At 45.0% G+C, this 57671-nt stretch carries 57 protein-coding genes and 1 pseudogene; 12 read left to right on the top strand and 46 right to left on the bottom strand.

Going from position 1 to position 57671, the window contains the following annotated elements:
- The first annotated feature begins 265 nt into the window (after window positions 1-265).
- Together ACE04G_RS01400 and ACE04G_RS01405 are read left to right on the top strand one after the other, a co-directional pair.
- Complete coding sequence (locus ACE04G_RS01400; RefSeq protein WP_449003447.1) at window positions 266-877, top strand: TetR/AcrR family transcriptional regulator; 612 nt, start codon at window positions 266-268, stop codon at window positions 875-877.
- Window positions 878-1074: 197 nt separating this feature from the next.
- On the top strand, window positions 1075-2397 hold the full coding sequence (locus ACE04G_RS01405) for an amidohydrolase family protein (protein WP_449003446.1): 1323 nt from the start codon (window positions 1075-1077) through the stop codon (window positions 2395-2397).
- A gap of 210 nt (window positions 2398-2607) precedes the next feature.
- Here the strand turns inward: ACE04G_RS01405 and ACE04G_RS01410 are convergent, their stop codons facing one another.
- Together ACE04G_RS01410 and ACE04G_RS01415 are read right to left on the bottom strand one after the other, a co-directional pair.
- Complete coding sequence (locus ACE04G_RS01410) at window positions 2608-3405, bottom strand: hypothetical protein (RefSeq protein ID WP_449003445.1); 798 nt, start codon at window positions 3403-3405, stop codon at window positions 2608-2610.
- A gap of 25 nt (window positions 3406-3430) precedes the next feature.
- Window positions 3431-4006: a papain-like cysteine protease family protein gene (locus tag ACE04G_RS01415; RefSeq protein ID WP_145323752.1), complete on the bottom strand. Its 576-nt coding sequence runs from the start codon at window positions 4004-4006 to the stop codon at window positions 3431-3433.
- A 533-nt stretch (window positions 4007-4539) separates the two neighbouring features.
- Between ACE04G_RS01415 and ACE04G_RS01420 the strand changes: the two genes are divergently transcribed.
- Window positions 4540-5076: a DUF554 family protein gene (locus tag ACE04G_RS01420; protein WP_339305317.1), complete on the top strand. Its 537-nt coding sequence runs from the start codon at window positions 4540-4542 to the stop codon at window positions 5074-5076.
- A gap of 24 nt (window positions 5077-5100) precedes the next feature.
- Here the strand turns inward: ACE04G_RS01420 and ACE04G_RS01425 are convergent, their stop codons facing one another.
- A complete protein-coding gene (locus ACE04G_RS01425; protein ID WP_339305319.1) occupies window positions 5101-5358 on the bottom strand; it encodes a type II toxin-antitoxin system HicB family antitoxin in 258 nt (85 codons plus the stop codon).
- A gap of 122 nt (window positions 5359-5480) precedes the next feature.
- Complete coding sequence (locus ACE04G_RS01430) at window positions 5481-6074, bottom strand: YdeI/OmpD-associated family protein (RefSeq protein ID WP_339305321.1); 594 nt, start codon at window positions 6072-6074, stop codon at window positions 5481-5483.
- 261 nt (window positions 6075-6335) lie between these two features.
- Between ACE04G_RS01430 and ACE04G_RS01435 the strand changes: the two genes are divergently transcribed.
- Complete coding sequence (locus ACE04G_RS01435; RefSeq protein ID WP_100529170.1) at window positions 6336-6557, top strand: hypothetical protein; 222 nt, start codon at window positions 6336-6338, stop codon at window positions 6555-6557.
- Between the two features lie 217 nt (window positions 6558-6774).
- Window positions 6775-7080 carry a membrane protein insertion efficiency factor YidD gene (yidD, locus tag ACE04G_RS01440; protein WP_486094115.1) on the top strand — a complete coding sequence of 102 codons (306 nt, stop codon included), beginning with the start codon at window positions 6775-6777 and terminating at the stop codon, window positions 7078-7080.
- 42 nt (window positions 7081-7122) lie between these two features.
- Here yidD and ACE04G_RS01445 read toward each other — a convergent pair whose 3' ends face one another.
- From ACE04G_RS01445 to ACE04G_RS01460, 4 genes are all read right to left on the bottom strand, one after another.
- Window positions 7123-7599, bottom strand: coding sequence for an EVE domain-containing protein (locus tag ACE04G_RS01445; RefSeq protein ID WP_449003442.1), 477 nt, complete (start codon window positions 7597-7599; stop codon window positions 7123-7125).
- A gap of 26 nt (window positions 7600-7625) precedes the next feature.
- Window positions 7626-8162, bottom strand: coding sequence for a DinB family protein (locus tag ACE04G_RS01450; protein ID WP_449003441.1), 537 nt, complete (start codon window positions 8160-8162; stop codon window positions 7626-7628).
- Between the two features lie 67 nt (window positions 8163-8229).
- Entirely contained in the window at window positions 8230-9177 is a 948-nt protein-coding gene (locus ACE04G_RS01455) for a helix-turn-helix transcriptional regulator (protein WP_449003440.1), read from the bottom strand.
- Between the two features lie 221 nt (window positions 9178-9398).
- Window positions 9399-12938: an S-layer homology domain-containing protein gene (locus ACE04G_RS01460; RefSeq protein WP_449003439.1), complete on the bottom strand. Its 3540-nt coding sequence runs from the start codon at window positions 12936-12938 to the stop codon at window positions 9399-9401.
- 608 nt (window positions 12939-13546) lie between these two features.
- Here ACE04G_RS01460 and ACE04G_RS01465 point away from each other — a divergent pair.
- Window positions 13547-14509: an MORN repeat-containing protein gene (locus ACE04G_RS01465; protein WP_449003438.1), complete on the top strand. Its 963-nt coding sequence runs from the start codon at window positions 13547-13549 to the stop codon at window positions 14507-14509.
- A gap of 488 nt (window positions 14510-14997) precedes the next feature.
- Here ACE04G_RS01465 and ACE04G_RS01470 read toward each other — a convergent pair whose 3' ends face one another.
- Window positions 14998-15459 (bottom strand): MarR family winged helix-turn-helix transcriptional regulator, encoded by a 462-nt coding sequence (locus ACE04G_RS01470; RefSeq protein ID WP_449003436.1) that lies wholly within the window; start codon window positions 15457-15459, stop codon window positions 14998-15000.
- Between the two features lie 135 nt (window positions 15460-15594).
- On the opposite strand from ACE04G_RS01470, the gene ACE04G_RS01475 reads away from it, so the two are divergent.
- Entirely contained in the window at window positions 15595-16473 is an 879-nt protein-coding gene (locus ACE04G_RS01475) for an SDR family NAD(P)-dependent oxidoreductase (RefSeq protein ID WP_449003435.1), read from the top strand.
- Window positions 16474-16543: 70 nt separating this feature from the next.
- On the opposite strand, the gene ACE04G_RS01480 is transcribed toward ACE04G_RS01475, so the two are convergent.
- The 9 genes from ACE04G_RS01480 to ACE04G_RS01520 all read right to left on the bottom strand — a co-directional run bounded on the left by ACE04G_RS01480 (window position 16544) and on the right by ACE04G_RS01520 (window position 26955).
- Complete coding sequence (locus ACE04G_RS01480; RefSeq protein WP_449003434.1) at window positions 16544-17371, bottom strand: sugar phosphate isomerase/epimerase family protein; 828 nt, start codon at window positions 17369-17371, stop codon at window positions 16544-16546.
- Window positions 17372-17517: 146 nt separating this feature from the next.
- A complete protein-coding gene (locus ACE04G_RS01485) occupies window positions 17518-18840 on the bottom strand; it encodes an LLM class flavin-dependent oxidoreductase (protein WP_449003433.1) in 1323 nt (440 codons plus the stop codon).
- 30 nt (window positions 18841-18870) lie between these two features.
- Window positions 18871-20100, bottom strand: coding sequence for an MFS transporter (locus ACE04G_RS01490; protein ID WP_221824626.1), 1230 nt, complete (start codon window positions 20098-20100; stop codon window positions 18871-18873).
- Window positions 20101-20427: 327 nt separating this feature from the next.
- The gene (locus ACE04G_RS01495) at window positions 20428-20865 is read right to left on the bottom strand and encodes a GNAT family N-acetyltransferase (protein WP_339305342.1); all 438 of its coding nucleotides are present in this window, start codon (window positions 20863-20865) and stop codon (window positions 20428-20430) included.
- A 243-nt stretch (window positions 20866-21108) separates the two neighbouring features.
- Window positions 21109-22008: an ROK family protein gene (locus tag ACE04G_RS01500; RefSeq protein WP_221824786.1), complete on the bottom strand. Its 900-nt coding sequence runs from the start codon at window positions 22006-22008 to the stop codon at window positions 21109-21111.
- A gap of 27 nt (window positions 22009-22035) precedes the next feature.
- Window positions 22036-23508 carry a glycoside hydrolase family 32 protein gene (locus tag ACE04G_RS01505; RefSeq protein WP_339305344.1) on the bottom strand — a complete coding sequence of 491 codons (1473 nt, stop codon included), beginning with the start codon at window positions 23506-23508 and terminating at the stop codon, window positions 22036-22038.
- A 25-nt stretch (window positions 23509-23533) separates the two neighbouring features.
- Window positions 23534-25141 (bottom strand): ABC transporter substrate-binding protein, encoded by a 1608-nt coding sequence (locus ACE04G_RS01510; protein ID WP_143760332.1) that lies wholly within the window; start codon window positions 25139-25141, stop codon window positions 23534-23536.
- Window positions 25142-25196: 55 nt separating this feature from the next.
- Window positions 25197-26078: a carbohydrate ABC transporter permease gene (locus ACE04G_RS01515; RefSeq protein WP_036617174.1), complete on the bottom strand. Its 882-nt coding sequence runs from the start codon at window positions 26076-26078 to the stop codon at window positions 25197-25199.
- Window positions 26079-26094: 16 nt separating this feature from the next.
- On the bottom strand, window positions 26095-26955 hold the full coding sequence (locus tag ACE04G_RS01520) for an ABC transporter permease (RefSeq protein ID WP_223200008.1): 861 nt from the start codon (window positions 26953-26955) through the stop codon (window positions 26095-26097).
- Between the two features lie 540 nt (window positions 26956-27495).
- On the opposite strand from ACE04G_RS01520, the gene ACE04G_RS01525 reads away from it, so the two are divergent.
- Complete coding sequence (locus ACE04G_RS01525) at window positions 27496-28572, top strand: LacI family DNA-binding transcriptional regulator (RefSeq protein ID WP_339305346.1); 1077 nt, start codon at window positions 27496-27498, stop codon at window positions 28570-28572.
- 119 nt (window positions 28573-28691) lie between these two features.
- On the opposite strand, the gene ACE04G_RS01530 is transcribed toward ACE04G_RS01525, so the two are convergent.
- The 14 genes and pseudogenes from ACE04G_RS01530 to ACE04G_RS01595 all read right to left on the bottom strand — a co-directional run bounded on the left by ACE04G_RS01530 (window position 28692) and on the right by ACE04G_RS01595 (window position 38520).
- Window positions 28692-29510, bottom strand: coding sequence for a purine-nucleoside phosphorylase (locus ACE04G_RS01530; protein ID WP_062835781.1), 819 nt, complete (start codon window positions 29508-29510; stop codon window positions 28692-28694).
- A gap of 164 nt (window positions 29511-29674) precedes the next feature.
- On the bottom strand, window positions 29675-29845 hold the full coding sequence (locus ACE04G_RS01535; protein ID WP_339305348.1) for a hypothetical protein: 171 nt from the start codon (window positions 29843-29845) through the stop codon (window positions 29675-29677).
- A 198-nt stretch (window positions 29846-30043) separates the two neighbouring features.
- On the bottom strand, window positions 30044-31045 hold the full coding sequence (locus tag ACE04G_RS01540; RefSeq protein WP_339305350.1) for an endo-1,4-beta-xylanase: 1002 nt from the start codon (window positions 31043-31045) through the stop codon (window positions 30044-30046).
- 239 nt (window positions 31046-31284) lie between these two features.
- Entirely contained in the window at window positions 31285-31632 is a 348-nt protein-coding gene (locus ACE04G_RS01545) for a hypothetical protein (protein ID WP_339305352.1), read from the bottom strand.
- A 127-nt stretch (window positions 31633-31759) separates the two neighbouring features.
- Entirely contained in the window at window positions 31760-32638 is an 879-nt protein-coding gene (locus ACE04G_RS01550; protein WP_221824641.1) for an aminoglycoside phosphotransferase family protein, read from the bottom strand.
- A 38-nt stretch (window positions 32639-32676) separates the two neighbouring features.
- The gene (locus ACE04G_RS01555; protein WP_339305355.1) at window positions 32677-33156 is read right to left on the bottom strand and encodes a DinB family protein; all 480 of its coding nucleotides are present in this window, start codon (window positions 33154-33156) and stop codon (window positions 32677-32679) included.
- Window positions 33157-33185: 29 nt separating this feature from the next.
- Entirely contained in the window at window positions 33186-33722 is a 537-nt protein-coding gene (locus tag ACE04G_RS01560; protein ID WP_339305357.1) for a GNAT family N-acetyltransferase, read from the bottom strand.
- A gap of 209 nt (window positions 33723-33931) precedes the next feature.
- Window positions 33932-34210, bottom strand: coding sequence for a hypothetical protein (locus tag ACE04G_RS01565; RefSeq protein ID WP_339305359.1), 279 nt, complete (start codon window positions 34208-34210; stop codon window positions 33932-33934).
- A 12-nt stretch (window positions 34211-34222) separates the two neighbouring features.
- Complete coding sequence (locus ACE04G_RS01570) at window positions 34223-34651, bottom strand: hypothetical protein (RefSeq protein ID WP_339305361.1); 429 nt, start codon at window positions 34649-34651, stop codon at window positions 34223-34225.
- A gap of 47 nt (window positions 34652-34698) precedes the next feature.
- Window positions 34699-35220 (bottom strand): annotated as a pseudogene (locus ACE04G_RS01575) (cysteine hydrolase family protein).
- A 30-nt stretch (window positions 35221-35250) separates the two neighbouring features.
- Window positions 35251-35673 carry a hypothetical protein gene (locus tag ACE04G_RS01580; RefSeq protein WP_339178638.1) on the bottom strand — a complete coding sequence of 141 codons (423 nt, stop codon included), beginning with the start codon at window positions 35671-35673 and terminating at the stop codon, window positions 35251-35253.
- 41 nt (window positions 35674-35714) lie between these two features.
- On the bottom strand, window positions 35715-36260 hold the full coding sequence (locus ACE04G_RS01585) for a GrpB family protein (RefSeq protein WP_339305365.1): 546 nt from the start codon (window positions 36258-36260) through the stop codon (window positions 35715-35717).
- 98 nt (window positions 36261-36358) lie between these two features.
- Window positions 36359-36931: a hypothetical protein gene (locus tag ACE04G_RS01590; protein WP_339305367.1), complete on the bottom strand. Its 573-nt coding sequence runs from the start codon at window positions 36929-36931 to the stop codon at window positions 36359-36361.
- A 98-nt stretch (window positions 36932-37029) separates the two neighbouring features.
- A complete protein-coding gene (locus ACE04G_RS01595) occupies window positions 37030-38520 on the bottom strand; it encodes a glycoside hydrolase family 43 protein (protein ID WP_339305369.1) in 1491 nt (496 codons plus the stop codon).
- 180 nt (window positions 38521-38700) lie between these two features.
- On the opposite strand from ACE04G_RS01595, the gene ACE04G_RS01600 reads away from it, so the two are divergent.
- Entirely contained in the window at window positions 38701-39603 is a 903-nt protein-coding gene (locus ACE04G_RS01600) for an ArsR/SmtB family transcription factor (protein WP_221824657.1), read from the top strand.
- 105 nt (window positions 39604-39708) lie between these two features.
- Here the strand turns inward: ACE04G_RS01600 and ACE04G_RS01605 are convergent, their stop codons facing one another.
- The 8 genes from ACE04G_RS01605 to ACE04G_RS01640 form a co-directional block, all read right to left on the bottom strand.
- The gene (locus ACE04G_RS01605) at window positions 39709-39858 is read right to left on the bottom strand and encodes a hypothetical protein (protein ID WP_165790026.1); all 150 of its coding nucleotides are present in this window, start codon (window positions 39856-39858) and stop codon (window positions 39709-39711) included.
- A gap of 106 nt (window positions 39859-39964) precedes the next feature.
- Window positions 39965-40909: a GNAT family N-acetyltransferase gene (locus tag ACE04G_RS01610; RefSeq protein WP_221824658.1), complete on the bottom strand. Its 945-nt coding sequence runs from the start codon at window positions 40907-40909 to the stop codon at window positions 39965-39967.
- A gap of 421 nt (window positions 40910-41330) precedes the next feature.
- Complete coding sequence (locus ACE04G_RS01615) at window positions 41331-42068, bottom strand: DUF1361 domain-containing protein (RefSeq protein ID WP_221824660.1); 738 nt, start codon at window positions 42066-42068, stop codon at window positions 41331-41333.
- Between the two features lie 41 nt (window positions 42069-42109).
- A complete protein-coding gene (locus ACE04G_RS01620; protein WP_221824663.1) occupies window positions 42110-42538 on the bottom strand; it encodes a GNAT family N-acetyltransferase in 429 nt (142 codons plus the stop codon).
- A 28-nt stretch (window positions 42539-42566) separates the two neighbouring features.
- Window positions 42567-42977, bottom strand: coding sequence for a GNAT family N-acetyltransferase (locus ACE04G_RS01625; RefSeq protein ID WP_339305374.1), 411 nt, complete (start codon window positions 42975-42977; stop codon window positions 42567-42569).
- A gap of 128 nt (window positions 42978-43105) precedes the next feature.
- Entirely contained in the window at window positions 43106-44332 is a 1227-nt protein-coding gene (locus ACE04G_RS01630) for an amidohydrolase (protein WP_221824788.1), read from the bottom strand.
- A 218-nt stretch (window positions 44333-44550) separates the two neighbouring features.
- Window positions 44551-45105, bottom strand: a complete 555-nt coding sequence (locus tag ACE04G_RS01635; RefSeq protein WP_221824667.1) for a methylated-DNA--[protein]-cysteine S-methyltransferase — start codon at window positions 45103-45105, stop codon at window positions 44551-44553.
- 42 nt (window positions 45106-45147) lie between these two features.
- Window positions 45148-45852, bottom strand: coding sequence for a DNA alkylation repair protein (locus ACE04G_RS01640; RefSeq protein ID WP_221824669.1), 705 nt, complete (start codon window positions 45850-45852; stop codon window positions 45148-45150).
- A gap of 189 nt (window positions 45853-46041) precedes the next feature.
- On the opposite strand from ACE04G_RS01640, the gene mgtE reads away from it, so the two are divergent.
- A complete protein-coding gene (mgtE, locus tag ACE04G_RS01645) occupies window positions 46042-47412 on the top strand; it encodes a magnesium transporter (RefSeq protein WP_221824670.1) in 1371 nt (456 codons plus the stop codon).
- A gap of 69 nt (window positions 47413-47481) precedes the next feature.
- On the opposite strand, the gene mmsB is transcribed toward mgtE, so the two are convergent.
- From mmsB to ACE04G_RS01675, 6 genes are all read right to left on the bottom strand, one after another.
- Complete coding sequence (mmsB, locus tag ACE04G_RS01650) at window positions 47482-48645, bottom strand: multiple monosaccharide ABC transporter permease (RefSeq protein WP_036674453.1); 1164 nt, start codon at window positions 48643-48645, stop codon at window positions 47482-47484.
- Window positions 48614-50179 (bottom strand): multiple monosaccharide ABC transporter ATP-binding protein, encoded by a 1566-nt coding sequence (gene mmsA / locus ACE04G_RS01655; RefSeq protein WP_047844003.1) that lies wholly within the window; start codon window positions 50177-50179, stop codon window positions 48614-48616. Before mmsA ends, mmsB begins: the two co-directional genes overlap by 32 nt.
- A gap of 21 nt (window positions 50180-50200) precedes the next feature.
- Complete coding sequence (gene chvE / locus ACE04G_RS01660; protein ID WP_221824672.1) at window positions 50201-51286, bottom strand: multiple monosaccharide ABC transporter substrate-binding protein; 1086 nt, start codon at window positions 51284-51286, stop codon at window positions 50201-50203.
- Between the two features lie 316 nt (window positions 51287-51602).
- On the bottom strand, window positions 51603-52901 hold the full coding sequence (locus ACE04G_RS01665; RefSeq protein WP_405132468.1) for a response regulator: 1299 nt from the start codon (window positions 52899-52901) through the stop codon (window positions 51603-51605).
- 8 nt (window positions 52902-52909) lie between these two features.
- Window positions 52910-54778: a cache domain-containing sensor histidine kinase gene (locus tag ACE04G_RS01670; protein WP_449003432.1), complete on the bottom strand. Its 1869-nt coding sequence runs from the start codon at window positions 54776-54778 to the stop codon at window positions 52910-52912.
- A gap of 91 nt (window positions 54779-54869) precedes the next feature.
- Window positions 54870-55877 (bottom strand): substrate-binding domain-containing protein, encoded by a 1008-nt coding sequence (locus ACE04G_RS01675; protein ID WP_237177005.1) that lies wholly within the window; start codon window positions 55875-55877, stop codon window positions 54870-54872.
- Between the two features lie 206 nt (window positions 55878-56083).
- Between ACE04G_RS01675 and ACE04G_RS01680 the strand changes: the two genes are divergently transcribed.
- Both ACE04G_RS01680 and ACE04G_RS01685 read left to right on the top strand, forming a co-directional pair.
- Window positions 56084-56665 carry a LysE family translocator gene (locus tag ACE04G_RS01680; protein ID WP_449003431.1) on the top strand — a complete coding sequence of 194 codons (582 nt, stop codon included), beginning with the start codon at window positions 56084-56086 and terminating at the stop codon, window positions 56663-56665.
- Window positions 56666-56684: 19 nt separating this feature from the next.
- Window positions 56685-57470, top strand: coding sequence for an AraC family ligand binding domain-containing protein (locus tag ACE04G_RS01685; protein WP_449003430.1), 786 nt, complete (start codon window positions 56685-56687; stop codon window positions 57468-57470).
- The last annotated feature ends 201 nt before the right edge of the window (window positions 57471-57671 follow it).

Below are 57671 nucleotides of genomic sequence, written 5' to 3' on the forward strand. Positions count from 1 at the left end.
ATGTTCCTTCATTCTTTTCACCTCTAAATTTTCTTAAAATCCTAATTTCTATGTAAAGTGACTAATGATCAGGTTCTTGAACTTTTCACCATCACGTACCCTATGTGAGCTTCATTATTAGCACAACACCATAACATATGCTCGGGTAGAAGGCCGTTCGAAAAAGTCACAAAATGTTCCTGTTGTCTCCCCCCATTGACAATCCCGACAAAACAGGTCTATCCTAATAACGAACCAACCATTCACTATTAAGGAGTCGTTCCCGATGGTGCAAGCCAAGAAAGACGAAGTCAGGAAAGAGATTGAATACGCGGCGCTCAAAGTCTTTTTTGAAAAGGGCTATGTGGATGCCAAAATGAGCGATATCGCGGATGAGATCAATATTTCCGTGGGCAATATCTATACTTATTTTAAGAACAAGAAAGAACTATTCTACGCCGTCGTGCCACCGGATCTAGTGGATTATCTGAAAAATGTGCTAGTGGAGACCATTCACTTTGATAATCAGACCTTGTTCAAGGAAACGGATAGCGAGCGAAAGTCGGCGCTGTTGCAGGAACAGGTAGATGTGCTACGTAAATACCGGAATCAGATTGTCATCATCTTCGAAAAAAATAAAGGAACCATCTACACCAACGCCAAGAATGAGCTTGTTGAGCTGATGATCGAAACCAAGAAGGCCTACCTCAAGAATCAATATAAACGGTATGAGATTGGCACCGAAGAGAACTCGATCTTACTGAACATCCTCGCACACAATGTAATTGACATGAACCTAGATCTATTGAAGCGGGATATGAGTGAGGATAGCCGAAAGCAAATTTTCGAAGCGTTGTATGTGTACAGACTGTACGGTATGAAGAGTCTCAACGAATAACACTCCATCTCATCATTTATGCCGGGTAGACAAAGCGTGCAGATCAGATCAACTTCACTTGGTTTGCACGCAAAAAAACCTCATCATAGATCAGCCTATTTTTTTGACCTAAAAATGAATTTATTATTCATTATTGAAAAAGAAATCGTCGTTACCCTAACTACTCGCTTCACCCATATCCAAAGGAGGAACACAACATGAACACCGCTTACGCATTAAAAAACGTCAATCTGATCCACGGGGATGCGAACCGCAATCTGCAAAAAAACATGACGATTCTCGTCAATGAACAAGGACTTATCCAGGATATCGGCCGAGATCATGAGTTGCATATCCCAAGTCACTACACAACCATCGACCTCTCAGGGAAATACGTGATGCCTGGATTAATTAATGCACACGTACACCTCTTTGCAGATGGTAAACCGTTCAGTCTCTCGGTCAGTGAAGGTTTGTTGCAGTTTGCCTATGATCTGATATTGAACACCAAGTTTGGTAGAAACGCATTGAAAAAACGCATGAAATGCAACGCGCTGACCGCACTCCATGCGGGTGTGACGACAATGCGCAGTGTCGGGGAATTCTTTTACACCGATGTCCAGCTGCGGGATGAGATTAATAACGGCGACTTTGTCGGCCCTAATCTGCTTGTCTCCGGGTTTTTCCTAAGTGTCACGGGCGGACATGGTGCTCCATTCCTGGCTCTGGTTGGCGACTCCCCTTGGGAAGCAAGAAGAAATGTACGCATCAATGTAAAACACGGCGTGGATCTGATCAAAATCTGTGTCACGGGTGGCGTGACGGATGCGAAGATGGTTGGCGAAGCTGGACGTTTACAGATGACGGTGGAGGAAGTTGCGGCGATCTGCGATGAAGCGCATAAGATTGGCCTACGGGTGGCAGCGCATGTGGAAAGCACGGAAGGCGTACGGGTTGCGTTACAAGGTGGCGTCGATACCATCGAGCACGGTTCGGAGATGGATGACGAAATCATTCGTTTGTATAAAAATAATCCCAATACCCTGAATGGCTACACCGCACTCATCCCCACCCTGCAAGCCGCTTATCCATCCGCTTCACTGGATACCAGCGTAACGAAGGTAAGTGCAACGGTAAAAGAAAATTCCAAACTGGTCTACGATTCCATGCTCAAAGGCGTAAAACAAGCGATCGAAAACGACATCACCATCGGTATAGGTACTGATGCCGCCATGCCTTACGTGACTCACTATGATATGTGGAGAGAGATGGACCACTACATGAGACAGGCCAACCTGAACAACAAACAGGTCATCGACATGGTGACCCGAACCAATGCAAAGATCCTCGGTGTTGACGATGTTACAGGGACGGTGGATATCGGGAAACATGCCGATCTGATTATTATGGAGCAAAATCCGCTGGAACATATCGAGGCCTTGTCAGACATCGCTATGGTCATGGTCAAGGGAAATCTAATTCAAACACCATCTGTCACAAGAATCAAAGAAGTCGACGATGTTCTAAACTCAGTTTGGTAAATTCAGGAGTGAATATTAATGAACAAAATCATTCCACCACCCTCTTCAAAAACATGTAAAACCCAGTATAAAAAAGCAACTACGAAGGGAGGATACCCTGAAACCGTAGGTGCTTTTGGTTAAACAAAACTTCAATTTAACCCTCAACATGCTTACTTTTGTGAACGGAAGGTGAGTTCTTCGTTTTAAATGTTGTATGTGGTGTTTAAATCATTTCAAGCTCTGTCTTTTTCTTACCCACATGTACACTACTATTGAACCTACTAAAGCAATGACCAAACTCATTATTGTTATACTCATATAATTATTCGGAGATGTACCGGAGTTAATGACCGGATAGCCACCCGCACCGTCTACTTCTGGATCAACTCCTTGGGATTGCACATCTTTTAAGAAATCAATCGTCTTGGAGGAATCCCATAGCTGATTATTATCCATACCTCCCATAAGTGATTTTTTCTCAGTAGGTACATCTGGTATATTTACTTCTTTACCATTGATCTTCACGGCCAAATAACGGATATTTCCGTCCTTGATTAATACCGGATTAAGCGTATCTACGTCAGTAGATAAGGATTTTGTCATCGTATTTAAGGACGCATCCAACCTGGAGGCATCTCCTCCTGCAAGAACCAATCTGAACTCACCTTCGAATTGTTCTATACTAAGAAATGACTTTCCAACACCGCCCGATTGCACAATAAAGTCATACTGTCCTGTCGGCTTAGACACATCAATCAGACTGTCAGATACTTTTTTAAACTTGTCAGAGTCAAATAAGTATACTTCGAAGCCAGGGCCTAAAGTGACAGACTTAACTTCTTCTTCATTCTCATAGCCATATCCCACAGGATCGTCTAATACCATTTTTTTGAATTCATCCAATCCTTGTCCTTTGGCAAAGGTCTGTACATCTTCAGGTACATTGCTGGCATAACTACTTGGAGCCATAATGTAACTGACCATTAGACCTATCCCTATCATCATTAAAATTCTAATATATTTCATGATTATAGACCTCCTCAGCTAATCCTTATTGATAATGCCAAAAGTCTTTAAGTCCCCATCTCCACGTTCTTTCTGCTCCCGTACCTCCGTTAAATTTCGAGAATTCCATTGAAGTTTTCACTCCATCCCAAGGATCCAGATAATGCATATAATAAGTATAGGTAGGAGTATTACTATAGCCATAAATAGCAACTGCATGACCAATAAGAGCCGTAGGACTATTCCATTTCCAACTCACATATACGGGGCGCCCTCCATCAATCTGACTTTTTACTTGGGCAACATTTAGATTACCTGAGTAATAATTAGAAGATACTCCATAGTCATGCATTCCACTTTGGGCTTCTACTGTGGATGCCGATACATTTGCACAAGAACTGGTTGACTTCACTTTCTTAACGAAATCGCATTGATAGACATTTTTGTTAGCCATGAATTTAAGAACACTTGAACTAACTGCTGCCCAACACCATTCACTCTTCTCTTGCTTTGCAATAGGATATGATGGCAAATCAGTAGAAGCAGCATATGCTTGTGACACAAAAGAGAGTGTGAATATTAGTGCAAATACGGAGAATAAAAAAGTTCTTCGAGATTTCATTTTAAACCTTCCCCCTCATTTCATTAGATTTGAATAAATTTGTTAAACTGCGCTTATCTACCTCAATCTTTTTTTGTTTCCCTCCAATCCAAACCTTCCATATTCATGTCACCCACACTGTATATAACAAGTAATTTATCATAAATGTTTCCAATTCTTAAAAATACTTTAATCTAAGTCCAAAAAAAAGTAGCGCAAAGCATATCCACCATTTGAGGCTTGTTGCAGTGTGCCTATGATCGGATATTGGATACCAAGTTCGGCAGAAACGTTTTGAAAAAAATGAAACATAACGCACTGACTGTACTCCATGCAGGTGTGACGACGAGGCGTCGTGTGGGAGAATTCTTTTACACTGACGTGCAGCTGCGGGATGAGATTAACAACGATGATTTGTCAGACCCAATCTGCTCGTCTCCGTTTTTTTCCTAAATGTACGGATGGACATGGGGCTCCTTATCTGGCACTGGTGAGCAACTTCCCATGGGAAGCATGAAGAATAAGGGTCGCTTTACAAGGTGGTGTGGATACCATTGGGTACGGTTCTGAAATGGGCGACGAAATCATTCGTTGGTACCAAAATAAACCTAACGTCGTTCTTCTTCCTGACGATAGGCGGGATAATTGGGCAACTCATTGATTTCGAGAACATCTTGTCCAACATCAGGACCAAATTCTCGTCCAATGGCTTAAATGAAGGATTAACGGTTGCTATCTCATTGTTGTGCGTGGGATCGATCCCGATTCTGGGGCCACTACAAAGTGCATTACAGGGGGATAATACCTTTTTACAAATCAATACGATTTTCTCAGGTATTACGTCATTGATTCTGGCATCCACCTTTGGGATCGGCATCATCTTCTCAGCGTTCATTCTATTGATTATCGAAGTACTGGTCTTCTTCTCGGCTGATTTCTTATCCGTCTTCATGACGACAAACATCATGAACGAAATTACGCTGATTGGCGGCATCCTGGCGCTTTGTACGGGGTTAAATATTTTGAAGATTACGAAGATCAAGGTATTGAATCTGCTGCCTGCCTTATTTATTCCGATCTTTCTGCTGTAGCTTCAGATATGTAAAAATAGAACATCAATAATACGTAATACTTGCTTCAATTAAATATGCTTTATCTTTAGGATTCAATAATTGTGGCATTATGCTTTGAGGAGGCGGAATATCTTCAACAGGTTCTCCATCCAAAAATAATTCTAGTGCTTCTTTCGCCATCACTAATGCTTCATCAATTGATTCGCCACAGGTGATACATCCAGGCTGATCAGGAAATGTAACATTAATTCCATCCTCAGCTAAATTAAATATTGCGTAGTATTGGTAAGTTCGAATCATATGGGACACTCTCCTGTTATCTACACTTTTAGCAAAAACAGCAAAAAGCCTTTCGAATTATATCTGAAAGGCTTTCAACTCGTTTTCACTCTTAAATTTCCCTCAAATATATTGTTATAAGATTAATCATTCAATCCTTTGCCTTCCAGGATCGGCTGCATGTACTTCTCGATTCGTGACACTTTTGTTTTGGATTGCTTCGGTTGTGAGAAATAATAGAGATATGCCCGCTGCCGTCCGGGTGTCAGTGCTTCAAATGCGGCCTGGAAAGCAGGATTCTCATCGAACTGCTGCTGAAGTTCCTCAGGAACGCTATATTCGGTAGTCTTTTTCATTTCCACTTGCAGTCCGGCCTGTTCCACTTCAATCGCTTGCTGGATATAGGCTTTGATCATAGCCTCCTGCTCCACAATCTGCTCCAGACTGGTGAAGCGAAGCTGGCGTTCTGCCTGTACATTCTCCGTTTGCTGGACCAAAATGCCGTGTGTATCCTTCAGCAGAGCACCTTTGAAAAACAGAATGGCCACGTATTCTTTGAATCCATGGATCAGAACGATGTTTTTCCCATCCAGCATGTAACAAGGGTGCATCCATTTCATATCCTCTGTCAGTTCAAAATCCCGAATAATCTCTCTCAACTTTGTGGACTCTTCCTTCCACGCTTTGAGTTTTTTTAGATAGCCGTCAACTTTGCGATTCCCACTTGTATCCGTCATGGAGAAATACCTCTCTTTATTTCATGGTTTTATAGGTTCAATTGTACTGGTTTTCAGTAGATTGTACAGCGTTGCTTACAGAGCTTTTATTGACTTTTCCACTTGAATTTAAACCTTAATAACAACAAAGACCATCCTGTTAGATGGCCTATCATTTAATCCAATCTCATCTAATAATTTTCAATCGACAGTTCACCATACCCATAGTAAAATAATGGAATGCCTATTGCCATAATTCCAACATATGAAAGGATGATTTAAATGAGAGAGTACACAGTCGTTCCAGGTCCCAAAAATGTTCAAGTAAACCGAGGTGATACTCAGGCTGCTGTTAATTTATTTGCTGATATCATCAATCACAAAGCACAATCCGGATGGATCTATCAATCGATGGAGTCGCTAGCTGTCACCGAGAAGCCCGGTTGTCTCCAGCAACCTGTTACAACGCATCATTATATGCTTATTTTCTACAGAGAGATTTAATAATCGTATAACAATCATGAGAAACTCAGAATCTGAGGAACTGATATATAATAACATGCCATCCGAAGAAGAACTTATTAGACTCTTACATACACATCATGAAGAAAACGATCCTCGAAGCAGCTTCTATATAAGAACTCATGTTATTCCCGAAATCGATTGGTTGAAGTCTTTGCTTAACGTTACACTTGCATTATTGGCAGGTCTAATCATCTCTATGATCTGTTTCTATCTCTTGAATCTATTCACCCCAGTATATGCTTTGCTAAGCGCCCAGATTGTTTTCATAGCAAGTATATTATTCATAGTTCTACGACGTGTTAGAGCAATCCTGATATGGAGTATTAGAATTTATCAACGTTTTGCCCCCATTGAAGTGAGGAACAAATGTCGTTTTGAACCAAGCTGTTCTGTGTATATGATTCAAGCTATTGAGAAATACGGGGCGGTTAAAGGTCTTTCCTTGGGCATCCAGCGTCTTCGTAAATGTAATATCAACGGTGGAGGATATGATTATCCTTAAAATTAAAAGGTCCATAGACTGTCTATGGGCCTTTTGGTTTGGTTAACATTTATGGCTTAAGCTAATATCTAGTAGTGACTGTGTCTCATCTTCCAACATGGAGGAAGCTATCATCATGAAGTCTTCAGCCCCAATCTCAAAGTGACCTTTACGAAATGGAAACCCCCAATTGCGATTTCCACGTGTAAAACTAAGTTGGTCTAACAACGTTGCGATCTTTACTTCTCGACACGGAAGATAACGGAGATCTCGGCGAAAGGGTACAAAGGATTCCGACATCTGATATTGGTATATCCTGTCGTCGGTAATTTGACCAATAGCGGTAAACGCCTGAAGTGGCTGCCCTATTGATATGTCTGTGCGTGGAGAATAGTATATCAGCCAGTCACCCGCGGACATCTGTCGCAACAGTGCTGACTTGCCATGGCACAGCTGCGCAAACCCTCCCTCTACGGCTACATTTACATGAGAAGCAGATACAACACCAATCCAATATCTGCTGTCCTGATTTGGTTTCATGAATACATCCCATTCCCTTCTCTCGTTTACATCTCCAGATTCGATATCAATCGATCCAATTGTAAAAAATGATGTCTGTAGTGCATCTCTATCAACAAAAACCACTCCTGAGCGTTTAGAGCGCCAAGCCTTGGATGACGTATTTTGTTGTTTACGGACGCTTGGTGTAGAACAGCTGCCGTGCTTCTCATCCGTTCCACGACCATGCGAAGCCCATCGATCAAAGACTCCATACTCTCGGGTGGTTGCGGGGTGTACTGCGGGGAAGCAGGAACCTTAATTGGAACGGGAGGGAATTGTCCTAATTCAAACACTTGCCTACCCAGTTCTGTTTTTTCCTCACCCGAGTTTAATGTTGAATCCCCGCTGCTCAAACACTGCTCAATATTATGTAGATGCAAGAAAAGCGCTGATTGAATCAAATGTACATACATCTGTCCAATGGACCATTCCTCTTCACTCTGTTTTTTATATAAGCTCCCCATATCCAATTTGTTCAGTTCTACCAAATATCGTTCTACTGCCGTTTCAAATGATGTCAATACTTCCGTTGTACTTCTCATCCTTCAACCCACTCCTCTTGATCTGTGATATATCAAAGTATAAAAAAACACTACTGACAGGTGTATGTCAGTAGTGTTTTAAGATGTTTTTGGCTACTTCCTTCATTCGGAAGCGTAAAGACTCTGGCTCCAAGACCTCGATATCTCCACCCCAGCCAAGTAAATAATGCAATATTTCTTCCGGGTAGCGGACACGAAAATGAAAAACAACACCTTCCTCTTGCTCCTCAAATGCATCCATATAAAAATGCAGGACCTCCATAATTTTGTCAGCAATTTCAGGATTAGCCCGAATTACTACTTGTTCGTTACGGTCCTCAGGAGGTCGATAACTGTTTAGATCAAAATCCGGTGGCAAAAGGAACTGATCCTCCAGCACGGAAAGTTCAGTCATCCGTGACAAACGAAAATGACGGATGTCTTGTCGCATATCACAACGTGCAATTAACATCCAATTCTCCTGAACCAGTGAGAGTCCATATGGAGAAACCTCACGCATGTTATACCGATTGCCATCCGTTCCTGGCATTTTTTTCAGATACATAAAACTGATTTTACGTTGATCCAGAATGGCACTACGCATCTGGTTAAGGTATGTTTTCACCCGTGCTCGGGTTAAAGGTTCAACCGTATGAAGCAGTCTCATCGTTTCCCGAACACGTGTTGATTCGACACGAACGGATTCAGGTAAAATCGCTTCAATTTTGCGTTGAGCCGACTTAGCCTCCATCGCGTATTCTGTATCCATTCTCTGTTCGATAAAATCAGCTCCCATGAGCAGGGAGACGGCTTCTTCTGCGGTGAAGCTTACCGGGGGCAGAAAATATCCTTCCATGAGGGAATACCCATGACCCGGAGCACCCATGATCGGAACACCAGCCTCACTTAATGCCTGAATATCTCGATATATCGTACGTACACTTGTCTCAAATTGAGCAGCTAAATCTTCTGCTCTTAACATCTTTCTCCGCTGCAATTCAAGCGTAATCGCAAGTTGCCGCTCCGTTTTGTTCATATTCCAAGCCTCCACCGTTTCATCATCCAAACCTAACTCATTCTATCACAGTAACTTGCCCTTTCGTTTCGTGAATTAAAGCTATGGAACGTCTTAAATACCATCCAAGATGAGATAGTCTTAATCCAAAAAAAACTGATACCCCAAAAGGATATCAGTTTTTTATCTGCTTTATATCTACTTTATCTGCTTTATATACGGTTAAATCTCTTCGTTACCTCTTACACGTACATGGCCAGCAACAAGTTATAGATCATCGTCGCAGCTTCCGCTCGAGTCGTTTCACTTCCTGCTCGAACCGTATGGTCCGTATATCCACTCACAATCTTGGCCTGCACCGCTACATCCAGTGCTTCTTGTGCCCAAGATGGTGTCTGCGATGCATCCGTGAAACTTGGTTTAACGGATGTATTGCCAGACATTCCGGCTTGTGCATCTAAACTTACTTTCAGCGCATTCGCCATCATGACAGCCATCTCGGCACGGGTAATGGTCCGATCAGGCTTAAATGTGTTATCACCATAGCCTTTCACAATTCCGGCTTGCACGGCTGCGGCAATATCACCTTTTGCCCAGTCTGGCAGACTACCTTGATCTGCAAATGTCAGATCCGAATCCACGGACTTCAATGCCAGTGCCTTACTGAGCAACGTAACAAACTCTGCCCGTGTGATCTTCTTCGATGGTTGGAACGTACCATCTGTGTAACCTTGAATCACGTTCATGCCCAACAAACGATCTGCATAGTCGGAAGCCCAGTGTCCATTCAGGTCAGACAGATTCACAGGTGTGTAACTGGACACAACGAATGTACCCAGATGATTAACATTGGCCGTTATGCTTCCTGCTGCATTCATCTTGCCACCGATAAATACCCAGCTCTGACGAGCTTCATTATAATAGTAGATTGCAGGTTGGGTACCGTTAGGCAGATCTCCCGAATCCATATTCAGGCTCAATGCCGCCTGATCATTCAATGTTCTTCCGCCACTGCGGCTGATCTGTACAGCTTGTCCAAGTACATTCAGGGAAGCTGTATTCTGCAACTTGTCCTTGGCAACCACAGACACTTGCAGTGTATCCTTGGAACCAATGGCTCCCGATGGAACATTGAATTGCACGATGTCTTTCAGACCCGTTTGGACCGGCTGATTCGCTTCCACCTCTACCTTCACTTCAGTGGATGAATCTGACCCCGTTTCCGGATTGGTTGGTGTGGTTGGAACGGTAGGCGTTGTTGGCACACTTGGTGTGTTTCCTCCAGAATCCCCACCAGAGTTGCCTCCATTACCTCCACCTGAACCCCCGCCACCATTGTCTGAGCGGGCTTGTACAGTCACGGTACGGATAACTTCCTGTGCAGCATTACCAGCGATATCCTTCACGTTATACCGAAGGGTGTAAATCCCTGCTGCTTGTGTGTTCACCGTGCCATCCACCTGCACGGAACCACGGATGCCGACATTATCAGAAGCCTGTGCTCCAGGCTTATTGTACGTATCTCCCACGTTCAGCGTCATCTGGCTGCTACCTTGCAGGGTGATGACGGGAATCTCACGGTCTATTTTAATGACCAGAGGTAAAGTATACGTTTGTTCCAGATCGTCAGTTGCTCGGAATAAAAGGTTATGCTCTCCAGACTCCGTTGCCTCCAAAGGTGCATTCTCTGTATAAAGTTCATACGTCTGCCCTCCATCACGGGACAACTCGATAATCGCGGAAGTATCAGGCGCGTATACTGCGCTGGTTACACTAACCGTTACGGACTGGTTCGTCCACGTATCCGTGTGATACGGCTGGCCGTCAGCGGTAGTTAAGTTGCTTTTTAACACCAGCGCCTGATTATTCGTGCCTTCCACAATGACAGTGAACGTTTTGGGTTGAGACTCCGTGCCACGTTGCACGGTTGCTGTCAGGTCCAATCGCTCATTATTGTCCGGTTGCGTTAGCAGCTTGCCCTCGTTATTCATTAGTTCCGGCTTGGAGCTGGACCAGCTAATCGTTGCACCATGTTTCCCTTCGACAGGAAGGGTGAGATCGGAATGGACCGCGTTAAGATCGCCCAGATCAATTGCTTGGAGCGTATCGGTTACAGCCTGTGCGTCACTGTAAGGTGTGGCACTCATGAAGATTGGGTTGGAGTAGAACCACAGATCGCGATAGTTGCTATCGTTAATTTGATTAAAACGGGTCGTTGCATCAGCTGTCGTATTTTTCGGATCAAGTTGTGGTTCACCATTTACAGTCTCACCTGTCACGTTCATGCCCAGATTCGTACCGCGCAGGCGGAAATACTTGTCCTGATCTGTGGCTTTGATCTTGGTTGTGATGACATTATAGCCTTCGGCGTCTGTGGTCCAATCGTTGGACGTGAAGGTAGCCAGCACTTTGGTAGTGTCGTTGGTGTCTTTGTTATATGCGGCTGTACCCTTCTGGGCCTTGACTGTCACATCCCCAGCGATGAGATCGATGTGATCCACCACGGGTACTTGTCCAGCGGACGTGCCACTGTTGATTGGTTTTTCATAATTGTTGCTCGTCGTTGGACTCTTGAAGCGGATCTTCAGCTCTACTTCATCCCCTTGGGTCACATGAAGGTCTCCGCCCATCTCAACCTGAGCACCCGCTCCGGAAGCTGTAAAGTCCAGTGCGTTGATCAGGTCGCCGAATACGGAAAATGATTTCCCCGAACGCAGTCCATCCAGAACAGCCTGCATACCTGTACCCTCAACCCAAGAATACGTCTTGGCATATTCGCCCGGAAAATAACCACTGGAATTCGTGCCAATCGTCTTGAAGTGGTAGTCCGAATTGCCATAGTTCCAGAAGTGACGCCCTTCTCCAAGCAATGCATCCCATAGTCCGCCAACCTTGGCGACCATATAGTCTACACCGCCGTATGTACGGTATTTGTATCCATCATCTGCGGTCGGATTAGCTACATTGTAGCTTGTGTTGTACCCTCCACGGTCCGGTTCCATCTGATTGCCGAGCATACCTTCGATACCAAACACCACTTGTGGAGCCAGATCGTTGAACTCACGGAAGTCGGCGACGGTATATTTGTTTTTGCCCCGTGAAGGATGGTTGATCATCGCATAACTTGTCGTTGGATAGTTCGTTGCGAGCCAGTTGATGGCGGTTAAGGCATCTTGATGAGTCGTGTACGCACGCCCTCCGTTCTGATCCCATTTCGTTACGTCTGCCGCATTAAACAGGTTCGCTGCGCGATTCGTGAAACGGTATTCGAATTCCTTGGCAGCGTTCAGCGCTTCGGTTGAATTCGGCTCATCCGTGAGAATTCCTACCCCAACGTGTTCATGTGTAGGCATGTCCCATTCGAAACCGGAGAAGATCGTTTTACCCGCGTATTTGCCTGCATCCTGAAGTGCCTTGATCTGTGGTACCTGATATTCATTCATTCCTTGGGACATCGGGATTGGTCCACCCGAAATGTCGTTCCCGTTGTGATCTCGCTTGGATAACCGCAAATGATCCGTTAGCGCGATCCAGTCCAGCCCATATTTGGTTAAACCCGCATCGAGCACGTTCTCCAGTGAAACCTGTGCATCATCGGACTCAAACGTATGTACATGCAAATCTCCCGTTTGCCAAGAACCTGTTGCGGAGCTGTTGATCGATGTGTTGTCCCCCGAATCTGCATACGTTATCGCAGCAGGGAAAGCTCCCATGACCATCCCTGTAGCCAAGGGTATAAGTGTAAGCATAGCGAGCACTTTCTTGCCTTTATTAATGAACAAAATCATCCCACCACCCGATCTGAGTTGTTGTGTCGGGAGTAAATATAAGAGACTTTTGGGGGCAGGGTCAACGGCCTGGAAGCATGTATTTAAAATTTTACATATACCTGCATTTCTTTCATATTCCGTTAAAGGTTTTTCTAACTTATCCTAACGAAGTTATACTCTATACTGCTCCATATTGGGGGAGTGAATCTAGTGATAACGCTGCAAATAGGAGGTGATACAAAATTCAGAGATTGTTCACGATTCAGGAAAGTTCCACCACTGCTGTGGATCATTAGGAGGAGAACTGGTGTAGCGGAATGATGAGATGGAGTAGATAGTGGATTTTGTAAAAAGATCAGGGTTGCGCATATGCTGAGTATAGAAAAAAGTACCCACGAATCATAGGCATGATATGCCCTGAAGCCGCAGGTACTTTGGGTTGAGTGGGATTTTGTATCAGCCTTTACATCTTTACTTTTGTGAAATGGGGGCGAGTTGTTTGTGAAATCCGACCTATCTCCACTTTATAATTAAACTGGAAAAATACGATACATAAACTGATAATGTTGAAGATAGCTAACAACGCAAGGATCATTATTCATTGAAGGAGTTGCACACTTTTGAAAAGATTCTATCTAGGTTTTGGATTAACGATCATCATTATCATTGTACTATTATCAAGCACTACTCCAACAGAAGCAGCATCGAAGAAAGTAACCTTAAAATTATCAGATGGAGCGACGTACTATGGTGAAGTTTTAAACGGGAAACCTCATGGTAAAGGAACCGCGAGATGGGGAAAAACCGAAGTTTACTCTGGAGATTGGGTGAGTGGTACACGGCAAGGAAAAGGCAAGTATACATATACATTAGTTGAAGGTGGAGGTGTCCCCTTTGAGGATTACAATGAATCTAATATGGGCCATGGAACAGGTGAATTCACTACAAAAACCTACACCGGATCATGGATTAATGATACATATCATGGTAAAGGAAAAGAAATTACGCAATGGTTAGAAGTACAGTACCTTACTTCTTCTGATGGCAAGGTTCACCCTATACTTGGCAGCTACATCAACACCATTAACGATGGAACATTCAATCAGGGCAAGATGTCTCAGGGATATTACGCAATCCACTCTTCAGATACTGTCTCACTAGGATATACCGATCATACAACTACGATTGCTCTCAAAAATGATTATTTCAACGAAAAGTTAATTGGGGATAAGGACTTTTTTGACACGATTATCAATTATAAAAAGAAACACGGTTCTTCTGAAAAATATATTGGGATTAAACCATCCGAATTCTCCAAAGGTACATTAACTAGTGGCAAATTCACGGGGGTTACGCATCTAATCGATTATAGTAATTCAGTTAGTTATTCTAAACAAGTCATAATGAACGATAACGTATTAAAGGAGAATCACATAACATCTGCCGTCTTTAATAAGGATCGCAAACAAATCATTAATGAATTCCTGCAAGCTATTAAGCCCTATTCAGTCAAAATCAATACCATCTCTGACGAGATTATGTCATTAAAAGTCATTAACTATGAGGGAATGATCCCTAGGTAGTGGAGGTCACAAAATGAGAAAAAGGCGATGGATTGTGAGCATAGTCATTTTGATTATCATACTTTTCATGAGTGAATTGATGATGTTGTCCTCAGGAAAGGTTGGCGTTCTCAACATAACGCAGAGAGTTATTTCAGGTGCACCTCATGTTATCGTTCAAGGGCAGACACTGTCTTACCAAGGTAAGGTTCATTGGGAAGATATCCAAAGTAGTATTGAAGAATATTCCGCAAGCGATGAAGGAACGGTCTTGTATAAAACACTAGGCACCCCTGTCCCACCACCTTGGATATATGTGAGAAAAGGAAACCATCAGGGTTTCCGATATAAAAACCCGCAGCTTCCCTGGAAACTATAAAATGATCTGGGAACTTCACGAGCGGACATCACCAGATGTCCGCTTTTGCTATGAATTTGTAGACTACCTCGCTCAATGGTGACATCTCCTATGGTTCAGGTATCAAATACAATCCACACTATTGTTCCTCTCACTTTTCCACCAATCCGTTAAACTGCCTGAGCATGGCGGTGAAACGCTCCAGTTCCTTATCATCCCATCTGGATATACGGTCATAAAAAGCTGACTCCTTCTCCTTGAGCGCAGCAACCGTCGATTGTTGACCCAGTTCCGTGAGAGACAATAACACCCCGCGGCGATCCTTGGGGTCTTGTTCTTTGCTAACATATCCCGACTGTTCGAGCTGTTTGATTAATCGGCTGACCGAGCTGCGGTCCATTGCATTCGCTTCTGCCAAAGCCGCGGCGCTTGTTGGGCCATAGGAGTAGAGCCACCGTACCAGTTGAAAAGCGGCAGGTTGCAGGTTCGCATCAAAACGCTCGGCAGATCGAACGTTAAGCGCATGCGAAGCACTGATCAGTGCATGAATCTGCTCACCCAGCGCTAGCTCCAGGGTTGCTCTGTCTTTGGTTTTGACTGGATTTTCACTCATTATTGTTAACTCCCTCTCCCTGAAACATGAAAGTAGATTCCTAAAATATAGTTGACAAATATTAATTAATATTTATAGTTGATTTATGTCCATTATATAATTCCGAATCTATTCGTGTCAAAAGGAGATCTTCTTATGCAAACTAAACATCCCATTATTGTAATTACCGGAGCAACAAGCGGTTTAGGGCAGCTTGCAGCCATGGAACTCGCCAAACGCGGGGCACATCTTATACTCACAGCCCGAAGCAAGGAACGTGCAGAGGCTACCAGATACAAAATTAAGGAAATCATGCCTTCTGCCAAAATCGAATTTTTCTATGGAGACTTGTCTTTACTGAGTGATGTAAAACGTATTGGGCTGGAGATTGCAGCCGCTTATCCGCGTATAGACGTACTTTTGAATAATGCCGGACTTCATGCTTTTGAACAGCGAGTCACGTCCGAAGGATATGCCGAGATGATTGCCGTCAACTATTTGGCACCTTGGCTGTTAACGCACACCTTGCAATCTTCCCTGATTCAGTCGGGCCATGCCCGTGTCGTCAATGTTGCATCTGAAGCTTCGCGGAATCACGGCACTCTGGTGTTGCCAGATGACTTAACGGATATCACTCCTTTTACTGCACGTGGTTCCTCTCCAATCTATGGCAAAACCAAACTGCTCAATATTATGTTTACTGGTGAACTAGCCAGACAATGGCGTGGAACTGGAATTCGCGTAAATGCCTTGAATCCTGGCTTTAATGTTACGGGGCTTGGACGAGAGCTATGGTTTGCAAGTGTGCTTGAACGCCTGTTAACCTTTTTGCACATCGGCGACCCGCGCCGGGGTGCGGATATCATTACTCGTTTGGCTGTGGAACCGAAGTATGGCGAGGTTTCAGGAGGATATTTTAATGTGGGAACTGGAGCATCTATTGTTCCTATACATCCTGGCGGAGATGAGGCCATGCAAAACAGACTATGGATCGTTACGAAACAACTGATGAAAGATCACGGCGTGCTGGATTAATTGAACAAGAACAGGGGTGTTCCATAAGCCATAAACACAGCTAGGAACACCCCCTCCTTTTTTCAGTAACTTAGATTGCTGCAAATACCTTGTCAAAACCCGCTTTCGACTTAGCCAATATTTCACTCAAACTTAGATTCGATGCCGGTGCCAGTACTTCCTGAGCCACCACACCATTGTAACCAATCGCCTGCAGATTTCTCAGAAATCCACCCAAATCAATAACCCCTTCTCCGGGGTACAAACGCTCATAATCCAGTAATTCCTCGATCGGCAAATCATAAGCATCGTTGATATGCACATGAACAATCTGCTCTTTCTTCAGCTTCAAGAGATCTTCCATCGGTAAACCATTCGTATGCCAGTGATAGGAATCTACCAGTAAGCCTACGTTAGGCGCATGGATCGTCTCAATCCAGTCCAGCGTATCCTCCACACGCCAGATAAACGGATTCTTCCATTGCGTCCGCAAATGATGGCAGCCCACAAACTCCAGACCCAACTTAATCCCGTAAGCATCCAAGATATCTGCGCAGAGTCTCAAGCGTTTCGTAGCCGCTGCCATAAATTGCGCTGCCGGTTGATCCGTTGAGGGTAAAATATACGTGCAACAGTTGTAACAGTCCAGCGAAGCAGAAGCTTCTGCCATAGCGACCAACGATTGCAACCCCTCACGGAACTGTTCATCTGTCGTCCGCCACTCTACCGTCAGACCCGATGAACCGATGATCACCTGATTGCTTTCCAACAGATGTTGCGCCCGTTCTTTGCCATACGTTTCAATCAATGAGAGCGGATTCAAATCTACAGATCCGAATCCGTGCTTGGCCGCATCTGTAATATATTCTTCATCAGACTCGATGTTGCCCAGTCCCGCATTCGTTAACCCTCTAATCATCCCAATCTCCTCCTGTGACTCGTCTGGAATTGCAGCTTGTGTATCATTTTCTTTATCATTTTATAATAGCAGTACTCTCCGAAAAAGAAACCATCAAAAAAGAGCCGTAACAACGTTAATTTAACGTCATTACCGCTCTATCTTTTCTATCTCACGCTCTCTAACGTATATCGATTACGCGGAATTTCAAGACCCAGATTACCACGGAGCGTATCCTGTTCATATTCAGTCCGGAACAGCCCTCGTTCTTGCAGAACCGGGACAACCAGTTCCACGAAATCTTCCAGTCCATTGGGCACCACGGTACGAACATTGAATCCGTCTGCCGCTTCGCCTTCATACCATTCCTGAATCTGATCTGCGATCTGATCCGGTGTACCAATAAACGATGTGCGTGGAGTCGATGCCAGCAACGCCACTTGGCGCAGGGTCAGCCCTTGTTCCCGTGCCTGCTGCTTAATTTTATCTGTTGTACTGCGGAAGCTGTTGCTGCCGATCTCCCCGATCTCGGGAAAAGGTTCGTCCAGCGGGAACTGGGAGAAGTCATAATGATCGAAGTAACGTCCCAGATAGTTCAGCGCATGATCAATACTCACCAGTTCGGCAATTTCCTGATACTTCTGCTCCGCCTCTTCCTCCGTTCTGCCCACAATCGGGCCGATGCCTGGGAAGATCAGGATATCTTCTGCCTGACGTCCATATGCCACTGCTCTTGCCTTCACATCCCGGTAGAACTCCCTTGCTTCCTCCAGCGTCTCATGTCCTGTATATACGGCATCCGCCGATCGGGCAGCCAGATCTTTACCAGATTCGGATGAACCCGCCTGAAAAATCACCGGATGACCCTGCTTCGAACGTCCCACATTAAGCGGACCCTGTACGGAGAAGTGCTCCCCCTTGTGATTCAGCGTATGCATCTTCGCAGGATCGAAGAATACACCCTGCTCCTTATCTCCGATAAAGGCATCGTCCTCCCAGGAGTCCCACAGGCCTTTGACCACATTCAGATGTTCTTCCGCAATTTCGTAGCGCAGAGCATGGTTCGGATGTTCGCCTTTGCCGAAGTTCAGTGCCGAGCCTTCCAGAGGTGAAGTGACCACATTCCACCCGGCCCTCCCACCGCTTAATTGATCCAGTGATGCAAATTGCCGCGCAACCGTGAAGGGTTCACTATATGAAGTAGACAATGTAGCAACCAACCCAATGTGAGAAGTTACACCGGCGAGTGCGGACAGAAGCGTCAGAGGTTCAAAGCGATTGAGAAAATGAGAATTGGACTTCTCGTTAATGAAGAGACCATCTGCAATAAAAAGCAGATCGAACTTCCCTTTCTCCGCGATACGTGCCTGCTTCTGGTAGAATTCCAGACTAACGCTCGCGTTAACGGGAATGTCGGGGTGACGCCAAAAGGAAATGCTGTTCCCTACGCCGTTCAGATTGGCTCCCAGTTTCAATCGTCGTTGTGACATATATATTCCTCCCTATTTCATTGTGAACGTTCACTTCTTCATATGTGTTCCGCCAGAGTCTACTGTCATACGCAAACCCGGTTTACCCGACTGTTTCACATCACTTACACGGACTGCCCAAGCCGCTCCCAGGAGTACAATCCCTGTAAATAGAAAAATAAACGGAATGCCGATCCATCCACCAAGAAAACCGCCGATTAACGGTCCCAGCACAATGCCGAACTGACTCGCGGTCTGACTCAGACTGACAGCCCTCCCACGAAAATCGTGATCAGCATACTTGATGATGAGCGCATTGAGCGCCGGATAAACCGCGGCAAAGAACAGACCATAGACAAATCGCAGGCTGCCAAAATAAATCAGATTCGTTGCTGTCATCTGCAGCAGACTGCCAATTCCACCACCAATCAGTCCAATAAACAGTGTTTTCTCGTATCCGATCCTGCCACCAATCTTCCCCCAACGCGGCCCCATAATAACCGTTGCCACACCAATGGCTGAGAAGACGATACCAGCACTAAGTGTTGCACTGCCGATATCTCCGCCAATCTGTACGACATAGAGCGTCAGCACCGGTTCGATAATGAGCACTGACGTTGAAACCAGCAAAATCAAACCGTAGATTCGCATCAACCCGGGAGTAGAAGCGGCTCTCTTCAAATCCCCCATGATCCTTGTTGGAACCACCGTACGAGTTAGCCGTGACTCCTTAACACCCAGAACCATCAAAGCCGCAAGCAACGTAATCACAGCCGATGCAATGAAGCATCCCCTCAGTCCAATCCAGTGACTTAATACCCCTCCGGCAAGAGGACCCAGTATTCCGCCCGCAGCGCTGGCCGTGGAGATCACGCCAAGTGCATAACCCACATGTTTCTCCGGAGTATTGGTGCCGATCAGTGTAATTGAGGCGGGATGAAAACCAGCCATGAGTCCCTGAAAGACCCTTACCGCGATAAACGTATACGGATCGTAAACAAAGAAATTAGCCAGATGCGCAATGCCTAGCCCAACGCCTGAACGCACCAGCATCAATTTGCTTCCATATCGATCAGCCAGCGATCCCCAGAAGGGTGCGCATAATCCACTGATCAGAAAGCTGATGGAGATGGAGATACCGGACCAGGCTTCCAGACCGGTATCGATCCCGAGATCATTTTGCAGGAATAGAGGAAAGAACGGAACGGATAGCGAGTACGCCATATGATTGAAAAACAGACCGAACCACAGAATATACAGATTTCGTTTCCATTGTGGCATCTTGGCTTCTCCATACTATATAATTCCTATATAAAAAGTAGGTTATTACCCATATTAGGGTACGACCACTGGAAAGTATAATAGAAAAGTTCAATAGACCCATTCAAGAATTAAATGAATGGGTCTATTATATCCAATCGCTGTTATCCCCAGATTTTTTTGATTCCCTTTTCTCAAGGGTATAATCCGCTGATAAGCCTATGCTTACGACGTAGCTTTCTTTCAGAAAGCTTTCAGGCGAACGCTTCGCTTTTCCAGGTTTTTTCTGCCCTCTCCGTTTCTGTGTAAAAGAATAGTTCAACTTATATAGATGTACAGTAAAAATTACTACACTTGGACCGACATAAACACATCGACCTCATCTTCACTGTCCAATATAAATCCAAATCGTTCATACAATCGGCGAGCAGGACTTCCCTGCAACACATTTAAAATAACACGTTTCCCCTGAATTTGATCCTTTTCCAGCAGCAATTTTAGTACCTGAGTTCCTATTTTCTGTCCCTGATAATCGGGATGTATGTAGAAATGTTCCAATAGATATGCCTCAGACTTGGGCTTCAATGCTACACAACCCAACATTGATCCTCCAAGTTCAATAATCTGTGTCTGGGCAGGGTCGAATGTATTCCGGAAACGTTCACGTACCTTCACATCATCGTACCTTCCCAGTCTGGTTAGATCATCGTACAGTACCAAGGCTCGCAAATCAGCGAGTTGCTCTTGGTCTGCCTGTACAGCTTGACGCATTGTTATTGGATTCATTTGTTGAATTCCTTTCCAGTGGAGACACGTTAATTTTTGAATGTCTTATCGCACTATAGAACACTAAAAATCATACCTTTGGCAGCTCACTTGAGCAACATCGGATTTTAGAACGTACTATTTTTTTTCAAACCTATTGAACTCCAAAAAAATAAAAAAGCCCAAAAAGGACGGTGCAGTCTTGCTTATACCAATAAGCGAACCCGCAGCCATCCCTTCTGGGATGTAGATTATTTAAGAGAACTACGAAACATGTGAAGCTTGTGCTGCATGTTGCAAGGCTTCCAGACCCAATGCTAGCGCACCACATAGGCCTGCATGCTGGCCCAATCCGGGCTGCACAATATATTGATCGATATGTTGCGTGATTGGGGCTGCATTCACATAACCATTGAGATTCCGCACTACCTGCTCCCGGATCATAGGAAACAGATGATCTTGCTGCATCACACCACCACCCAGGATGATCTTCTGCGGCGAATGAAGCAAGATGACCGTAGTAATCGACTCCGCAATATAAAAGGATTCGATCTCCCACGCCGGATGATCCGCCGGCAGTTCACTGCCAGGGATCTGCCAGCGAGCTTCAATGGCTGGACCTGCTGCCATTCCCTCCAGGCAATCGCCATGATATGGGCATAATCCATTAAAATGATCGTCTCGATGGCGTCTTGTCCGAATATGTCCACCCTCGGGATGTAACAATCCGTGGACGCGTTGGCCCCCTGCCACGAGTCCGACACCAACGCCTGTGCCAATCGTGTAATACACACAGTTGTCCAGTCCTTGCGCTGCTCCCCACGTCACTTCACCGAGCGCGGCAGCATTCACATCCGTATCCCATCCAAAGGGAACCGGAAATTCATGCTTCAAGGTTCCAATGACATTACAATTTCCCCACCCAGGCTTAGGCGTGGTCGTAATATAGCCATACGTGGGACTATCCGCTTGCAGATCAATCGGACCAAAAGAGCCTATCCCGATTGCTTCCACGTCTTTATCCTTGAAATAGTCGATAACCTTGGCAAGTGTTGTCTCCGGATGTTCTGTTGGAAAACTGATCCGATCTTCAATCTGTCCATGCTCATTGCCTACACCGCATACAAACTTTGTTCCGCCCGCTTCTATAGCTCCAATGCGCATCATTCTGGGCTCCTTTCCTTCATTCAATTAACCTTTAGCCTTGGTTGATGATATCTCATAGATATGAAGTGAAGAGAAGACCAGATCAGTATTTTCCGCATGAGCAGAGATGCCTTGGCAATCCGCATCCGGATAGATCAGATCCGTAATAACGGCCTGACCATCATTTGCAAATACCTCCACAGATGAATGATCTACGAAGATACGCAACCGTTGATTCCCATTCACCTCTTTTAACCCAGCTGTATGACGGCTCAGGAAAAGTTTATGAAAATGGCCGATGCCCGATCGACTACGATCAACATACACTTCACTTCGGATCGAATCTACACCAACGACCGTCTCATGATCTGCACCGCTTCTTAGTGCAAAATGGAACGACTGATCCTGAGCCCACTCTGCATGGATCTCATAGTTCACTAGTTGCAAAGCGTGCAACTGCTCACTCACTTGCTGAATTGAAGCATCCTGTAGGGACAATACTGGCTTACGGGCTTGCTCAAGTTCACGTGCAGGACGTTGAATCAATATAACTTCTCCCGCTCTTGTCTCCAGTGTCAACTCCCGGGCAATGGTCATCGCTCCACGGTAATTATTGGTTGGCGTCTGGTTGGCATACATCCAGTTGCTCATCCAGCCGATCATGAGGCGTCTTCCATCTTCCTCAGGAACGTCAGACCAACTAACTCCTGCGTAGTTATCCCGACCATAATCAATCCAGCGAACCGTATGGGATGCCTCGTCTGGGACAAATGTAGTTCCATCAAAATCTCCGGTAAAATATTGTGTTCTGGAGCCTTCAATAAAAGCAGGATCTGCACCGATGCTAACAAGCATCACCCATTTCTCCTGCCCTGAATCTCCATCCACTGCAAGGGGGAACAGGTCGGGGCATTCCCACACGCCATCGTGTGAACCAATCCCGGCGCCGAATTCACTACCTAGCGTCCAATCCTTCAGATTGGGAGAACGATACAGACATACCGTCTGACCACAAGCGATAATCATAATCCACTCTTTGGTCTGCTCATGCCAGAACACTTTGGGATCACGGAAATCGACAAAGGACTCATGCTTTAATACCGGATTACCCTCGTATTTAGTCCAAGTTCTGCCGCTGTCTTTGCTATACGCCAGGCTCTGGGTTTGTATGGCATCTTGGTTTTTAACTTCAAGATGATGGGTGAAAATAGCAACCAATCCTGGCTCACCCTCAAAGAATCCGGTCGTGTTATTCCAATCCACTACGGCACTTCCCGAGAATATAGTGCCATTCTCATCGGGGAGTAAAGCTATCGGAAGTTCCTCCCAGGAGATCAGGTCCCTGCTCACTGCATGGCCCCAGTGCATGGGGCCCCATGTGGTTCCATGTGGGTGATGCTGATAGAACAAGTGATACTCCCCATTGAAAAACACCATGCCGTTTGGGTCGTTCATCCACTTCTCTTTCGGTGAGAAATGGTATTCATTTCTGTAATCTTGTTTAAGAATTGTCGACATTATGGTTTCTCCTCCGTACTTTTCTTTATTTGTTGTTACGGTCATATCCCGCTTGTTTAATCTGCAGCCATTCTTGCAATCCAAGGCGATCCAACTCTTTCAAGTAAGCATCCCATTCCTGATCTATTTTCCCGTTCTGATACCATTCTGTACGCAGACGTAACACGTAGGCGAAGAGATCGGTCTCAATCGTGGACAATCGATCCAGTTCATCAATGGAGAAGAACACACTTGGATATACGTTCTCCGCTTTCATATGCGGAACCATAACCTTGTCGAGAAGTTCCATCCGCCAAGCCGCATCTTCCGGTTTGGTTGTGTATTTGTCATAATAACTGTCGAGAATGGCCAATGGTCCTGCAATACTGGTTTTTTGTCTGAGTTCCACGGGTGCAGATCCTTCCAGTGGAAGATGCTTCAGCATCCCTTTGGCTTCATCGAATTCAAAGATATTTTGCTGACTCTCGTCTCCATAGGTACCCCAGTTGTTCTGCACAGATTGGAGCGGATCGTACAATTGGTCTACCCACTTGGCTGTGGATTCGAGGTTTTTATTGCTGCTGGTAATGACCATGCGACCACGATCAAGTCCTATTCCGTTTGTTCTTGTGACATTGACCTCTCCGTTAGGCCCGGCAACCGGAGGCAGAACATCATACGTATCATTCATGCCTGTAATGTTAGCCTTATCCCATGTGAAGTACATGCCGTACTTGTTATCCTTGCCTTTCGCCAGGTACGTGTTCCAATCCTGTTGGTACGATTCGACATCCACGAGGCCTTCCTTAACCAGCTCATGAATGTATTTAACCGCTTCCTTGTAACCTTCATCAGCTGCCGTGAAGACCACTTTCCCATCATTGGTTACCACGGTATGATCCCAGTTCTCTCCGAGTCCAAATGCCGCAAAGAGAAATGTCAGATCTTCTCCGCCCGGTTTGTTAATGAAAGATAACGGAATTTCGTCGGCCTTACCGTTGCCGTTTGGATCTTGAGTTTTGAACGCGATCAATACTTCTTTCAGTTCTTCGGTTGTCGTTGGCATCTTCAGTCCAAGCTTGTTCAACCATTCCACATTAATCCAGGGCAAGTTATCCACTGACTGAATCCGTTGTTTGCCACTTCCGAGTTCTTCAATCCATGGGAATGAATAGATATGTCCGTCTGGAGCCGTGATCATGCTCTTGTATTCGGGAGCTTCCTCCAGCACCTTTTTCAGATTGGGCATGTGTTGTTCAATCATGTCCTCTAGTGGAATGATCGCCCCGTCCTTCGCCAGTTTCAGGAGATCATAATCCCCGTAACCTGCATCAAAAATGGCATCCGGCAAATCACCGCTGGCGACCGCCAGATTTCTTTTTTCCGCAAACACATCACTCGTATAGTTCTTCCAGTTGATATGCACATTGGTTTTCTCTTCGAGTCGTTTGTTAATCAGCTTGTCGTTCGGATCAGCAGGAGCCAGCGGAGAGCTCTGTGTTATAAAATTCAATGTCACCTTGCCATCAGGGGATTGCGCCTCACTTGCCGCGCCGCCTCCACCTCCGCCACAAGCGGTTAGAAAGAGCATTGCAGATAACATGGAAATGGACGCCGTTGTAACGGCTTTTCTGGACTTGTTTACTTTTTTCATAATAATGACCTCCATGTGTTGGATTGGATCAACTTACTGTATCGCAGGCTGTTCACTATTTGAGGGAACCGACCATGACACCTTTTTCGAAATACTTCTGGAAGAACGGATACATGATGATGAGTGGCAGACTCGAAATGACAATCGCTGAGTATTTAATCATCTCGGAGAGCCGTTTCAGTTCCGCCATCGCGAGCTGATCACTGATCATGCCCGGTGCAGCCTGATTCTGAATCAGAATGGAACGCAGAACGAGCTGTAACGGATGCAGGTTCGGATTATCGAGATAGATCATTGCATCAAAATAGGAATTCCATTGCCCAACGAACGCATAGAGTGCAAGTACAAAAATGATCGGTTTCGACAACGGAATGACGATCTGGAAGAAAATCTTCATCTCAGAAGCGCCATCCACGTTAGCAGCTTCTTTCAGTTCTCGAGGGACTCCTTTGAAAAAGGTTCTGGAGAGAATGATGTTCCAGACGTTAACCGCTCCAGGGATGATGATCGCCCACACCGTATCAAGCATGCCGAGATTACGTATGAGTAGATACGTAGGGATTAATCCCCCACCGAAGAACATCGTAATGATAAAGATAATCATAAAAAATCCACGTCCCGCGAGTCTATCATCCGACAATGCATAACCTGCAAATATGGATACGGTCACGGTGATCAGTGCAAAAGAAACCGAGTACAATACCGCATTTGCAAACCCCCGGATCATGGCTGGATTGGACAAAATCATCTGATATCCGTCCAGACTCCAGTCCGATACATTAAAGGACAGTCCACGATTCAGTAGCACCGTGGGGTCCATGAATGAGGCGATAACAATATAAATCAGGGGAACAACCACAACCAGTACAGCACAGGTGAGAAAGATGGCATTGAGTGTGAGGATCAACCGATCCATTCCCGTGTGTTTAACAACCATGGATAATACTCCTTTCCTAATAGAGGCCTTCGCCTTCATTCAATTTCTTCACAATCAGATTCACCGTCACCAGCAAAATCACATTGATAACCGAGTTGAACAATCCAACTGCCGCTGAATAAGCATAATCTCCAGACTGTAACCCCACCTTGTAGACATATGTGGCAATAATCTCGGAGGACGGCAGGTTCATGGACGTCTGCATCAGATAGGCCTTCTCAAATCCAATGGACATAATCCCGCCAGCTGCAAGAATAAAGACGATGGCCATAATCGGACGAATCGTTGGAAGATCAATGTGGCGAATACGCTGAAGGAGATTGGCTCCATCCAGATTAGCCGCATTGTGAAGCTCTGGATCAACATTGGCCAAAGCCGCGACGTATATGATGGAAGCCCAACCCGCTCCAGTCCAGATATCGGACAAAATGTAGATCCAGCGGAAATATTCCGGTTCAGACATGAACATGATTGGCTGACCTGTAATCCATGTGGCTAATTGATTAATTGGCCCTGTCGGTGAGAGGAAGATAAATAGCATACCCACAACAACGACAACCGAGATGAAATTGGGTGCGTATAGAAACAATTGGATATTTTTCTTGATGCCAGCTTTGCGTACCTGATTCAGCATGAGTGCCAGTAAAATGGGCACCGGGAAACTGAATATTAATCCCAAAAAGCTGAGTTTAAGCGTATTCATTAAAATGATATCGAAATTGGGTGAAGCTATAAATTTCTCAAAATGCTTCAGGCCTACCCAATCACTACCCATGATGCCTTTGATCGGACTGAAATCCTTAAACGCAATGATGGCTCCGTACATCGGAATGTACTTGAAGATAAGAGTCAAAATTAAGGCAGGTGCAAGCAACATATATAAAAAGTAATTTTTTTTGAGCTGCTGCAACCTGTGACCGCTTGTCGTCCTCACTTTCAGTACCCTTCCTTCGCCCTTTTTGCTGTCGGCTATGTTATCCAACACGATACCCCCGTTCATTCTAGAAGTTGACAATTGTTTTCAGTAAGGGCTTTCAATATTTACAATTGCCTATTTAATAATTTACAATTTATCAGGTTTCAACGGATTTAGTCAATACGTTTTGTAAAAAAATATTTGTGCATTTGATCATTTCATCTTTGCATTAATGTAACTAAAGAGGATTGAATTTGCATGTATACAGCACTGGATCGTTAATACCAGCCTAGATATTTCTATATCATTACTGTAATAGATCATCATTGTTACACTAGTTAACGAAACTTCTGGAACAATTATGAAAATAGAATTCACCTATCTAAATGTAAATGTAATTGTGCATTTGTAAAACAGAGATTGCTATTTGTCCCGTTCTATTATACATTTGACTTAGAGAAGAATATGGATGACTATTGATGATTAGAGGTGAAGCATTAGATGGCAAAGGAAAAAGTCACGATACAAGACATCGCTGATGCTTTGGGGATCTCCAGGAATACAGCTTCCAAAGCATTAAATGATAGCGGAAACATCCCGGATGAGACCCGAAATCGTGTAATTAAAAAAGCAATTGAACTTAAATATAAACAGTTTGCCTATATGGACAATGAGCATGTTCTAAGCAAGGCTCCGGGCAATATCGCCCTGTTAACTGAAAACCTGCCTAATACATCTCACTTTGGTTCGTTGTTAATCAGCGGTCTGGAGAAAAGAATCAGTGCGGAGGGATACAATCTCTCGATTCATATCGTGCGTGAAGACGATCAAGATACACTTACACTTCCCAACAATTTTGATATAGCCAAAGTAGACGGCATTATTTGCATTGAATTATTTGATCTGGAATATACACAGCTGATTACCGATCTGGGCATCCCCACCATCTTTATCGATTGCGCTTCCAACATATGTTATCCCGAATTCCAAGCAGATTTGCTACTCATGGAGAATGAACATAGCATCTACCAGTTAACCACAAAATTAATTGAGAGCGGCTACACAAGTATTGGATTCGTTGGAGATTACAATCACTGCAAGAGCTTTAATGAACGATGGGTTGGATATCACCGTGCTATGCTGGAGGCGGGGTTGCAGGTCGACCTGTCCCATTGCATCCTGGACAATGATCGCCTGTGTTTCTCCAAGCCAGGATGGTTGAACCAGCGAGTGGCCGAGCTGGCATCCCTACCTTCTGCTTACGTATGCGCTAATGACTTTATAGCAGTTGATCTGATCAGGGCGTTAAAAGATAGAAATGTCGCTGTGCCACAGGATATTGTGATATGCGGATTCGATAATGCACCCCAATCTCGAATTATTGAGCCAGCATTAACGACGGTTCATATTTATAGCAATGAGATGGGCATTAAGGCTGCGGAGATGCTGTTATCCCGGATTAATAGCCCGACACAGCCGTATCAGGTCTCACACATTGTGACCAAACCCATCATCAGGGAGTCCACACCAGCAATTATGGCCGATCATTCTCAGATGGTTCATAGTTCTGCAAAATAAAATAAACGTATGTCTCACGAGTAACAGCTCGTGAAGCATACGTTTTTTGGTGGTTTCGATTGGGTTGGATGAAAACTCTATCTTATCCATCGCGGCCTAGAAAAAAAATCATCTCGCGATTAGATCTCTTTCAAGATGCCTTTTACAAGTCCGATAAAGGTTGTTTTCACTTGCGCAGCCACTTCAATAACTTCATCATGACTTAACGGCTGATCCAGAATACCACAGGCCATATTGGTCAGACAGGAAATGCCTAGTACCTTCATACCGCCATGAATGGCAACAATGGCTTCAGGTACCGTCGACATCCCCACTGCATCCGCACCCATCGTACGAATCATGCGAATCTCTGCTGGTGTCTCATATGCCGGGCCACTCCACCATGCATAGACACCTTGTTGCAGGCCAACATTCTGTTCTTCTGCAACCTTAAGGGCAATGCTGCGCAGTTCGCGATTGTATACCTGTGATACGTCTGGGAAACGAACACCCAGTTCGGCATTATTCGGTCCCATCAACGGGTTATTGCCTACCAGGTTAATATGATCTGTAATGAGCATCAGTTGACCCGGCTCAAAGCTTGTGTTGATGGCTCCGCAGGCATTGGTGATAAGCAATTGCTCGACACCCAGCGCCTTCATGATCCGAACGGGGAAAGTCACTTCGTCTAGTGTAAAACCTTCATAATAATGAAGGCGGCCTTTCATCGCTACAACCGTTTTGCCCATCAGTTCACCAATAACCAATTCATTGGCATGACCAATAGCCTCCGATTGGGCGAAATACGGAATTTCTGTATACGGAATAACGGTCGCATTTTCAATCTCGTCCGCGAGCGCTCCCAGTCCGGAACCCAGGATCATGCCTACGGCAGGTTTGGTATGGATTCGGTTTAATATGTAATCTCTTGCTTCCTGAATATGTGCGGATTGATGCATAATGATATCCTCCTGATGATCTGAATTGAGTAACGAAAACTGAGTTAATGAGGTGTTACTCATCAAGTGTAATGAACAATGGTCTTGATGTAAATGGAAGCTGTTCTATATCCAATAAAAAAACGACCCTGTGTTCCAGAATCGTTTAAAAACATGGACATGTCCTAATCCAATGTATATTTGTTTCTACTTTTCATGTAATCAATTGTCATGATCAGCAACAGCATCAATGTAGCAAACATCAGCGGTTTGGCAAAAGTACCTTTTTCAAAAATATAATAACTAAATGTAAAATTTCCGGCAAAAGTAATTAAATAGTTTCGGATGTAATCCATCTTCTCATCTCATTTCAGGAAAGAATTTGGTTCACTATTTCTTCAACCCTATCATAAACTTCCATTTAAATCCATATTTTTATCATCCATACAAATCAACGCCTTAATCATGCACGAGATAGCCCTACTGTACAATCTATATGGAGTACAGCAAAAAACCGGCCACATCGTGACCGATTCTCTCCACTTCCCTGATGTTCAGGACATAGGGTTAATGATACGCCAAAATGATTCCTTAGGCTGCAACTGCTGATCAAAAACAAAGGGCCAGTTTTTGCGTCCGCGTACCGGGAAATGGTCTAACCAGGTATAATTGTCCGCTACTCCCCAGAACGTCACAGAGGTAATGGATGATTTATACTCACGGAACAAATTAAAGATTTCTTCATATCGACGCTCCTGTAGCTCAGCCATCTCCGAAGTTGGCGCAGTGAGGTCCGTTCGACGATCCTCATGACGAAACACGGACATATCCAGCTCCGTAACATGCAACTGCACATCCAGTGAAGCATAACGCTCAATAGCCATTCGGATCTCCTCAATCGAAGGACCATGAATATTCCAATGCCCCTGCAACCCAATCCCGTGTACAGGCGCTCCCTTGTCAAGCAAAGACCGAACCAGATTGTAGATCTTCTCCCGTTTGACCGGATCCGTCTCATTGTAGTCATTATAGAAAAGAAGGGCATTTGGATCAGCTTCATGAGCCATACTGAACGCTTGCAGCAAATAATCTTCCCCCACCAGCTCTAACCACTTCGTGTCCCGCATGAACAGGTCGGTCTTATCTTCAACAGCTTCATTGACGACATCCCACGCATATATTTGCCCCTTATACCGACCTACTACCGTATCAATATGTTGCTTCAAGCGAGATAATAATAGCTCTTTGGAAGCAGAAGCACCTGAGTTATCCTCAAAGACCCATTTCGATGTTTGATTATGCCAGACCAAGGTATGTCCGCGAACCGCAATCCCTTGGGCAACAGCAAAATCAACAATTTTATCCGCCGCCTCAAAATTATAACGATCCTCTTCCGGGTGAATTTCTTCAAATTTCATCTGATTTTCAGCCGTGATGCTATTGAAATGTTTGGCGATGAAATCCCCTTCGGACTGCAACATTCTGGTATGTACAGCAGCACCTATTTTGAACGTATTGGCATAAGCAGCATGTAGTGATGGAATTTCGGTTGGCATTTACAATTCCTCCCTGCCATTTTTTATCCATCATATCGTTTGTTGAATACGCTTACAATGAACAAATTATACTTCTTCCCCCTCATATTTAACTATTTATGATCCTCGGCCCTGTTCGCACAACAAAAACACCTCCACGTATGTTCCACTGCTCATCGCAACAGAACATTTCTCGGAAGGTGTTTTGTGATCGGATTTTCAGTTAAATTCAACTCATGTACCAAAGAGGGTATGAAGCGTTACAGCTTGTCCACCTGTAACAAGGTCACCTGTTTCACTGTGCATGCCGGGTTAATTTGCTCCTCGGACAGAATGTTCAGCTTGATGAGGCTTTTCAGCTTATGGTTGTCTACCTTGGATAACAATCGCCAGATGTCCGGGTCTGGAAGAGAAGCATACAGCTTCTGATCATCGTATTCCTTCCGGTTCTGAAGCACTGTTTTCACGGTGTAACCACCAACCTGCGTCTCATACACCCCTTGTTCTACACAATACGCGACAATCTCATCTCGTAGTACAGACAGCTTCTGCTCAATATCTTTTTGCTGCTGCTTCAGGTCAAAGTAAGTTTGTACTTTCTGCTCCATATCGATCACGCTCCCTACTATCATAGGTATGCGAGGATCGCTAGTTTAGGACTGGCTGTTTATTTTAATTAAAGAAAGTGGTCTTTCTATTACTTAATCGTATACTGTCTTCTTGTGTATCCCCGTATTACGATTGCAGCAGGTGTTCATTCAAATATGGATTATGGACAGCCATACTGTGAACCCTTTCCATTACATCTGGCCCCATGGGTACATCCCCAACGCGCTTTAACAGAATCCAGCGAAGACAAGCTATTGCTCCAAAAATCTGTTCCTCTTCCAGCGTGTACGTATAACTGGCAGAACGTGCAAATTGAGCGTGATACATCTCGCCGTAACTTTCCCCATTATAGATGGTGATCAGAAACACAGACCATGCCATATCGTATCTTGGATCGCCGTATTGCCCATTGGTCCAATCGATAATGGTGTAATAGTCGTCCATCTCAAGAATATTTCCCAGATTATAATCGCCATGAATCAAATGGTCCTGTCTGATCTGAACAAGCTGGATCAAGTTTACTAGAAGATCATGAATATCTTTATGTAATTCAATTTGAGGAAAAAAGTATTCAACAAAATTATATCTGGATATGTATTCTCCATCTTCTCCAGCTCCCACTTCATTCACAGGATAACGATGGACCTCCATTAATCGCTCAGCCAAATGTGTCAGTTTGGTTTGTGTTAATTGGGTAACGGGCTTTCCATCACAGCTCGTTAACAGCACTTGATTATCTTGCTCGTCTAATCCCCAACCGTAGGGTTTGGAAACACGAATTCCACTTTGATAAAGCTTGGACAATAATCGATATTGTCTGGCGATATCCGGTTTGGAATCCTTGTCCCAGACTTTCAATACGTACCGCTGATCTTCCGTTTCAATTCTCATCACACTGGCTTCCAGTCCAGGTGGCAAGGAAATGATCTGATACTCCTGTTCAATCACCTGCTGGATACGTTCATCCAGTTCTATCCAATTCATCTGGCTAAGTTGTATTGTCATCGTTTCCCCTTCTTCCGTGTTATGAACGCCTCTCCTGGTTAGTCAGGTATAATCAGGCCTTTGCCAATGACATTGGCGGATACCGGCTGCTTGCCCAATTCTCTCGCCCATACGGATAACTGTCCCATATGGTGAATCTCATGGGCGATCACATGTCGCATAACTTCTCCCCATGAATCTGTACTGGCCTTGCTGGCTGAGCGATGATCGATATAAGCTCTTTTTTCCATACTCGAATCCCAGGCTGTAACAAATGCCTCCACATCAGGACGTAACTTGCGATCCAATCGCCTTACCGCCTCAAGATTCTGGTATTTTGCAAAATCTTCTGCATCATCCGGTTTGCCCTGAAGCAACTGAAGCCAGCTCCACTCTACATCAATGATATGAAATAATGTTTCTAATATGTTGCCTACTCCGCCTGTGCGAGGCCGAATCAATTCTTCAAGCGATACATCTTCACACCACGCATACCATTGCTCACGTACCATCCAGTTATAACGAAAGAATGTTTCCATTGGTATATTCCCCTTTATCAGCATATTTTTCAGAGAGATTTGATCAATTCTGTATTGGCAAAGGTATCCTCCGAATGTTCAAAATCACCATAAATTCTACTAATCTGATTGAATCCGGATTTGATCCAGAAGCGTAATGCAGGCCAATTTTTCAGCGCTACGTTGATTCGAATTTCCTTGTAACCAAGTTCGGAAAATTGACGAGTCAACGCCTGAATTAATTCTTGTCCATATCCCTGCTTCTGGATCTCGCTCTGGATATATAAAAATTCGAGATAGATTGAATCCTCGGAGGGATACCCATGGTACACACTTAACAAACCAATATAGCGGTCATCCTCATTCGTGCGAATGGATTGAATTCGATAATTCTCCAGCCTGCCTCCTGGCGGAAGGTGGCCTTCTTCAAAACATTCTTTCACATAGTTCCGATCATGCTCTTGTCCATCCCATTGATGCAAGTACCGACTGGTCTCATATATGGACTCAAGTTCAGGAATATCAGATTCTTCCACATTCGAGACAATAAGTCGGTCTGACTTCCATTCTACTGGAAGTTGTTTCATCGTAATCACTCCATCTTTATATTCTATATAAAGTTGCACTATTGAATATTTACACTTACCACTCCGATGACAGAACAACCTTCCGATCGCTGTTATCCCCAGATTTTTTTGATTCCTTTTATAAAGTTAAAATCCGGGGATAAAGGCGAACACTCCGCTTCTTCAGGTCCTTTCTGTCCTCTCCGTTTTGTGTAAATATTCAGTTCAATTTATTTAGTTAATTTCTTTTTTATATACAAGATTACATGAATTCCTGCATAAATAAACAGGACATTGAACAAATATAGAAGTACATTTAAATAGATACCAGATATAAACCAGATTGTTCCCTCTGAATTAGCATAATGATAATCCGTAAAGAATCGGATCGGGAAACCATACTCTGTTCGAAGCGGTCCATCTTCAGTATGTAAAGTTCCAGGAATACATAGCATGGCTAATACAGCAAGCCAGGCTGATAGATTCATTATTCTTTTGTTAATCGTCAATACCTCTTCCCCCTAATCCTCCGGATCTTTTCCAAAGTACGTTCCCTTCAACTTTTGATCCAAAAAGTCTCTTAAGTCCTTTTGATCAAGTATATATTTCGAATCTCTATTAAATCTGCTTTTTGTGGATACAATAATCTGTTTCCGATTGTATTGAATTGTAACTTCAGCGTTATGCTTTAATCTCAAAGCAATTCCTGCACTAATACTTCCTGTGACATCATCTACTGGTATTTTGGCCGATTCCGGGGCTGCATTCAGCCAGCCGACTATACGGCTAATGTCTTCTTTACTTAACGTAACATTATCAATACTAACGTGTCCTCCACCGTCGCCTGTCCTGGTGTACACGACTATGCTCATCTCTGTGCTTATCACTTGATTTCTCGAAATCGGCTTATTTGGATCAGGGTTACTCGTGATTAGAAAATACAAAAACATGATTGCCGCACCTATGAAAAACCAGAATCGCCTACGTTTTCCTAGCATTACAGCGCATTCTTCGTATCCACCACGTTGGCAAACAGTCTCAGTACCGTATTGTGATGTTCAATAATCTGCTCCGCTTGAAGCGTCTTTGAATTCCATGTGCTGTGCGCATCTTGAACCAGATTGACCGTGTATCCCAGACTGTAGGCTCTGCGGCAAGTCGTGTCTACACATACCTCGGTCTGCATTCCCGCGAGTATCAACTCCGTCACGCCGTTTTCTTGCAATTTCAGATGCAGATTGGTTTCGTGAAATTAATCCGGTTTCTCTTTTTCGATCACAAGGTCACCAGCACTAGGTGTAATGGACGGATGAATGACCCATCCCGGAGTTCCTCGTTCCAGTGGACTGCCTGCCCCTTCGCAGTGCTGGATATATATGATGGAATGCCCTGCTTCACGGGCCCTGGCAATTAACACCTGGATCTTCTGAAGCAATCGTTCCCCCTGATATACGGGATCTGCTTCATCAAACATCGCTACCTGTACGTCAATGATGAGAAGTGCACAATGCGTTGTCATTTTGCTTTCCTCCTGACAAATCAATTTAATTCAACTCTTTTTTCTTCGTACCTTTAACAAAACTTCCAATCCCATATCAATCAGTACAAATAGGATAGCGGCAAGAACGCCAAATAAGGTCAGAACTAACGTCTCTTTGAAATCCAAGATTGCTTCTCCTGCGCCCATGACCAGATAATAGATGTACATGCCTAAAACTCCAGCACATGCATAGCCTAATATCCTCGTACTTAGATACAACACATGATTAGAGAATTGTATTCGGCTGAGCAGGTAGTCCAGCAATATCGATAAAGGTAGCCCGATCAACAGGATCAAGGGAGTCGCGTATACCAGATAAATAAGAATATAAAAATCAAAACTGTAGGATTCATTCATCGATATGAGACTTGCAGCCAAAGTAAAACAAATGATGGTTAGAACGGTTGTCATCAGCTTTCTTCCCATGTTCATCTCATCACTCCAATACAGTTATCTCTATTCATTGGATGTGCTCATGCGTCAGATTTTGCCGGTTGCCATCCGATATCTTGAGACCAACGATGCGCTCTCTGTAATATGCTCCACACCATTGGTCCTTTTCCTTCAACATATTTGGGACGCTGATCTTTATACAGTGACATAAGTCTGTGCTTTTCTTCTGCATAGTTCAAACAATCTTCTGGATGCTCCCTTAAATAGTCTCTGAACAGCAAGGTCATCTGCTCGGAGAAACTGCCTGCCTGTCTAACGTGTATATGTATCCTTCTGCTTCCGGGCACTTCCCGAAAGTAACGTTTAGTCTTATCTGGATTTTCTGCTCTGAATACAAATCCGACGGTTTCGATCTCACGTTTGTAGTCCAACAGATTCTCATAATTAGAAACAGATATTTGTATATCTATGATAGGTTTGGCGTCTATTCCAACAATTGAAGTGGACCCAACATGGTCAATCCGCACGGCCTTTTCTCCTAACGCTTCTCTTAATTTCGAACCCGTTTCGAGAAACAAATCACGCCATGCCGGATCATACTTTGCAATTCTCCATTGATCCTCCATACAACTCCTCCTTGTTATCTAATCAAGCTATATAATTAAATAACACGTTCTTTTAACCTTTTGTTACATGTAGATTATTTAGTGATGCCATATTGATATCATGCAAAATCATCATTGTTTATCCCTAGTTCTATTTGTTTTTGGGATTCAATCATGTATTCGTACACATCATCAATTTCTGTTATCCCTTTAATATTCTCTTTTAACAGTTCAATAATTAAATTATAATCACTCTCTCTCATCCTTATATCTTCCATATAGTTATCGTTATAGTCATTCATAAAATCTAATTTGTTCTTATAAAATCGAAATCTCTCCAAAACATATACTTCCTTAAGATTAATAAATAATGCTACAAAATCCTTAAAGTTTCTGGCAACTAAAGTTACTTGATTACCAAACGCCGTAGGTTGGATAAAGATAACCGGAGCTTCTTCCAAATCACTAATGGATCTGTTAAATGTGAAAAAAGCAAAATGGTCACCATCTGCCCCTGTTCTTCCAAATATGATGGCATCATCTGGCGTACAATAGTATCTATCATCATCATTGTTAAAACTAATATAAAACCCCACATAGTCATGAAGGGTCGCATCATGTTGTTTACGTAGTTCCTTATCTATTCGAACGATGCCTTCTAAGGATTCTGGCATTTTATAATGTACCTTCACGTTTGCATACCTCTCTTCTATTCGCATTTATTAATTTATCTATATTTTGACACAAATCAAAAAAAAGAGAAGGACCATTAGGTCCTCCCCTTCACTTCTTAATGATATTCACATTTGAAATTTGTAAACTCAGCTGAAGCATCTTGCCCGCTCGCGTATAACCCAATAAGTACACCTGTAAAACCTCCTGCCACCTCCGAAGAAAGGTATCTCGTCTGTGCCGTGCCCAGCAGAATCTCTTCACCATCTGTTTGAATCAGGAAACTGTAGCGTTCCTGACTTGAGCGGATCACCAGCGTTGCATGCTGTTTATTTCCCAGATCCACTTCATGTTCTATCGATTTGATATCACCGATATTTAGACGCTCGACCACCTTATAACCGTCCTGCTCCTGACGAATAGCCACTTCATAATGATGATTCTCATCCATGTAGATCGTGATGCCGGCTTCTCCAATCGTCAGACTAATATCAACTGAAATTGTTGCATTAAAGTCTTTTTGACGTAGCCCGATGAACGTCGGGGATGCCGGAACGTCCAGCGTTACATCGGTTCCTGTTAGCGTAAGCTTGTCTGATTCGAGCTGGTAATGCTCTGTATTTGGATGACGAAGATAACACCAGTCGAGGTTCCAGTCTGTATTTTCAAACGTATAATTCTTCTTATCCTGCTGGATCACCGTATCCGGGATACGATTGGTCTCAAAACTCGTCAGTGTTGTGCCTTCATGCCCGGCTGTAAACCATCCGTCTTCACCAAACGTAATTGGAGTCAGAAATACTTCTCGGCCCAGATGATGGTATGTAGCCCATCTGCCAATCTGTCGGAATCCCAGGTGAAAGAGCCACCAGTTCCCCCGATCATCCTGAACCACATCACCATGCCCTACTCCCTGGAGCTCATATCCGCCCAGATTACGGTTGGTTAGAACTGGATTTTTCGCATAGGCCTCGAACGGTCCTGAAGACGAAGTTCCCCGGGCATACGTTACCATGTGACCATACTCGGTGCCGCCTTCGGCTGCAAGCAGGTAGTAGTAACCGTTCATTTTATAGAGATGCGGACTTTCCAGATATCGTCCACCTGTTCCGTTCCATATCGAACGACTCGGGGTCAGTTTGCGGCCAGTTTCAATTTCAAGCTCACACTGAACAATTCCGCCAATGCCTTCATCATCCACCCCGTTACTCATAAACAAGGTTTTTCCATCTTCAAAATACAAATCGGGATCAATCCCGCCTTGATCCACATAAATAGGCTCAGACCATTCTCCGTAGATATCGTCCGTCCAGACATAGAAATTCTGATGCGTCGTATCATTCGTTGTGACCATATAAAAACGCCCGTTATTGTGCCTGATGGTTGGGGCAAATACACCCCCGGAGCTATTCACCGTCTCGAGCTGAATCTGGCTTTTACGAGTCAGGCAGTGACCAATCTGCTTCCAATTCAGCAAATCCTTGCTTTCAAAGAGCGGTACGCCCGGAAAATATTGAAAAGAACTACACACCATATAGTAGGTATCGTACACCTTAATCACACTAGGGTCTGGATAAAAACCTTTCACAACAGGGTTATTGTATTTCATTACTCCACTCCATCTCTTATTATAAAATTCACATATATAAGAATTCAACTTGGTAACAACTACAAAAATTAAACACCATCGGGCATTAACTTGCAATGAATCTGGATTGCATCTTGGAGTTAATTTCATTAAATTAATATATATGTGATTTTAGAAGATTGAGGGTAGGGAGTTGTAGAGATGATCAAAGCAAATGGGGAGCCCCAGTTCCTTCCTTTATATGAGGCGCTGGCAAGCGAAGTCAGATGGAGAATCATGGATATGATTGCAGATCGCGAAATGAATGTGAAGGATATTGCGGCAGCCCTAGAGCTTAGCCCCTCCATTGTCACGATGCATATTCGCAAACTGGAGGATGCGGGTCTAATTGGGAGCAGACGAGTTCGGATAAACGGAGGGACGCACAAATTATGTTACCTCAAGCAAAATCAGATTGAGATCGAGCTGCCATCCCCAAGCCAAACTTCACGAACCAGAGAACAGACGATAGCCGTGGGACACTACACTGCTTTTGATATTCACCCTACCTGTGGGCTAGGAACACTTGAGAAAGAAATCGGCGTATGGGACGATCCACGTTACTTCCTTGATCCTGAACGTGTTCACGCCGCTATCTTGTGGTTTGGGAAGGGCTATGTTGAATATAAAACACCTAACTTTGTACTACCGGATCAGACAACTGATGCTATTGAAATTTCGATGGAACTGGCGTCTGAAGCTCCGGGATTGCGAGATCATTGGCCTTCGGATATTCGTTTCACCTTCAATGGCATTTCACTTGGAACGTGGACAAGCCCTGCCGACTTTGGCAGAGCAGCACGCGGCAAATATACGCCGGAATGGTGGCATCGCAATGTGAATCAGTATGGATTATTGAAGACCATCCGCATTGATGCCTCCGGTACGTATATGGATGGTGAGCGGATGTCAGACGTTACTCTCGCGGATATTAAGCTTAGCGAACCGTTCTGGACGCTTCGCTTCACAGTTGACGAGGAAAGCCCCAACGTAGGGGGATTAACGATCTATGGTGCCGGTTTTGGTAACCATGATCAGGATATTGTTATTCGTGTATTGAGTTAATTCGGCTCACTGCACAGGAATCCATCCCTTTCCTGACCTGCAGGAGAGGGATACATCGGAAATGCTGTTCCTCAGCTAATTTTGAAGCACAAGCCTAATCAATCTTTACCCTCGTTCTTTCAACAGGTCCTTAATTTCCCTTAATTCTGATAATATTTCTTTGGTGTGCTGGCTATTTTTTGAGTTATCTATTCCAACTTTCACAACATAAATACCGAGGAACAGATACACCACCAACATAATGATCATTCCCATGTACATCTCTCCTTTCCAAATCAGAACACGTTCTACGAACGTTCACTGTCCCCTATATCCTCTCTCTCCAACTGATTTCCATGGCCTTCAAAATAAAGGGCAACCTTCATTGTGATTCCTCCTCAGGAATATACATCGTCTGAATCTCCTGCACACCCGGAATAAAGCCCAGATTCAGATACACGGACTCCGCATCATTTCCTTGCATCACATACAATCGTAGAACGGGATACTCACCCTTAAGCGCATTCAATGCTCTCTGTAACATCAGTGTAGCCAGCCCTCTTCCTCTATAGGCCGGCCGAACCCCTATGCTGTATACGGCAGCCTGATTATCCTGCAGACAAAGACGACAGTTGGCAATAAGCTGCCCCGTTTCCTTATCGTATAAAAGTGTAGATGCCTGAGTTAGAATCTCATTCGTATAATTAGGGTCATCATTTGGAATAAAATCTGCGTACGTGGTATGTTTTCTTCGTGTAGCTTCAAGACTTCCTGCAAAACTCTCCAGGTCACATTGAGCAATCTCATCTTCATTCGCATATTTTCTATTTCCGGTTTCACTTTCAATAATCTCTGGACTCTTCACGGTTACCCTGCTGTCCCACTCGATCTCAAAATGATCTGTAGGCCGCTGCATCCAGCGACATCTGAACTCCACTGGCCAGAATCCAGCTCTTGCATATAGATCGACTTGGTCTGGAAGAATCTCAAAGGTCAGAATACGTTTGCTGCGATCCGACCACTGTAATAATTTATGCTTCAGAAGCTTCAATACCTCAAAGCACTGCTGGAATGGCGGGACAAAAAATAAATGATACATCCGGTTAGGCTCCATTCTCACGCCACCTATTTTGCTTTCACCTTTGTAAATCCAGTACGCACTGATCTTGGAAGAACTGAACTCTTCTTCTCTGAAAAATCCGACATAACGCATATCATAATAAACCGTGCAATATAATCCCCATTCGGCAAAATCAGCTTTGCGAATCGAATATTCATCCGACAGATCATATTGAAGAATATCTGTAGACCACTCAGTTAACCCCATACGTCATTCCTCCTTAATTCTAATTAAATGAAAAACAATCAAATCATTTTTCTATACGCCACCCCGTGAACATGAATTAACACCTGCTGTGCTTCCATACGTTCGAAGAAATCCAACATGTCCTTAAACGGATTCTCGAAATACGAAGACTACCAAGGAAAACCTCTAATGTCTGCCCTGTTTCTGTATTCTTGAACATACAGTGCTCGCCGTGAACATCAAAATACCAATTTCCCGTTAATTCTTCTTCTCCGTGGATTACATCCGCATTGGTCAGCAGATGGTACGCACCTGCGAGGATTTCCGCCCGATCAGGCTGATCGGTTTCCAGTATCAGTTGGTCGATCAATTGCCGCGCGATTTTTTTGGTACATATCCATCACAGCCAACAATTCTTCCGTAATTTCCTGCGTTATCGCCTTCATAATTTCAGATCCTTTGCCCTTTCCAATGAAGATGAACTGCCAGACCTTGCGGTTAGCAAGGATATAATAACGTATCCAAAAAGTTGAACCGTAAATACAATGGCGACAAACTCAACCATTATGCTGTTCGCTGCATTAAAATCATTCACAAGATCCACAAAGATCTTCCCAGGTCGGGATAATACATCCCACGAATTCCACCGATTAAATCTACCAATGTAGACCCCTATACTGCTCAATAGCAAAATAACACCGACAACCATCATACTAATGTACTTATTTATTAATTTGTTTAACATTTCGTGGATCTGAATGATCGAACAAGTCGAGAGCAGCAATCCGATGATCGCTACGGCAAACGTCAGGGTGAGTCCATACCAAAAATCAATATTAACCCAAAATCTAACTTCCCCTTGAGCATCAAAATATCTGAATGAATGCAGAATCTCCGTAAAAAGGTAGGCCGCATTGGGCAGAAAAAAGAGCCATACTCCATACATCAGCCCCATACATATCATGCTCGTTGTGGTTAATTTCTTATTAAACATGTATCTAATGCAGGATGAGATGATGAATGGTACCCATGCCAGGAACATATCCCAACTTAAAAATCGATACATATTCGTATCTGTTTGAGCACGTAAATACATCACAACACCTAGACAACATAAAGTAGCCACGAGCAAAGTAACGATGAGTCGGACATCTTGAACCGGATGTTTGTTATCTTTCATTTCTTTGCTTCTACTTCCTTTTCGTTGATGAATGTTATAAGTTATAAATACTTTTTAAATGCCTTGCTGGATTCTCCGTTGTACCCCAATTTTGTATAAAAGTGATGTGCTTCGTTTCTGGATGATCCGCTCGTAAGAAACACCTTCACACAATTTTTCTGCTCACATACATGCTCTATATGTTTCATCAATTCAGACCCATATCCCTTGCTCTGCACATGTTCCGTAATGATAACCCGCTCAACTACGCCGAATGGTCTATTTTCCACCAAAGCATCCAGACAAATATGTAAATGAGCCGTGCCGATCACCTGATCACCTATTTGATACACAAACAAAAAACTGTTTGGATTATTCCGAACCTCTTCAATCCGTTCTGCCAGTACCTTCGTGTTTAAGTTGTTTGGCAATAATTCTTTATACAACCTTTCGATAACTGCTGCATCTCTAGCTTCCGCTTCTCTTATCATCAAACTCCCCCTCCTTGAGGTTTATCCACTAAATTTTCTTGGTCAATATAATCTCCAAAGGTTGTGTATCGAGCAACAGAGCCCCAGCATCAACATACCCCAGCTTTCGATAGAAATGTTGGGCATGTTCGTCTGATTGCGTTGAAGTCATCACCGTATCAAAGCCTTGTTGCTTCATTAAATTTTCCCAGTGATGCACCACTTTTTTGCCATATCCGCCGTTTCGATAGGGTTCATCAATCCAGATCATATTCATGAAGGGAAGGTTGTCCCAAAAGTAACCGTACCTCATCCATCCAACTCTTGATCCCTCGTCCTCGTCCCATAGGATGAATATTTCTTTCTCACTAATCTTCGTTTTCACAAGTGGCTGATGGATATGCCGATCTCTTTCAATGATATAGTCATAGTCGGCTTCCGTTGCATATTCAATCTTCATTGGAATTGCCCCCTTCATTAACTACGTCCATCATAACCCAAAATGTGGTATATGCGAACAGTTCCTTCCTCTTTTTCTCCCATGCCAAAAAACCACGGTTTCCCGTGGCTACACCTGTTCTATTTTCCTCAATCCGTTGTTGATCCGCTGACTAATTGCCCCATGTACCATACAGCTTGCCGCGCAGATCGCCGCGCAACGGCTTGCGCCGAACAACTCGCATGCACCAATACAAAACTCGCGGTGTCGCCTACCTTCGGCCAGACTTGCTCCCCTTGTGAATCCAGTGGTGTAATCCCTCCTGTTACCCATGCCAAAGATTGAGACAAGGACAGTTCGTCACTATATCCGTACAGTTCTGCGAATCGTCCCGCTTTCTCAAGCATATCCCCATTGCCAAAAGGAGACCAATGATCCGTCAAGCTGTCTGTGGCCAGCTTCACGTTCACACCCATACGGCGGAGCATTGGAAGAGGCATCATCGTTCTGCCAATGGGCACCGTGGAAGCAATGCTCATCCCAAGCGAGGCCATTCGCTGCGCCATATCTTCTGCTTCCTGCTGGTCTGCGCCGCCGAACCAGAACGCATGACTTACCGTAACTTTACCCTGAAGCCCTGCGGCTTCGGTCAGATTCGCGAGTTCCAGCAGCGTTTGTTTGCCGGCCTGCCCGCCATCATGCAAATGAATATCGATGCCCGCCTGGTGCTGAACAGCCAGTTCAACCATGGCGTTCAGTGATTTCTCAATCTGTTCGTCCACCGTATGGGGATCAAGTCCGCCCACATGTGTTGCCCCTTCCTTCATCGCTTGGCCCATAAGCTCCACTGAATGGGAGCGAAGAAGTCCATGCTGCGGGAAAGCCACGATCTCGGAAGAGATTTTGCCCGAGAATGATTCCAGAGCCTGCCGCGTCGCTTCCAGTCTTTTCAAGCCACTGACAGGTTCAATATTGCAATGACTACGTACATGAGTGGAGCCGTACCCCTGGATCAAGGTCAGAATACTCTCCGCTTGACGCTGGGCATCTGGTAGCAGTTTGGGCAACAGAACCTTTTCTTCTTCGATACGTTCGAAAATACTGGAGATACGCTTAACGGCTCTCCACGGCCCATCGTAGTAGGTTTTATCCAGATGAATATGTGCCTCCTCGAACGAAGGTAACAGCAGAAGTCCCTTGCCATCTACTTGTGGTAGATCGCTAGACAACGGTTTGTTTCCTTCCACAATCTCCGCGATCACTCCATCTTTAATCCGCAGATGAGCGGAGCTTGTCCGTGTCCCCGTCACCTGTTCCCCCTCCCGAATATAACTCCGCTCCACAGTCACGTTTGTTAACCAATAAGCCTGTTTCATCATGTCTCCCTCTTTTCTTACCCGGCATTACGTCCCCCGGATACCGATTGATCTATGATCCATGGTACCATACGGTTTCACCGGGCAAAAATACGTAAAACGTTGGTGTTCCATATGCGGAACGTTTGTATTACGCTACATTATATACATGCAAAAAACAGGCACAATACGTGCCTGCCCCGTCCACTCACCTTAATCTTCTTGATTACGCGAGTCTATTAAAAATGAAACCGCGCATGCCCTCCATCGGTCACGCCTTCAATCTGTTCGATATCCAGCAGTCTGCGCTTCATCTCCAGGCCTCCCCGGAACCCGGTCAGCTTGCGATTAGCCCCAATAATGCGGTGGCACGGTAGCAGAACCGGAATTGGATTGGCTCCATTTGCAGCACCAACCGCTCGCACAGCCGAAGGTCTTCCAATCGCAGCGGCAATGTCACCATAGGTCCGAATTTCACCGTAAGGCACACGCCCTAACTCTCTCCATACCTCCTGCTGGAAGTTCGTTCCGATCAAGTCCAGTGGGATCGCTTCTGTATAAGTCATGGGCTCTCCTGCAAAATAGGACTGCAACCAGTTCATCATACCTGTTTGTTTCAGAGCATCCTCGTTCTCTTCCAGTTCCACGCCAGGTGCAACTTTTTGTATCCAGCCGTTCCAATCTTCCAATGTTTCGTTGGGCATAACCACTCGGCACAATCCCTGTTCCGTAGCGAGCAGCACCCATGGACGACCGTCCAACTGCATCGTGGTGTACATCAACTTATTTCTCATTCGTTTATCGCCCTCTCCCCGGTGGAATGCTTCAAGTTAGGACTAAGAGGTAACCTGCCTCTTCACCTTACGTTTCATACTGCGGATGATCTGCTTGCTCTCCGGATCAACGCGATAAGATTCCGTGATTTTCTGAAGTGCCTTATTATACGTAAAATCGTCCAAGGTATTATCCTTTAGATAACGCATAGTCACCTCAGGTTGTTTCACATAAGCCATTGAGATGGCCCAAGCCACTGCCATTTTCACATAATACGCCTCGTGTCTAATCTGATCCAATGCGGATAGAACCTGATCGATATATCGCTCATTCAGATAAAAATTCAACAGCATTACCACACCAAACCGGATTTCATATTCCTGATCTGATCTTAGATACGGCTGCAAGAACGCCCACATGGGCTCCGAATGGACCTTCGTATATTTCAGTCCCGCACAGAAGCTGTCACACACCGACCAGTTGTCAATCTTCGGTACAAATGTTTCAATAGCCTTTAACAGTTCGTCCAGATCAGCCTGTACATGTCCAATGACCATTGCTTGCAACATCACTTCTTCAAAATATTCATCCTCTGCCGTTTCCAGATACGTGCGCCAGTCCCCGGCGGCAAGCTGCTTGGCAATTTTTCGTAAGGCTGGCAACCTTACACCAAGTACATTCGTGATGTTGGGAATAAGTGCAGCCGAGAATTTCTGATACTCCGGCTCAACCATGCTGAGCAATTGTGTTCTGATATCTACTTCCACTAGCGCATGTCCTCCTCGTCTGTTGCTGTACAACAAGTATATCCTTGCAGCGAATGTTTGTAAGCCCATATCGAATGTTTGAGCAAGATTACAATATCATTTTGGGTATTCTCTTTTTCTCCATTTGTTTAACCGCCAACCTATTTCGTTTAAAAATATGAAGCTGACCGAATAGAAAGGAGTGTCGATATGAACGGACCTCATACCAAGAAAGATTTCTCCGTGGAGGAGATCACCGAACAACTCGTGCAACATGTACAATCCCAGAACCTTCCCGATTTCTATAAATTGGTGAAAGAACTGCATCCCTACGACCTCTCACTTGTATATAAAAAGTTCCCTGAAGAAGAAACCAATCGGTTTCTGCTCCTGTTCAAACCCGATGCTCTGGCGGATCTCGCCGAGACCTTGAAGCTGCACGAACAGATTCAACTGTTTGAACGACTTGGGCCGGAACGAACACTTGAAGTCATGCAGCAGATGGACAAAAGTGATCTGATTCGGTTCATGCACGATTTACCCGCCAAACGCAGAGAAGAATTGCTGTCCAACATGAATCTGGATCACTCTGCCATTATCCGATCCGTGCTTAATTACCCGCCGGAGACGGCAGGACGCATCATGACAGATCGGTACCGGACCCTGCTCTCCCACGAGACAGCAAAGGAAGCCCTACGGCAATCGCAAGGCACCATGCATATCTCCCCCTCCAGTTACCTCTATGTGACCGATGATGAAGGCAAACTGGTCGGTGTTGTGAGTTATCGATCTCTTGCCTTGGCTGACGATAAGACCCAGGTTGAAGAACTGATGACCCGGCGGGTGATCCATGCAACGGTAGATATGGACCAGGAAGAAGCAGCACAGCTTCTACAGCGTTATGAGTTTATTGCACTTCCGGTGGTGGATGAAAATCACAGGTTATGCGGTATCATTCAGATGGATGATGTCATCGATATTATTATGGATGAAGCCAGTGAAGATTTGGCCAAGATGGGGGGCGGCAGCAAGGATATCGACTTTGATACCAAACCACTTGTGGCCGTCACACGCAGGCTTCCCTGGCTCATATTGCTTCTCTTGATTGGATTAATCTCGGGAAGTATCGTGGATTTTTTCGAGGATACATTGAATCAGGTTGTAGCACTGGCATTTTTCATGCCGATGATTGCAGGTATGACAGGTAACACAGGAACGCAGTCTCTGGCTGTTGTGGTACGCGGACTGATCGGACGCAAACTCGACAAAGCCACCGTACTCGCACTGATTGGTCGGGAGATCAAGGTAGGCATAATGATTGGCTTGGTATGTGGATTGCTGATTACTGTCATCGCTTATTTCTGGCAAGGGGACTGGCTGCTGGGCGCCATTATAGGGGTATCTCTGTTCCTCACTCTTGTCATTGGTACACTGACCGGTACATGCATCCCGCTTCTGCTTAGTCGTTTCAAAGTCGACCCGGCTGTTGCCTCTGGCCCGTTAATCACCACATTGAATGATATCTTGTCCCTGTTTATCTATTTTGGCATCGCCACACGTTTCCTCGATGCCTTGATGTAAATAAGTTGGGCATACAGCAAAACAGACCTGATCCTGAGATCAAGGTCTGTTTTTTCATTTTATCCAGTGTTACGCTGATCTTTTATTTTTATTATAGATATCAAACGCTACAGCGAGCAGTAGTACCAATCCCTTAATTCCCTGCTGCCAGTCAATACCGAGACCAATCAGGGACATCCCGTTATTCAGCACACCCATAACCAAACCACCGATGATGGCACCAAATACCGTACCTATGCCCCCTGAAGCGGAAGCACCACCGATGAAGCAGGCCGCAATGGCATCCAGCTCGAAGTTGGTACCCGCTCTTGGCGTAGCTGCATTCAGACGTGCGGCGAAGATCAACCCGGATACCGCGGCAAGTGTACCCATGTTTACGAAAACCCAGAAGGTTACCTTTTTTGTTTTGACCCCAGACAGACCTGCGGCCTTCTCATTACCTCCAAGCGCATACACATGCCGTCCCATGACAGTACGATTCATAACGAAGGAGTACACAACGATCAGGACAAACAGCAGGACCAGGATATTCGGAATACCTGCATAACTTGCGAGTACAAACGTAAACAGATTTGTCACAACAGCCACCACAATCAACTTGAGCAAAAACAGTCCCTGTGACACGACTTCAAATCCATATTTTCGCTGGGAACGGCGTTCCCGCAGTTCATTGACAATGTACCAAACGGTGAGCACAAGACCCACAATGATAGATACCAGACCAAAACCTGAGAATTGAATGTCCGCCAGGAAGCCAGAGCTTATTTTCTGGAAACCACCCGGGAAAGGAGAGATCGATTGCCCCTCCAGCACGATCATCGTCAAGCCGCGGAACAGTAACATCCCTGCCAGCGTCACGATAAATGCCGGAATCCGCACATAGGCGATCCAGAAGCCTTGCCATGCACCGATCAAAGCTCCAACCAGCAAGGAAGCGATGACTGCAAGCCAAGCCGGAAGCTGCCAATCAACCATCATAATCGCAGCAACGGCACCAACAAAGGCTGCAATGGAACCAACAGACAGGTCAATATGCCCGGTAATGATGACCAGCACCATTCCGATCGCCAGCACCAAAATGTAACTGTTCTGCAAAATCAAATTTGTAATATTAATCGGCTTGAGCAACAGCCCGCCTGTAAGTACCTCGAACAAAAGCATAATCACAACCAAGGCAATAATCATGCCGTATTGACGGATATTATTTTTGAACAGTTTTGTTATCATTTCCATGCTTGCCGCCTCCAGACTTGGTCATATATCTCATCAACGTTTCCTGCGATGCTTGCTCCCGGCTGACTTCACCGGTGATTCGTCCGGCATTCATCACATAGATCCGGTCACACAGGCCAAGAACCTCCGGAAGCTCGGATGAGATTACCAGTACACCCTTGCCTTCAGCAGCAAGCCGATGAATGATCGTATAGATTTCGAATTTTGCTCCCACATCAATACCGCGGGTAGGTTCATCCAGGATAAGAATATCTGGTCCGGCAAAAATCCATTTGCTGAGCACCACTTTTTGCTGGTTGCCTCCACTCAGATTACCGGTCTTCTGCAAAATACTTGGTGCTTTGATGTTCATGCTTTTCTTCATCTTTTCTGCTACCAGTACTTCTTCACGCTCGTTCACTACTGCGTTTCGCGTCAGCTTGCTCAGACCCGTCAAGGAAATATTGCGCTTGATGTCATCCATCAGAATGAGTCCGTATTCCTTGCGGTCTTCTGTCACATAAGCAAAACCGTTCTGAATAGCCTCTGTGACAGTATTGTTGTGGATCGGTTTACCATTCTTAATGAGTTGACCCGAAATATTCCGGCCATAGGATTTGCCAAAGATACTCATGGCAAGCTCGGTACGCCCAGCGCCCATCAGCCCGGCAATACCTACAATCTCACCACGTCTGATATTCATATGGATCTGATCCAGTACTTTCCGCTCGGCATGATGTTCGTGATATACCGTCCAGTCCTTTACCTCAAGGATAACTTCACCTATGGTGGCATGACGCTCCGGATAACGGCTGGTGAGATCACGTCCTACCATTCCGCTAATAATCCGGTCCTCCGTCACTTTTTCCTTCTTCATATCCAACGTCTCAATCGTCTTGCCATCCCGTAAAATGGTCACGGAATCGGATACCTTGGATACCTCATTCAGCTTGTGTGAGATCAGGATACAGGCGATGCCCTGTTTCTTGAATTCCAGCATCAATTGCAGCAGGTTTTCACTGTCGTCCTCGTTCAACGCAGCGGTTGGCTCATCCAGAATAAGCAGCCGCACCTTTTTGGAGAGCGCTTTCGCAATTTCGACCAGTTGCTGCTTGCCTACCCCGATGCTGGATACCAGCGTGTTTGGATTTTCGCTCAGTCCCACCTTCGAGAGCAGTTCCCGTGTACCTACAAAAGTTTCCTTCCAGTTGACAATTCCTCTGCTGGCACGCTCATTGCCCAGATATATATTTTCCGCGATTGAAAGGTAGGGAATCAGGGCCAACTCCTGATGGATAATGACGATTCCCAGATCCTCGCTCTGCTTAATATCCTTGAACTCACAATTTTTGCCCTGAAATAAAATGTCACCTTCATACGTGCCATGTGGATATACACCACTCAACACCTTCATCAACGTAGATTTACCTGCGCCATTTTCACCACATATGGAATGAATTTCGCCTTCACGGACTTTCAGATTGACATTTTCCAGCGCTTTGACGCCAGGAAAGGTTTTGGTGATGTTTTTCATTTCCAGAATGATTCCGGCCATGGGATGTGCTCCTTTCATTTATTATTTCAGTCCGATTTCTTCCTTCGTGTAATACTGTGTACCAACGATATCCTGCTCCACATTTGTACGGTCCACTGAGATCGGATCCAAGAGATACGCCGGAACAACCTCAATTCCGTTGTTATATGATGTTGTATCATTAACTTCCGCCTGTTTTCCTTGCAAAATACTATTGGCCATCTCTACCGTCTTCTCCGCTAGCTTCCGTGTATCCTTGAACACCGTCTGCGTCTGTTCCCCGGCCACAATGGACTTGATTGAGGCAAGTTCTGCATCCTGTCCTGTAATAACGGGTAGCGGCTTGTTCGAAGTACCGTAACCAATCCCTTTCAAGGATGAAATGATACCAATACTGATTCCATCATAAGGAGATAATACTGCATCCAGATTATCACCCGAGTAATACGCACTCAGCAGGTTATCCATCCGTGACTGGGCCAGTGCCCCGTCCCAGCGCAAGGTCGCAATCTGGGCCATCGTCATCTGCTTGCTGCGTACCACCAGTTTGCCGGAATCGATGTACGGCTTCAGCACAGACATCGCACCGTCGAAGAAGAAATAGGCGTTATTATCATCAGGAGAGCCACCAAACAGCTCAATGTTATACGGTCCTTTTCCATCCTTGAGTCCAAGCTTTTGTTCAATGTAGGAGGCTTGAAGCACACCCACCTTAAAATTGTCGAACGTGGCGTAATAGGTTAAGTATGGCGTATTGCGAATGAGCCGATCATACGAGATCACTTGTATCCCTTCGTCATGCGCTTTCTTGATTACATCCGTTAATGTGTTGCCATCCACGGACGCGATGACCATCACATCCACACCTTTGGTGATCATGTTTTCAATCTGTGAAATCTGATTTTCGACCACATCCTCAGCATACTGAAGATCGGTTTTGTACCCCTGCTCCTGAAACAGACGGACCATGTTCTCCCCGTCTCCCACCCATCGTTCTGATGATTTGGTTGGCATCGATATACCGACATATCCCTTGTCTTTGCTGCCTGGACCACTCTCTGCCAGATTGCAGGCCGAGAGCATCAAGGTCATCACCAGAAGCCAGATGAGCATTGCTCCTTTTTTCATATGAAGTTCCCCTTTCCTCACGTCATACGGTTCTGAATGAGTTATAAGATAACGCTTACAATGCATGTAGTGCATCCTGTTGCTTGCTGTTCCTGTCTGAGACTAATGGTAGCATTCGAGATGCCGCAAGGTCTTTGCACGTTTTGAACCTTTTTTATAAAAATTCAACTTTTGATGGAAACGCTTAAAATACAAGTGTGACCCATGAGAAACCATACCAGAATCAAAAAAAGACATGCTCCACTTCGCTTCACACGAAGTAGAACATATCCATCTCATTTATCACACGTCTGAATGAACAACTGTAATGCGATATTTAATTCGCGGAAGGATGATAAGCTGTCCCCCCGTTCTTTCGATACTGCACTGGTGAAATGCCCATTGTTTTCTTAAACGCAGTGCTGAAATAATGCTGGGTATCATAACCTACACGCTCAGCTATGGTGTGGATCGGCAGTGTTGTTGAGTCCAACAGCTGTATAGCCTTGCGAATGCGAGCATGCGTGACAAGCGTGACAAAGGAATCATTCAGCTCTTTCTTCAGCACACGACTAAGATATACAGCAGATACTTGTAGACGGGAAGCGAGCGATTCCAGCGTCAGTTCCCGATCGGCATACTCTTCGTGAATAAGTTGTCTTGCCCGGCGAACCAGAGGCGACAACTGCACTTCCCCGTAAACCCGTTCACGGCAATGACGGTACGTATCGGGCGTTTCTTCCAGTGTCCCTGCATGTGTCGCCACATGAGCATGAATGGCAATATTCAGGCAAGAACTGATCTGTTGTTCCAATAGAGACTCTATTTCTTCAGGAGCTTCCTGCCACAGACACATGCCGATCAAGCCGCTTACGTCCCGAAACAGGACATGTGGCACGTCCCCCAGCAGTTCACTAATTATATTTTCCACTGCAAACAGAAACAACTGACGATCATTCTCTCTCAGTATCGTCTGACGAGCTTCAGCGGCAGGCCAGCGTACGACCCCGATCTGCACAGGTGGGACGGCGGGCAGCCGTAAAAACACAAGTTGCTCCGTCAGATCCCTTCCTTCAGCCTGCCCCTCCAGCCACTCCAGCATAAATCGCTGGCGAAGCAACGGGATATTACGTTCAATCTGATGAGCTGCCTGTTGTACATATGCCGTCCTCTGGTGCTCTTCAGTAAGTCGCTGATGCAATCGCTCAAGTGCAGCATATAATTGTTCTGCTTGCACAGGCTTCAAGATGTAATCCTCTACGCCAAGACGAACCGCCTCCTGCGCATATGCAAATTCATCATGTCCCGAGATGATCAGGTAACGACAGCCCGGGCACTTCTGCTGAAGGGCACGGATTAGTTCGATACCGTTCAGGAATGGCATATTCATATCAACGAGAACAATATCCACACCCAAGTCAGCCGCCCGTTCCAGCGCTTCCTCGCCATCTTCCGCTTCACCAACAACCTCCATCCCAAGCGTTGCCCAGTCAATGGCATCTCGAATCCCCTCACGAATGATCGGTTCATCATCAGCGATGAGCACGCGGTATTTCTTCGCCACATCGCTATCCTGCGTAATCTCCATTACCGTGGCTGAAGCGGGTGTCTCATCTGTTTCAGTGGAAGTTGTCACGGTCGACTTCATGAATTTTCCCATTCACTCTCCTGCCTCTCTTCGTTATTGATTTGCTTGGTTGGTGGGAGCTCCCGCATCAACGGATGAATGATGGTCACACTCGTTCCTTCACCTTCCTGGCTCTCCAGCACAATACCGTACTCGTCACCAAAGGACAGCCGGAGACGGGCCTGCACATTCAACATTCCATAACTTTTGCCTGTCATCCCAGGCGAAGACGCTTCCAAACTGGCCAAAGGAGCTTCGAGCAGCTGTTGCATCTCGGCAAGCCGTTCGTTGGACATTCCTGCTCCATTATCCTGAACGGTCAGCAGCAGTCTGTTATGTTCCAATCTGGCCTCCACCCGAATGTGTCCCGGCCCACGTCTGCCCTTGATTCCATGATAGATTGCATTCTCTATTAGGGGCTGAAGCAGCAGCTTTAACACAAAAAGGTTCCGCAGATCCTCTGGAATATTCAATGTATACTGAAGACGATCGCGGTATCGTGTCTGCTGAATTTGCAGATAGCTGGTCATATGCTCAATCTCGGAATGCAGCGGAATGTAATCCTGTCCTTTACTAAGCCCTATGCGAAATAATCGAGATAACGCGCCTACCATGCCGGATACATCTTCTGCACCCTCTTTGCGTGCCATCCAATGAATCGTATCCAGGGTATTGTACAAAAAGTGTGGTTTGATATGCTCCTGCAAACTTCGCATCTCAGCGTCACGCTTCTGCCGCTCCCGCAATTCATTAAGTGATATCAGTTCTCGAATCTGTGCCAGCATTCGGTTATAACTGTTGCCAAGCATGCCAATCTCGTCAGCGCGATCACTCCAGCGGCCTGGTCTGAGATTGCCGGTCTCCGCCCTGCGCATGTAGGACATGAGCCGAAAAATGGGCTGAGCAATGGAACGGGAGAACCATAAAGAGGCGCTCAGGCCAAACAAACACACCACAAATACAAAGCTAACCACGTAAAACTGGATTTGGCGTACTTCGGATATCGAGTCTCTTGTGGGAAATACCCCTACCGTTCTCCAACCCGTAAAGGTAGACGACTGATACATGAATAATAACGTTCCACCTTCTGTATCGGCGGTAAATGTTCCACTCTCACCGGAGGGGAACCAGTCTGTGGGAATGTGTTCTATTAGCGGGTGCTCCGGCTTGTATACACTTTGACCTTCTGCATCCGTCACCATCACATAACCGGATTTCCCCAAGGTTACATTACGGGCAGCCTGAGAGACGGACCTTAGTTTAAGATCAATCATAATAACGCCTCGCACACGCCCTGACGCTTCATCCGTTATGGAACGTGCAACCGATACAATCTCATCATCCTTGTACCGTACATGTGTCGTGAGATTACGCTCTTTCGGCTGACCCAACACCATGAAGATGCCCGGATTGGCCGAAGCTTTTTGATACCAATTTTCCTGAATCAGACTCTGTTCCGCTCGGGGATACATCTCGTTGCTAATATAGTCACCACTTGCATTGACGAGAACAATCCCGGCGATTTCAGGATACAATGTTGTGAACCCCTGCAAGGTTTGTTTAATGCCATATAACCGATTTTGCTCCGTTTCGGCATTGGTGTCCATGTTCATCGGTTCGATACCTGCATCATCATTCAGTGGCATTTTGTCGTTCATAAAAGCATCAATATCCGGGTCAAATGCAATCAGATAGGTCATGTTTTGCAAATTTTCCATTTTGCTGTTCAGAGCTTCATTCACTTTGCCAATCAGTTGCATGGTATGCCCTTCAACCTGTCGCTCAACTACCCGCTCCACCGTCCAGTTCACAAGCAACCCAAGTCCTACGGAAGGTACAATGGCGAATAACAGAAAAAGCAGCATCAGCTGGTAGCGAAGGGGCATATTACGCAAGCGTAAACGCCGAATCCCGTTCCTGAAAGTTGAGAGAATCGCTCTCCTGCTCCAATGCCCTGGACTCTTAAAATCCTCCTTGTTATTTGGCATAGTAATCATCCACATCCGAGCGTGTCACCACAGAGATGCCTGTGTCCACCATCACGGGAAGCGGTGCATTTTCACCGGATGAAGATGGGGCAGGAACCGTTAACTGGTGATGTAGATGGAACAGATATTGGAGTGACCAATATCCCATATTCCAGGTTCCCTGTGCAATCGTAGCTGAGATTGTACCGTTCTTGATCATATCCAATGTAGCCTTATTTGTATCAAACGAAATAATCTGCAACGGATGTCTGTCCCCGGCAGTTTGAACGGCTTCCCCCGCTCCTGCCCCTCCAGTAGCTTCAGTCACAAAAATACCCGCCAGCTCGGGATGTTCCTTCATCATTCTCTGTGTTTCATCTCTGGATACCATCGCATCACCGTGTCCGTCTGCAACTTCAACGATCTGCATGGAAGGGTATCTCTCCTTGATCGTATCGCGGAAGCCCTTCGTGCGCTCTTCATGATTCTGTTGCCCAGGCAAGGTTAATACCGCGACCTCTCCCTCACGACCCAGCAGTTCAGCCATTTTATCAGCAGCTATTACACCTGACTTGTAATTATCTGTCCCAAGAAAAGAATAGGCCTGGCTAGCAGGTGCATCCGCGTCAAATAATACAACAGGGATATCTGCGTCGATTGCCTTGTTAATCGCTGGAACTAACGATTGTGGATCGATTGCAGATATGGCAATGCCCGCGGGTTTACGAGCGATAGCCTGCTCGATCACCATGGTCTGCTCCTTCGCATCATACCGGGTAGCCCCGCGATATTCTACGGTCACACCAAGTGCATCCGCGGCATCCTCGAAGCCTTTGAGCGGGCTCTTCCAATACTCCAGCCCGGACTGGAATGTAATCATGATATACGTCTCTCCGATATCGCCGCGCAGCCCCCGGTCCTCCCAAGAACTGTTTACCTGACTGGTGTATTCGAATCTCAACACATACAACGCAAATGCTGAGATTAGCAAAATGTAAACAAGCAGCATTTTTTTCATTCCGTTCACTTCCTCAAGTTGTCTGATCACCTTGTACTTCGTTTAAATTGTAAACGCAATCATTCAAAAAGAAAACTCCCCCTTATCTTTTAAAAGGAAGCTCCTGTTGCTAACGGTGTACCTGCTGCAATAATGTACTATATGGTTTCTCCCTCTGGACGTATGATCATGGAACTAAACTACAACCTGAGGAGAGCATCATCACTATGAATCTTGCATCTTTTTTAATCTACTGCATCGTTGTTACATTCACCCCCGGCCCCAGCAATATCGTAATTCTTTCTTCCGTACAACACGTTGGGGCACGTCAAACGATGCAATATGTGTGGGGAGCTACGCTGGCATTTGGTCTGCTGCTTACCGCTTCAGCTTTTCTTAATCAGCTTCTTGCGGGAGTGTTACCCGGAATTCTGAAGGTGATGCAGATTGTCGGCGGCCTGTACATGGTGTATCTGGCGTACCAGATCTACAAGATGGGTACCACGGAGGATGCACCAAAACAAGTTACCGGATTTTGGAACGGTTTCATCATGCAATTTGTGAATCCAAAGGTAGTCTTGTTTACTTTCACTGTCATTCCAAGTTATGTATTGCCCTTTTATCAAAGTTCATTTTCTTCGTTCCTGTTCGTGGTGTTAATTACCTTCATTGGATTCCTGGCCTATTCCAGTTGGGTTGTTTTTGGCACGGTTTTCAAAACGTTGCTGAATCGCCACCAAAAATTACTGAGTATTCTCATGGCCCTTTTTTTGTTATACTCAGCCATTATAGTATCCGGATTAATCTAAAGCTTGGGAGGTGTGCTGCATGGAACGGTTTAACTATAAAAAGTCGCAAGACGTGCTGGCACTATCCGCCAGCTTTACTGATTTTGCATACAAAAAACATTGCCATGAAGAGTATGCGGTTGGCGTAACCCTGCGTGGCATTCAACAATACAACCTGGACGGACAATATCAGGCGTCTCACCAAAATGGTGTCATGTTGTTCAACCGTGAACAGTCCCATGATGGAAGTTCCTATGATAAGGCTGGCATTGACTATGTGATGCTGTATTTGAAGCCGGATTTGGTAGAGGAGATTATAGGCAAAAAGGAATTGCGTTTTGGAAGTCCCATCGTCTATGATCCCGAGCTTGCACGTAAGATCCTGATGCTGAACGACGCCGTTCAACTCAGACAGGACGAAGCCGAGTGCAGCGAACGGGTCTTCGATCTGGTTCACCTGCTGGCTCAGAAGGAGATGGACACCAAGCTCTGGTTGCCTCAGGACAATCTGGTCCGCAAAGCCAAGGAAATCATGTTTTGCAGCACTGAAGATGTGCTCAAGCTGGACAACCTAAGCTCCGAATTTGGCATGTCCAAGTTTCAATTTATCCGTGAATTCAAGGCACATGCAGGCATATCCCCCTACCAGTTTTTCTTAAACTGCAAAGTAGAGCGTGCCCGTCAATCCATCGAAACACACAAGGACGTCTATGCTGCTGTTGCCGATTGCGGATTCGTTGATCTGACCCATCTGAACCGACATTTCAAACGGGTATTTGGTGTCACAGCTTATGAATACATGTTGCAGCTGAACTATAAAAAATGAACTAAAGAATATACATTGACCACTCCGATGACAGAATAACCTTCTGATCGCTGTTATCCCCAGATTTTTTTGATCCCTTTTTATAAAGGGAAAATCCGGGGATAGCGTATGCTTCCGATGCAGCTTTCTTTCAGAAAGCTTTTAGGCGAACGCTACGCTTCTTCTGGTTCTTTCTGTCCTCTCCGTTTTGTGTAAATGTTT

This window comes from Paenibacillus sp. AGC31, from assembly GCF_057334655.1.

What these genes read in the sequence shown, in the direction of transcription:
- ACE04G_RS01400 (WP_449003447.1), top strand. Translation starts at nt 266, where the DNA reads ATGGTGCAAGCCAAGAAAGACGAAGTCAGGAAAGAGATTGAATACGCG.
- ACE04G_RS01405 (WP_449003446.1), top strand. Translation starts at nt 1,075, where the DNA reads ATGAACACCGCTTACGCATTAAAAAACGTCAATCTGATCCACGGGGAT.
- ACE04G_RS01410 (WP_449003445.1), bottom strand. Translation starts at nt 3,405, where the DNA reads ATGAAATATATTAGAATTTTAATGATGATAGGGATAGGTCTAATGGTC.
- ACE04G_RS01415 (WP_145323752.1), bottom strand. Translation starts at nt 4,006, where the DNA reads ATGAAATCTCGAAGAACTTTTTTATTCTCCGTATTTGCACTAATATTC.
- ACE04G_RS01425 (WP_339305319.1), bottom strand. Translation starts at nt 5,358, where the DNA reads ATGATTCGAACTTACCAATACTACGCAATATTTAATTTAGCTGAGGAT.
- ACE04G_RS01430 (WP_339305321.1), bottom strand. Translation starts at nt 6,074, where the DNA reads ATGACGGATACAAGTGGGAATCGCAAAGTTGACGGCTATCTAAAAAAA.
- ACE04G_RS01435 (WP_100529170.1), top strand. Translation starts at nt 6,336, where the DNA reads ATGAGAGAGTACACAGTCGTTCCAGGTCCCAAAAATGTTCAAGTAAAC.
- yidD (WP_486094115.1), top strand. Translation starts at nt 6,775, where the DNA reads ATGATCTGTTTCTATCTCTTGAATCTATTCACCCCAGTATATGCTTTG.
- ACE04G_RS01445 (WP_449003442.1), bottom strand. Translation starts at nt 7,599, where the DNA reads ATGAAACCAAATCAGGACAGCAGATATTGGATTGGTGTTGTATCTGCT.
- ACE04G_RS01450 (WP_449003441.1), bottom strand. Translation starts at nt 8,162, where the DNA reads ATGAGAAGTACAACGGAAGTATTGACATCATTTGAAACGGCAGTAGAA.
- ACE04G_RS01455 (WP_449003440.1), bottom strand. Translation starts at nt 9,177, where the DNA reads ATGAACAAAACGGAGCGGCAACTTGCGATTACGCTTGAATTGCAGCGG.
- ACE04G_RS01470 (WP_449003436.1), bottom strand. Translation starts at nt 15,459, where the DNA reads ATGAGTGAAAATCCAGTCAAAACCAAAGACAGAGCAACCCTGGAGCTA.
- ACE04G_RS01475 (WP_449003435.1), top strand. Translation starts at nt 15,595, where the DNA reads ATGCAAACTAAACATCCCATTATTGTAATTACCGGAGCAACAAGCGGT.
- ACE04G_RS01480 (WP_449003434.1), bottom strand. Translation starts at nt 17,371, where the DNA reads ATGATTAGAGGGTTAACGAATGCGGGACTGGGCAACATCGAGTCTGAT.
- ACE04G_RS01485 (WP_449003433.1), bottom strand. Translation starts at nt 18,840, where the DNA reads ATGTCACAACGACGATTGAAACTGGGAGCCAATCTGAACGGCGTAGGG.
- ACE04G_RS01490 (WP_221824626.1), bottom strand. Translation starts at nt 20,100, where the DNA reads ATGCCACAATGGAAACGAAATCTGTATATTCTGTGGTTCGGTCTGTTT.
- ACE04G_RS01495 (WP_339305342.1), bottom strand. Translation starts at nt 20,865, where the DNA reads ATGAATCCAATAACAATGCGTCAAGCTGTACAGGCAGACCAAGAGCAA.
- ACE04G_RS01500 (WP_221824786.1), bottom strand. Translation starts at nt 22,008, where the DNA reads ATGCGCATTGGAGCTATAGAAGCGGGCGGAACAAAGTTTGTATGCGGT.
- ACE04G_RS01505 (WP_339305344.1), bottom strand. Translation starts at nt 23,508, where the DNA reads ATGTCGACAATTCTTAAACAAGATTACAGAAATGAATACCATTTCTCA.
- ACE04G_RS01510 (WP_143760332.1), bottom strand. Translation starts at nt 25,141, where the DNA reads ATGAAAAAAGTAAACAAGTCCAGAAAAGCCGTTACAACGGCGTCCATT.
- ACE04G_RS01515 (WP_036617174.1), bottom strand. Translation starts at nt 26,078, where the DNA reads ATGGTTGTTAAACACACGGGAATGGATCGGTTGATCCTCACACTCAAT.
- ACE04G_RS01520 (WP_223200008.1), bottom strand. Translation starts at nt 26,955, where the DNA reads ATGTTGCTTGCACCTGCCTTAATTTTGACTCTTATCTTCAAGTACATT.
- ACE04G_RS01525 (WP_339305346.1), top strand. Translation starts at nt 27,496, where the DNA reads ATGGCAAAGGAAAAAGTCACGATACAAGACATCGCTGATGCTTTGGGG.
- ACE04G_RS01530 (WP_062835781.1), bottom strand. Translation starts at nt 29,510, where the DNA reads ATGCATCAATCCGCACATATTCAGGAAGCAAGAGATTACATATTAAAC.
- ACE04G_RS01535 (WP_339305348.1), bottom strand. Translation starts at nt 29,845, where the DNA reads ATGGATTACATCCGAAACTATTTAATTACTTTTGCCGGAAATTTTACA.
- ACE04G_RS01540 (WP_339305350.1), bottom strand. Translation starts at nt 31,045, where the DNA reads ATGCCAACCGAAATTCCATCACTACATGCTGCTTATGCCAATACGTTC.
- ACE04G_RS01545 (WP_339305352.1), bottom strand. Translation starts at nt 31,632, where the DNA reads ATGGAGCAGAAAGTACAAACTTACTTTGACCTGAAGCAGCAGCAAAAA.
- ACE04G_RS01550 (WP_221824641.1), bottom strand. Translation starts at nt 32,638, where the DNA reads ATGACAATACAACTTAGCCAGATGAATTGGATAGAACTGGATGAACGT.
- ACE04G_RS01555 (WP_339305355.1), bottom strand. Translation starts at nt 33,156, where the DNA reads ATGGAAACATTCTTTCGTTATAACTGGATGGTACGTGAGCAATGGTAT.
- ACE04G_RS01560 (WP_339305357.1), bottom strand. Translation starts at nt 33,722, where the DNA reads ATGAAACAACTTCCAGTAGAATGGAAGTCAGACCGACTTATTGTCTCG.
- ACE04G_RS01570 (WP_339305361.1), bottom strand. Translation starts at nt 34,651, where the DNA reads ATGTTTTTGTATTTTCTAATCACGAGTAACCCTGATCCAAATAAGCCG.
- ACE04G_RS01580 (WP_339178638.1), bottom strand. Translation starts at nt 35,673, where the DNA reads ATGAACATGGGAAGAAAGCTGATGACAACCGTTCTAACCATCATTTGT.
- ACE04G_RS01585 (WP_339305365.1), bottom strand. Translation starts at nt 36,260, where the DNA reads ATGGAGGATCAATGGAGAATTGCAAAGTATGATCCGGCATGGCGTGAT.
- ACE04G_RS01595 (WP_339305369.1), bottom strand. Translation starts at nt 38,520, where the DNA reads ATGAAATACAATAACCCTGTTGTGAAAGGTTTTTATCCAGACCCTAGT.
- ACE04G_RS01600 (WP_221824657.1), top strand. Translation starts at nt 38,701, where the DNA reads ATGATCAAAGCAAATGGGGAGCCCCAGTTCCTTCCTTTATATGAGGCG.
- ACE04G_RS01605 (WP_165790026.1), bottom strand. Translation starts at nt 39,858, where the DNA reads ATGGGAATGATCATTATGTTGGTGGTGTATCTGTTCCTCGGTATTTAT.
- ACE04G_RS01610 (WP_221824658.1), bottom strand. Translation starts at nt 40,909, where the DNA reads ATGGGGTTAACTGAGTGGTCTACAGATATTCTTCAATATGATCTGTCG.
- ACE04G_RS01615 (WP_221824660.1), bottom strand. Translation starts at nt 42,068, where the DNA reads ATGAAAGATAACAAACATCCGGTTCAAGATGTCCGACTCATCGTTACT.
- ACE04G_RS01620 (WP_221824663.1), bottom strand. Translation starts at nt 42,538, where the DNA reads ATGATAAGAGAAGCGGAAGCTAGAGATGCAGCAGTTATCGAAAGGTTG.
- ACE04G_RS01625 (WP_339305374.1), bottom strand. Translation starts at nt 42,977, where the DNA reads ATGAAGATTGAATATGCAACGGAAGCCGACTATGACTATATCATTGAA.
- ACE04G_RS01630 (WP_221824788.1), bottom strand. Translation starts at nt 44,332, where the DNA reads ATGAAACAGGCTTATTGGTTAACAAACGTGACTGTGGAGCGGAGTTAT.
- ACE04G_RS01635 (WP_221824667.1), bottom strand. Translation starts at nt 45,105, where the DNA reads ATGAGAAATAAGTTGATGTACACCACGATGCAGTTGGACGGTCGTCCA.
- mgtE (WP_221824670.1), top strand. Translation starts at nt 46,042, where the DNA reads ATGAACGGACCTCATACCAAGAAAGATTTCTCCGTGGAGGAGATCACC.
- mmsB (WP_036674453.1), bottom strand. Translation starts at nt 48,645, where the DNA reads ATGGAAATGATAACAAAACTGTTCAAAAATAATATCCGTCAATACGGC.
- mmsA (WP_047844003.1), bottom strand. Translation starts at nt 50,179, where the DNA reads ATGGCCGGAATCATTCTGGAAATGAAAAACATCACCAAAACCTTTCCT.
- chvE (WP_221824672.1), bottom strand. Translation starts at nt 51,286, where the DNA reads ATGAAAAAAGGAGCAATGCTCATCTGGCTTCTGGTGATGACCTTGATG.
- ACE04G_RS01670 (WP_449003432.1), bottom strand. Translation starts at nt 54,778, where the DNA reads ATGCCCCTTCGCTACCAGCTGATGCTGCTTTTTCTGTTATTCGCCATT.
- ACE04G_RS01675 (WP_237177005.1), bottom strand. Translation starts at nt 55,877, where the DNA reads ATGAAAAAAATGCTGCTTGTTTACATTTTGCTAATCTCAGCATTTGCG.
- ACE04G_RS01680 (WP_449003431.1), top strand. Translation starts at nt 56,084, where the DNA reads ATGAATCTTGCATCTTTTTTAATCTACTGCATCGTTGTTACATTCACC.
- ACE04G_RS01685 (WP_449003430.1), top strand. Translation starts at nt 56,685, where the DNA reads ATGGAACGGTTTAACTATAAAAAGTCGCAAGACGTGCTGGCACTATCC.